58 protein-coding genes and 14 tRNA genes (2 of these 72 cut by a window edge) are annotated in these 57,671 nt (G+C 31.6%); 61 read left to right on the forward strand and 11 right to left on the reverse strand.

Translation table 11 applies throughout. The annotated features are described in order from the left end of the window. The 39 genes from C1X07_RS01515 to C1X07_RS01675 all read left to right on the forward strand — a co-directional run. Positions 1 to 309 carry the 3' portion of a hypothetical protein gene (locus C1X07_RS01515; RefSeq protein WP_103068212.1) on the forward strand. Its footprint begins 237 nt before the window's first position, so the window shows 309 of its 546 coding nt (coding positions 238-546); its start codon lies beyond the left edge, outside the window; the stop codon is at positions 307 to 309. A 42-nt stretch (positions 310 to 351) separates the two neighbouring features. After that, positions 352 to 903, forward strand: a complete 552-nt coding sequence (locus C1X07_RS01520; protein ID WP_103068213.1) for a 3'-5' exonuclease — start codon at positions 352 to 354, stop codon at positions 901 to 903. Positions 904 to 1,703: 800 nt separating this feature from the next. Beyond that, positions 1,704 to 1,833 (forward strand) — tRNA-Lys (locus C1X07_RS24855). Between the two features lie 9 nt (positions 1,834 to 1,842). Beyond that, positions 1,843 to 1,929 (forward strand) — tRNA-Ser (locus C1X07_RS24860). A gap of 6 nt (positions 1,930 to 1,935) precedes the next feature. Next, positions 1,936 to 2,012, forward strand: a tRNA-Asn gene (locus tag C1X07_RS24865). Between the two features lie 4 nt (positions 2,013 to 2,016). Further along, positions 2,017 to 2,089: transfer RNA gene (locus C1X07_RS01525), tRNA-Cys, on the forward strand. 11 nt (positions 2,090 to 2,100) lie between these two features. After that, positions 2,101 to 2,183, forward strand: a tRNA-Tyr gene (locus tag C1X07_RS01530). A 3-nt stretch (positions 2,184 to 2,186) separates the two neighbouring features. Beyond that, a tRNA-Asp gene (locus C1X07_RS01535) sits at positions 2,187 to 2,259 on the forward strand. Positions 2,260 to 2,333: 74 nt separating this feature from the next. After that, positions 2,334 to 2,405: transfer RNA gene (locus tag C1X07_RS24870), tRNA-Pro, on the forward strand. A gap of 5 nt (positions 2,406 to 2,410) precedes the next feature. Further along, a tRNA-Glu gene (locus C1X07_RS01540) sits at positions 2,411 to 2,485 on the forward strand. A gap of 9 nt (positions 2,486 to 2,494) precedes the next feature. Continuing rightward, positions 2,495 to 2,568: transfer RNA gene (locus tag C1X07_RS01545), tRNA-Leu, on the forward strand. Positions 2,569 to 2,572: 4 nt separating this feature from the next. Next, positions 2,573 to 2,646 (forward strand) — tRNA-Leu (locus C1X07_RS01550). A 7-nt stretch (positions 2,647 to 2,653) separates the two neighbouring features. Next, positions 2,654 to 2,725, forward strand: a tRNA-Arg gene (locus C1X07_RS01555). A gap of 12 nt (positions 2,726 to 2,737) precedes the next feature. After that, positions 2,738 to 2,808, forward strand: a tRNA-Gln gene (locus C1X07_RS01560). A 6-nt stretch (positions 2,809 to 2,814) separates the two neighbouring features. Further along, positions 2,815 to 2,888 (forward strand) — tRNA-His (locus tag C1X07_RS01565). 170 nt (positions 2,889 to 3,058) lie between these two features. Further along, entirely contained in the window at positions 3,059 to 3,235 is a 177-nt protein-coding gene (locus tag C1X07_RS24875) for a hypothetical protein (protein ID WP_164914070.1), read from the forward strand. Positions 3,236 to 3,779: 544 nt separating this feature from the next. Beyond that, positions 3,780 to 3,831, forward strand: a tRNA-OTHER gene (locus C1X07_RS24880). Between the two features lie 490 nt (positions 3,832 to 4,321). Further along, the gene (locus C1X07_RS01570; RefSeq protein WP_103068214.1) at positions 4,322 to 5,422 is read left to right on the forward strand and encodes a slipin family protein; all 1,101 of its coding nucleotides are present in this window, start codon (positions 4,322 to 4,324) and stop codon (positions 5,420 to 5,422) included. Between the two features lie 138 nt (positions 5,423 to 5,560). Beyond that, complete coding sequence (locus tag C1X07_RS01575; RefSeq protein WP_103068215.1) at positions 5,561 to 6,241, forward strand: NUDIX hydrolase; 681 nt, start codon at positions 5,561 to 5,563, stop codon at positions 6,239 to 6,241. Positions 6,242 to 6,396: 155 nt separating this feature from the next. Further along, positions 6,397 to 7,218, forward strand: a complete 822-nt coding sequence (prs, locus tag C1X07_RS01580; protein WP_103068216.1) for a ribose-phosphate diphosphokinase — start codon at positions 6,397 to 6,399, stop codon at positions 7,216 to 7,218. Continuing rightward, positions 7,218 to 7,676: a nucleoside 2-deoxyribosyltransferase domain-containing protein gene (locus tag C1X07_RS01585; protein ID WP_103068217.1), complete on the forward strand. Its 459-nt coding sequence runs from the start codon at positions 7,218 to 7,220 to the stop codon at positions 7,674 to 7,676. The genes prs and C1X07_RS01585 overlap by 1 nt, the downstream gene beginning before the upstream one ends. Beyond that, positions 7,673 to 8,620, forward strand: a complete 948-nt coding sequence (locus C1X07_RS01590; protein ID WP_103068218.1) for an ADP-ribosylglycohydrolase family protein — start codon at positions 7,673 to 7,675, stop codon at positions 8,618 to 8,620. Before C1X07_RS01585 ends, C1X07_RS01590 begins: the two co-directional genes overlap by 4 nt. 84 nt (positions 8,621 to 8,704) lie before the next feature. Continuing rightward, positions 8,705 to 9,253, forward strand: coding sequence for an NADAR family protein (locus C1X07_RS01595; RefSeq protein ID WP_103068219.1), 549 nt, complete (start codon positions 8,705 to 8,707; stop codon positions 9,251 to 9,253). 20 nt (positions 9,254 to 9,273) lie between these two features. Further along, complete coding sequence (locus C1X07_RS01600; protein WP_103068220.1) at positions 9,274 to 9,909, forward strand: DUF4291 domain-containing protein; 636 nt, start codon at positions 9,274 to 9,276, stop codon at positions 9,907 to 9,909. After that, a complete protein-coding gene (locus C1X07_RS01605) occupies positions 9,906 to 10,382 on the forward strand; it encodes a macro domain-containing protein (protein WP_103068221.1) in 477 nt (158 codons plus the stop codon). The genes C1X07_RS01600 and C1X07_RS01605 overlap by 4 nt, the downstream gene beginning before the upstream one ends. 2 nt (positions 10,383 to 10,384) lie before the next feature. After that, positions 10,385 to 10,897, forward strand: a complete 513-nt coding sequence (locus C1X07_RS01610) for an O-acetyl-ADP-ribose deacetylase (protein ID WP_103068222.1) — start codon at positions 10,385 to 10,387, stop codon at positions 10,895 to 10,897. Continuing rightward, positions 10,894 to 11,421, forward strand: a complete 528-nt coding sequence (locus C1X07_RS01615; protein ID WP_103068223.1) for an LOG family protein — start codon at positions 10,894 to 10,896, stop codon at positions 11,419 to 11,421. The genes C1X07_RS01610 and C1X07_RS01615 overlap by 4 nt, the downstream gene beginning before the upstream one ends. Beyond that, on the forward strand, positions 11,418 to 11,963 hold the full coding sequence (locus C1X07_RS01620) for an RNA 2'-phosphotransferase (protein WP_103068224.1): 546 nt from the start codon (positions 11,418 to 11,420) through the stop codon (positions 11,961 to 11,963). Before C1X07_RS01615 ends, C1X07_RS01620 begins: the two co-directional genes overlap by 4 nt. Positions 11,964 to 11,967: 4 nt before the next feature. Continuing rightward, positions 11,968 to 12,516: a 2OG-Fe(II) oxygenase gene (locus tag C1X07_RS01625; protein WP_103068225.1), complete on the forward strand. Its 549-nt coding sequence runs from the start codon at positions 11,968 to 11,970 to the stop codon at positions 12,514 to 12,516. 11 nt (positions 12,517 to 12,527) lie between these two features. Beyond that, complete coding sequence (locus tag C1X07_RS01630) at positions 12,528 to 13,265, forward strand: metallophosphoesterase family protein (protein ID WP_103068226.1); 738 nt, start codon at positions 12,528 to 12,530, stop codon at positions 13,263 to 13,265. A gap of 154 nt (positions 13,266 to 13,419) precedes the next feature. Further along, positions 13,420 to 14,478 (forward strand): hypothetical protein, encoded by a 1,059-nt coding sequence (locus tag C1X07_RS01635; protein ID WP_103068227.1) that lies wholly within the window; start codon positions 13,420 to 13,422, stop codon positions 14,476 to 14,478. Between the two features lie 98 nt (positions 14,479 to 14,576). Next, positions 14,577 to 16,022, forward strand: a complete 1,446-nt coding sequence (locus C1X07_RS01640) for a nicotinate phosphoribosyltransferase (protein WP_103068228.1) — start codon at positions 14,577 to 14,579, stop codon at positions 16,020 to 16,022. 214 nt (positions 16,023 to 16,236) lie between these two features. Then, on the forward strand, positions 16,237 to 17,523 hold the full coding sequence (locus C1X07_RS01645; protein WP_206604195.1) for an NAD(P)-binding domain-containing protein: 1,287 nt from the start codon (positions 16,237 to 16,239) through the stop codon (positions 17,521 to 17,523). 81 nt (positions 17,524 to 17,604) lie between these two features. After that, positions 17,605 to 17,790: a hypothetical protein gene (locus C1X07_RS01650; RefSeq protein WP_103068230.1), complete on the forward strand. Its 186-nt coding sequence runs from the start codon at positions 17,605 to 17,607 to the stop codon at positions 17,788 to 17,790. Then, a complete protein-coding gene (locus C1X07_RS01655) occupies positions 17,781 to 18,962 on the forward strand; it encodes an MFS transporter (protein ID WP_103068231.1) in 1,182 nt (393 codons plus the stop codon). The genes C1X07_RS01650 and C1X07_RS01655 overlap by 10 nt, the downstream gene beginning before the upstream one ends. After that, entirely contained in the window at positions 18,934 to 19,482 is a 549-nt protein-coding gene (locus C1X07_RS01660; RefSeq protein ID WP_103068232.1) for a sigma-70 family RNA polymerase sigma factor, read from the forward strand. Before C1X07_RS01655 ends, C1X07_RS01660 begins: the two co-directional genes overlap by 29 nt. Before the next feature lie 430 nt (positions 19,483 to 19,912). Then, the gene (locus C1X07_RS01665) at positions 19,913 to 21,673 is read left to right on the forward strand and encodes an alginate export family protein (protein ID WP_103068233.1); all 1,761 of its coding nucleotides are present in this window, start codon (positions 19,913 to 19,915) and stop codon (positions 21,671 to 21,673) included. Positions 21,674 to 21,708: 35 nt separating this feature from the next. Continuing rightward, complete coding sequence (locus C1X07_RS01670) at positions 21,709 to 22,731, forward strand: SDR family NAD(P)-dependent oxidoreductase (protein ID WP_103068234.1); 1,023 nt, start codon at positions 21,709 to 21,711, stop codon at positions 22,729 to 22,731. A gap of 199 nt (positions 22,732 to 22,930) precedes the next feature. Beyond that, entirely contained in the window at positions 22,931 to 24,379 is a 1,449-nt protein-coding gene (locus tag C1X07_RS01675) for a pyridoxal phosphate-dependent decarboxylase family protein (protein ID WP_103068235.1), read from the forward strand. A gap of 38 nt (positions 24,380 to 24,417) precedes the next feature. On the opposite strand, the gene C1X07_RS01680 is transcribed toward C1X07_RS01675, so the two are convergent. After that, positions 24,418 to 25,431 (reverse strand): helix-turn-helix transcriptional regulator, encoded by a 1,014-nt coding sequence (locus tag C1X07_RS01680; protein WP_103068236.1) that lies wholly within the window; start codon positions 25,429 to 25,431, stop codon positions 24,418 to 24,420. Positions 25,432 to 25,653: 222 nt separating this feature from the next. Here C1X07_RS01680 and C1X07_RS01685 point away from each other — a divergent pair, with 222 nt between their 5' ends. The 11 genes from C1X07_RS01685 (at position 25,654) to C1X07_RS01735 (ending at position 36,509) form a co-directional block, all read left to right on the forward strand. Next, on the forward strand, positions 25,654 to 26,367 hold the full coding sequence (locus C1X07_RS01685; RefSeq protein WP_103068766.1) for a DUF434 domain-containing protein: 714 nt from the start codon (positions 25,654 to 25,656) through the stop codon (positions 26,365 to 26,367). Between the two features lie 77 nt (positions 26,368 to 26,444). Continuing rightward, positions 26,445 to 27,830: an RtcB family protein gene (locus C1X07_RS01690; RefSeq protein ID WP_206604196.1), complete on the forward strand. Its 1,386-nt coding sequence runs from the start codon at positions 26,445 to 26,447 to the stop codon at positions 27,828 to 27,830. Further along, positions 27,827 to 28,516, forward strand: a complete 690-nt coding sequence (locus C1X07_RS01695) for a hypothetical protein (protein ID WP_128755173.1) — start codon at positions 27,827 to 27,829, stop codon at positions 28,514 to 28,516. The genes C1X07_RS01690 and C1X07_RS01695 overlap by 4 nt, the downstream gene beginning before the upstream one ends. Positions 28,517 to 28,630: 114 nt before the next feature. Continuing rightward, positions 28,631 to 29,611 carry an SPFH domain-containing protein gene (locus C1X07_RS01700; RefSeq protein WP_241507170.1) on the forward strand — a complete coding sequence of 327 codons (981 nt, stop codon included), beginning with the start codon at positions 28,631 to 28,633 and terminating at the stop codon, positions 29,609 to 29,611. Between the two features lie 4 nt (positions 29,612 to 29,615). Beyond that, positions 29,616 to 30,539, forward strand: a complete 924-nt coding sequence (locus tag C1X07_RS01705; protein WP_103068239.1) for an NAD(+)/NADH kinase — start codon at positions 29,616 to 29,618, stop codon at positions 30,537 to 30,539. Between the two features lie 156 nt (positions 30,540 to 30,695). After that, complete coding sequence (locus C1X07_RS01710; protein ID WP_103068240.1) at positions 30,696 to 31,202, forward strand: GNAT family N-acetyltransferase; 507 nt, start codon at positions 30,696 to 30,698, stop codon at positions 31,200 to 31,202. 177 nt (positions 31,203 to 31,379) lie between these two features. Continuing rightward, positions 31,380 to 31,940 carry a TetR/AcrR family transcriptional regulator gene (locus C1X07_RS01715; RefSeq protein WP_103068241.1) on the forward strand — a complete coding sequence of 187 codons (561 nt, stop codon included), beginning with the start codon at positions 31,380 to 31,382 and terminating at the stop codon, positions 31,938 to 31,940. After that, positions 31,921 to 32,709: a GNAT family N-acetyltransferase gene (locus C1X07_RS01720; protein WP_103068242.1), complete on the forward strand. Its 789-nt coding sequence runs from the start codon at positions 31,921 to 31,923 to the stop codon at positions 32,707 to 32,709. Before C1X07_RS01715 ends, C1X07_RS01720 begins: the two co-directional genes overlap by 20 nt. A 481-nt stretch (positions 32,710 to 33,190) precedes the next feature. Continuing rightward, entirely contained in the window at positions 33,191 to 33,802 is a 612-nt protein-coding gene (locus tag C1X07_RS24885) for a helix-turn-helix domain-containing protein (RefSeq protein ID WP_164914071.1), read from the forward strand. A 113-nt stretch (positions 33,803 to 33,915) separates the two neighbouring features. Continuing rightward, positions 33,916 to 34,344 (forward strand): nuclear transport factor 2 family protein, encoded by a 429-nt coding sequence (locus tag C1X07_RS01730; RefSeq protein ID WP_103068244.1) that lies wholly within the window; start codon positions 33,916 to 33,918, stop codon positions 34,342 to 34,344. 11 nt (positions 34,345 to 34,355) lie between these two features. Next, positions 34,356 to 36,509, forward strand: a complete 2,154-nt coding sequence (locus tag C1X07_RS01735; RefSeq protein ID WP_103068245.1) for a DUF5916 domain-containing protein — start codon at positions 34,356 to 34,358, stop codon at positions 36,507 to 36,509. Positions 36,510 to 36,600: 91 nt separating this feature from the next. Here C1X07_RS01735 and C1X07_RS01740 read toward each other — a convergent pair whose 3' ends face one another. Beyond that, a complete protein-coding gene (locus C1X07_RS01740) occupies positions 36,601 to 37,500 on the reverse strand; it encodes a DMT family transporter (protein ID WP_103068246.1) in 900 nt (299 codons plus the stop codon). A gap of 235 nt (positions 37,501 to 37,735) precedes the next feature. On the opposite strand from C1X07_RS01740, the gene C1X07_RS01745 reads away from it, so the two are divergent. The 3 genes from C1X07_RS01745 to C1X07_RS01755 all read left to right on the forward strand — a co-directional run bounded on the left by C1X07_RS01745 (position 37,736) and on the right by C1X07_RS01755 (position 40,383). Then, positions 37,736 to 38,863, forward strand: coding sequence for a helix-turn-helix domain-containing protein (locus C1X07_RS01745; protein ID WP_103068247.1), 1,128 nt, complete (start codon positions 37,736 to 37,738; stop codon positions 38,861 to 38,863). Positions 38,864 to 39,036: 173 nt separating this feature from the next. After that, positions 39,037 to 39,525, forward strand: coding sequence for a DUF3575 domain-containing protein (locus tag C1X07_RS01750; protein ID WP_103068248.1), 489 nt, complete (start codon positions 39,037 to 39,039; stop codon positions 39,523 to 39,525). A gap of 21 nt (positions 39,526 to 39,546) precedes the next feature. Then, a complete protein-coding gene (locus tag C1X07_RS01755) occupies positions 39,547 to 40,383 on the forward strand; it encodes a hypothetical protein (protein WP_103068249.1) in 837 nt (278 codons plus the stop codon). A 23-nt stretch (positions 40,384 to 40,406) separates the two neighbouring features. On the opposite strand, the gene C1X07_RS01760 is transcribed toward C1X07_RS01755, so the two are convergent. Together C1X07_RS01760 and C1X07_RS01765 are read right to left on the reverse strand one after the other, a co-directional pair. Further along, positions 40,407 to 41,117 carry a LytR/AlgR family response regulator transcription factor gene (locus tag C1X07_RS01760; protein WP_103068250.1) on the reverse strand — a complete coding sequence of 237 codons (711 nt, stop codon included), beginning with the start codon at positions 41,115 to 41,117 and terminating at the stop codon, positions 40,407 to 40,409. After that, the gene (locus tag C1X07_RS01765) at positions 41,114 to 42,175 is read right to left on the reverse strand and encodes a sensor histidine kinase (protein WP_103068251.1); all 1,062 of its coding nucleotides are present in this window, start codon (positions 42,173 to 42,175) and stop codon (positions 41,114 to 41,116) included. Before C1X07_RS01765 ends, C1X07_RS01760 begins: the two co-directional genes overlap by 4 nt. A gap of 233 nt (positions 42,176 to 42,408) precedes the next feature. Between C1X07_RS01765 and C1X07_RS01770 the strand changes: the two genes are divergently transcribed. The 3 genes from C1X07_RS01770 to C1X07_RS01780 are packed head-to-tail and all read left to right on the forward strand — an operon-like array spanning position 42,409 to position 46,191. Beyond that, entirely contained in the window at positions 42,409 to 43,017 is a 609-nt protein-coding gene (locus C1X07_RS01770; RefSeq protein WP_164914073.1) for a YceI family protein, read from the forward strand. 3 nt (positions 43,018 to 43,020) lie between these two features. Further along, the gene (locus C1X07_RS01775) at positions 43,021 to 45,375 is read left to right on the forward strand and encodes a TonB-dependent receptor domain-containing protein (RefSeq protein WP_103068253.1); all 2,355 of its coding nucleotides are present in this window, start codon (positions 43,021 to 43,023) and stop codon (positions 45,373 to 45,375) included. 12 nt (positions 45,376 to 45,387) lie between these two features. Further along, a complete protein-coding gene (locus tag C1X07_RS01780) occupies positions 45,388 to 46,191 on the forward strand; it encodes a DUF6503 family protein (RefSeq protein ID WP_103068254.1) in 804 nt (267 codons plus the stop codon). Positions 46,192 to 46,385: 194 nt separating this feature from the next. Here the strand turns inward: C1X07_RS01780 and C1X07_RS01785 are convergent, their stop codons facing one another. Next, complete coding sequence (locus C1X07_RS01785; protein WP_103068255.1) at positions 46,386 to 47,315, reverse strand: helix-turn-helix domain-containing protein; 930 nt, start codon at positions 47,313 to 47,315, stop codon at positions 46,386 to 46,388. Positions 47,316 to 47,589: 274 nt separating this feature from the next. Between C1X07_RS01785 and C1X07_RS01790 the strand changes: the two genes are divergently transcribed. After that, positions 47,590 to 48,858 (forward strand): NAD(P)/FAD-dependent oxidoreductase, encoded by a 1,269-nt coding sequence (locus C1X07_RS01790; RefSeq protein ID WP_103068256.1) that lies wholly within the window; start codon positions 47,590 to 47,592, stop codon positions 48,856 to 48,858. 96 nt (positions 48,859 to 48,954) lie between these two features. Here C1X07_RS01790 and C1X07_RS01795 read toward each other — a convergent pair whose 3' ends face one another. The 3 genes from C1X07_RS01795 to C1X07_RS01805 form a co-directional block, all read right to left on the reverse strand. Further along, complete coding sequence (locus tag C1X07_RS01795; protein ID WP_241507171.1) at positions 48,955 to 49,857, reverse strand: M23 family metallopeptidase; 903 nt, start codon at positions 49,855 to 49,857, stop codon at positions 48,955 to 48,957. A 137-nt stretch (positions 49,858 to 49,994) separates the two neighbouring features. After that, positions 49,995 to 51,218 carry a M23/M56 family metallopeptidase gene (locus tag C1X07_RS01800; protein ID WP_164914074.1) on the reverse strand — a complete coding sequence of 408 codons (1,224 nt, stop codon included), beginning with the start codon at positions 51,216 to 51,218 and terminating at the stop codon, positions 49,995 to 49,997. 109 nt (positions 51,219 to 51,327) lie between these two features. Beyond that, on the reverse strand, positions 51,328 to 51,711 hold the full coding sequence (locus C1X07_RS01805) for a BlaI/MecI/CopY family transcriptional regulator (protein WP_103068258.1): 384 nt from the start codon (positions 51,709 to 51,711) through the stop codon (positions 51,328 to 51,330). 244 nt (positions 51,712 to 51,955) lie between these two features. On the opposite strand from C1X07_RS01805, the gene C1X07_RS01810 reads away from it, so the two are divergent. From C1X07_RS01810 to C1X07_RS01820, 3 genes are read left to right on the forward strand one after another with little or no spacing between them, the layout of a single operon-like run. Then, positions 51,956 to 53,050, forward strand: a complete 1,095-nt coding sequence (locus C1X07_RS01810) for a hypothetical protein (RefSeq protein WP_103068259.1) — start codon at positions 51,956 to 51,958, stop codon at positions 53,048 to 53,050. A gap of 11 nt (positions 53,051 to 53,061) precedes the next feature. Continuing rightward, complete coding sequence (locus C1X07_RS01815; RefSeq protein WP_103068260.1) at positions 53,062 to 53,724, forward strand: hypothetical protein; 663 nt, start codon at positions 53,062 to 53,064, stop codon at positions 53,722 to 53,724. An 11-nt stretch (positions 53,725 to 53,735) separates the two neighbouring features. Further along, a complete protein-coding gene (locus C1X07_RS01820) occupies positions 53,736 to 54,572 on the forward strand; it encodes a hypothetical protein (RefSeq protein WP_103068261.1) in 837 nt (278 codons plus the stop codon). Positions 54,573 to 54,651: 79 nt separating this feature from the next. On the opposite strand, the gene C1X07_RS01825 is transcribed toward C1X07_RS01820, so the two are convergent. Beyond that, positions 54,652 to 55,023: a winged helix-turn-helix transcriptional regulator gene (locus C1X07_RS01825; protein WP_103068262.1), complete on the reverse strand. Its 372-nt coding sequence runs from the start codon at positions 55,021 to 55,023 to the stop codon at positions 54,652 to 54,654. A 220-nt stretch (positions 55,024 to 55,243) separates the two neighbouring features. On the opposite strand from C1X07_RS01825, the gene C1X07_RS01830 reads away from it, so the two are divergent. After that, positions 55,244 to 55,918, forward strand: coding sequence for an NAD(P)H-dependent oxidoreductase (locus tag C1X07_RS01830; RefSeq protein ID WP_103068769.1), 675 nt, complete (start codon positions 55,244 to 55,246; stop codon positions 55,916 to 55,918). Positions 55,919 to 56,070: 152 nt separating this feature from the next. Here C1X07_RS01830 and C1X07_RS01835 read toward each other — a convergent pair whose 3' ends face one another. Then, entirely contained in the window at positions 56,071 to 56,766 is a 696-nt protein-coding gene (locus tag C1X07_RS01835) for a LytR/AlgR family response regulator transcription factor (protein WP_103068263.1), read from the reverse strand. After that, positions 56,766 to 57,671: the 3' portion of a sensor histidine kinase gene (locus C1X07_RS01840; protein ID WP_103068264.1), read on the reverse strand. Its footprint extends 96 nt past the window's final position; only the last 906 of its 1,002 coding nucleotides appear in the window; the start codon falls outside the window, past its right edge; its stop codon occupies positions 56,766 to 56,768. Before C1X07_RS01840 ends, C1X07_RS01835 begins: the two co-directional genes overlap by 1 nt.

Below are 57,671 nucleotides of genomic sequence, written 5' to 3' on the forward strand. Positions count from 1 at the left end.
AATGGTTTTGAGAAAGTATGGACTCGATATGACAAATTACCAAGTGATGAAAATTTTAGAAGGTATGAAAAAGTTATTACCGTGGCTAATGATAAATCCATCAGGATTACTATTGATTTTTTTGTCAGAGCAGAGATCCCAAACAGAACAATAAAAGGGTGGACAATAGTAGAACCTTCTTTTTTATTAGGAATGTATTCTAATATACATTCAAGTGATAAATGTTGGGCGGTACAATCCACTGTAAAACTACTGGAACAAAATATTGATCCATTTAATCGTGAGGAACTAGTAACAATTCCTCTATAAACAAATAATATGTCATTAAGAATGACAATAAAATATAATAAAATGAATACTACAGATACCATTATAATTATAGATCTAGAAGCGACCTGTTGGAATGGTCCTGTACCACCAGATCAAGTCAATGAAATTATCGAAATAGGTGTTTGTCTTTTAAATACTCAAACCGGCGCTATTTCTAAAAACGAAGGAATACTAATTAAACCAGAAAGATCAGAGGTTAGTCCTTTTTGTACAGAACTGACAACTATTACCCAAGAATTATTGAATAGAGAAGGGATTTCGTTCGAAGAGGCATGTAAGATACTCAGAACCCAATATAGAGGCTATGAATATACATGGGCGAGTTATGGACAGTACGATTTGAATATGTTGAAAAAGCAATGCTCTTTAAGAGGGGTAGCGTATCCATTATCATCAGATCATATTAATGTAAAAACTCTTTTTTCTGAAGCGAGAGGCATCCGAAAAAAAGTTGGAATGAAAGGAGCATTAGGAATATTAGAAATCCCCTTGGAAGGAACACATCATCGCGGGGTGGATGATGTAAAGAATATTGCAAAAATATTGGATTGGTGCTTGAAAAGTGTTAAGTGAATAATTATTAGAAGATGGAAAAAATGTATACAAATCATTCTATTAATATATGTGTGCAATAAAATTAACTTCAAAATTAATTTGGAATTTACAGGAGAAACTATTGATATTTGTACTTCAAAATGAAACAAAATAGATTACATATCGAACCCAAAACACTGTTTAGTAAGTGTGATTATCGAGTGATAGGTCAATTATCAATTCGAAACAGGGCGTTAAGTAGCTATTTTTGATCATAATTTATGCAATGATTTAAAGCAAAAACTAGATATAACTACAAACGTCCAAGAAATTGGACGTTTTTTTTTGATTTTTTTTGAAAATATGGATAAAAGTTAATTAGTACATAAAAAGTAGTATTTGGAAAGTAAGCATCAGAGAGACAGTCGATTGCCAAAATATCCAAAATCTGTTGAAAAACGGACAGGGATTCTTATGCCTAATTTTAACTATAACTAATTGATTGTCAATAAAATAAATTTAAAAAAATGTTGTAAATTAAAAAAAAGTATTCATCTTTGCATCGCAATCGAAACAAAAGATGAATACTATCGATTGCAGTATTTAATAATACCAAAACATAGATAAATGATACCGAGTAGTTTAAAACAAATTATAAATCAACTTTTTGGAAAGCAAAGAGAATATTGTTCTGTGATGAACATACGGAGTGTCTGTTTTATAGAAATGATGATCATAAAAATTTAGCTTATGTATATATCAAGATATAAAAAAGACGCCCGGACAAGGCGTCTTTTTTTATGCACATTGCTCATTGACATATTGAAAACTATACACATTGACGTGTAGCTTAATTGGAAAAATCCCGATTTCACATTCAAAACCTAAATAGGAAGTTAGAATGTATATCCGGGGTAAAGCACTCGACTTTTATTCGAGAAGATGTGGGTTCAATCCCCGCCATGTCAACTATTTAATGGAGGGTAGGCAAATATTGGTTCGTTGCGCTTGTTTGCTAAACAAGTCTGTATAAAAGCAGTGAAGGTTCGATTCCTTTAACCTCCGCAAAAAGATACCGTAGCTTAAATTAATGGTAGAGCAGAGAGCTGTTAACTCTCAAAGTGTAGGTTCAAGTCCTACCGGTATCGCAATGACAAGGTGACTGAATGGTTAAGGTTGCAGACTGCAAATCTGTTAGTTATGAGTTCGAATCTCATCCTTGTCTCTTAAGCGCATGGAAGTATTGAGCAATTGGTTGGCTCGCCGGACTGTAAATCCGGTCTCTTTGTAGCTTGTAGGTTCGAGTCCTACTACTTCCACTTAGTACCGTAGCACAATGGCTAGTGCACCCGACTGTCTCTCGGAAGGTCGCGGGTTCGAATCCCGTCGGTACTGCGAAGCAGAACCAAAGGGATGAGAGGTTTATCCTGAGTGTGATCTTAGGGGATCACATTGGTATTGCAAATATCCTGAGAAGATAACGGTGGTTGTTTACCCGCCTTGGACGCGGGAGGTCGTAGGTTCGAATCCTGCTTCTCAGACAAATGTTCCGTTAGTCAAATGGTTAAGACGCCACACTTTCTATGTGGAATTAGGGGTTCGATTCCCCTACGGAATACCATTAACAAATACAGGGATGGCGAAACTGGCAAACGCGTCTGATTTAGAATCAGAATTTTGAGAGTTCGAGTCTCTCTCCCTGTACTATGCTCCACTAGCCCAACTGGAAGAGGCATCGGGTTTAAGCCCCGTGCAGTCTTGGTTCGAATCCAAGGTGGAGTACGGCAATGGGCTCATGGTGTAATGGATAGCACACAAGGCTACGAACCTTGGAGTACGGGTTCAAATCCTATTGAGCTTACAGCTTACAAGTTGACCTGTGATGTAACGGTAGCATCCAAGACTTTGACTCTTGGTGTAAAGGTTCGAATCCTTTCAGGTCATCAAAATGGTGTCTCTAGCTTATCTGGTAAAGCACCCCGCTGTGAACGGGAAGAACAGGGTTCGAGTCCCGGAGTACACCCAAAAGGAACAGTGGTAAAGTTGGTCAATACACAGGATTGAAGCCTCGAAGATACGGATTCGAAATGCCAGGCATTCGCAAATGCTGAGTTATCAAATAGTGACTCTATGAGCAAACCCAATTTGTTCCACCAATTTTTAAAATAATGTTTAATCAATTCAACTAATTATTATGGAAACTCAATTTATTAGTACACAAGAAAAAAAGAAAAACAGGAAGCTTTTGATCACAAGAGTGCTATCAAAGTGGGCTTCTAATTACATCAATGCAATGAGTAAAGCATTATACCCACCTGGTACTAAAGAGGTAAAGAGCAAAAATGACAAACATCGCATTTTTTATAAATGATTTTTTGTCTACGCAATATGATTGCATATATAGATTTCATCTTTGTAATGAAAATAGATTAAAACGTTATGCCTAACGGGTATATCGAAGGGGATAAATCTATTGCCCTGCTGCAGAATAGAGTAGGTAGCAGGGCGTAAATAAAGAACCTCTTTAGCATAAAAGGAAGTGCTGTGGTAAAAGACTATTGATTCGTAACCACGGAGTGATTGGATGAAGTTGTTAGTAGCTAGCCTTCTAATGAATAGAATTTGCAGAAGCACCGAAATGAACAAGAATCAAAGTAGGGAAGCGCATTTAGAGCCAATCTGTCTGCCAAAAGCAGAAGTACCAGTTCGAATCTGGTAAGAGGTACAAAATATAGGTCTATTAAAACATCAAGCAAGTCTTGTTGAGTGTTTCTGTATAACACCATTGTATAAAGTATTGCAGTCTATGTATGATCACTTTATATGCAACTTGACTTGAAGGTTGCGGCTATTTTCCAAAAAGTAGCCACCGGCTCTGTAGACGTGGGTTCGATTCCCACTCTCTTAGTAGAGATAGTTCAGCGGCTAGAACAGCAGATAATAGGTGTCGCGGGTTCGATTCCCGTCATAAACTTCTGGTTTATGTAGCTCAGTTGGTAGAGCACTACACATTTAATGTAGGATATGGACTCAAAATCCATTTTCAAAAGCTGATTATCTTTTTAAACTAATCACCAGCCTGTCACGCTGTTAAAATTTGACAAAAACTGTGATTGCAGATCGGTTGTTATAATACTCTTGCTAGATCAACAATCTTAAATGTACTTTGAAATGTTAGAACCGTTTTTATTTAAAATAATTACTTTTTTGGATTCAGGTTTTAGAATTATATACTCTTTCATAAGGTAATATTTTCTTTTTCCTCTTTACTTAAAACTAGTTATGGAGAATATAACGAACTAATATTTCCGTAAAGGAAAGATGATCTGCTTTCACTGTTTTTAAAATTAGAAAACATTTTATGATAAAACATTACCCGGTGTTTTTGAATAAAGCAGACAAAGCCTCAGTTACAAGGTTTGTCACCCAATTAATGTTTAATTAAAAAAAAAGAAAAATGAAACGAGTAAGAATTAATGCGGGCAAAATAGGTTTAGTTTTCAAAAAAGGAGATTATAATCGCGTAATTACCAAAGGAATCCATTGGATAGGCTTTAATGAGAGCGTAATAAGATATGATCTGGTTAAACCATTTGCAGCACCAGTAGCACTGGAACTCTTACTACAAGACAAGGAGTTGGAGGCGATGCTGCATATAATTGAAGTAAAAGATAATGAAATTGTACTGGTATATGAGAATGGAAATTTCAAAAGTATATTCACTGCAGGTAGGTATACACTCTGGAAAGAGTTATGTAATTATGAATTTACAAGAATAGATCTTAGCAAAATCTATATTACAGAAAAGATTCAGAAGTCTCTATTTAGTTATTATGCGTTAAGCAAATATATTAGGTTTTTTGAAGTAGCGGCATATGAGAAAGCACTGCTAATTGTAGATGATGTATACATCAAAACATTAGAAAGTGGTACATATCGCTTTTGGAAAAATGAAACTTCAATCAAAATAGCTAAAGTAGATTTACGTCAGTTGCAATTAGAAATTAGTGGTCAAGAACTGCTTACCAAAGATAAAGCTGCCGTTCGTATTAACTTTAACACACAGTATAAAGTTATTGATATTGAAAGAGCTTTGTTGAAAAACAAGGATTATGAGAAGCAGTTATATAGTGCAATGCAACTTGTTTTGCGAGCATATATAGGAACCTATACTTTGGATGAGCTGTTAGAACGTAAAGAAAGTATTGCACAAGCAGTATTTGAAGACACAAAATCTGAAGCTGTCAAATTAGGAATTAAAATTTTGAATTGTGGTATCCGTGATGTAATTCTTACAGGAGAAATGAAAGATATTATGAATCAGGTTCTTGTAGCTCAAAAAAAGGCTCAGGCAAATATCATAACCCGTCGTGAAGAGACTGCTTCGACCCGTAGTTTGCTGAATACTGCCAAACTGATGGAAGAGAATGAGATGCTATATAAACTTAAAGAAATGGAGTATGTAGAGAAAATAGCAGATAAGATTGGTGAAATTAGTGTCTCTGGAGATGGTAGTATGGTAAAACAATTGAAAGATATATTCTCTGTGAATAGGTAGGTGTGAATAAGATGTGCCGATTAGCAATAATTGGCGCATTTTTTATGAAGTAATTTAGGGTTGCGTTAAAAAAAGAAAAACAATAAAACTTAGGTGATACATTATTAAATTCTAAGTTAAATTCATAGTTTTGCGTATATGATACGCCAAAATATTAAAGTTGCTGTTGATGCTGTAGTCTTTGGATACAAAGATAGAATGCTTAATGTACTCTTGATTAAAAGAAATATAGAACCTTATAAGAATTCGTGGGCACTACCAGGGGGACTGGTTTTAGAAGACGAAAACTTAGAACAGGCAGTAGTACGAGAGTTAAAAGAGGAGACTAATGTAACAGTAGATTATTTAGAGCAATTGTACTCTTTTGGAGACCTTGGGAGAGATCCAAGAAATAGAGTAGTGAGTATTACGTATTTTGCATTAGTAAAACCAGAACACCATGAGATCAAGGCTGATACAGATGCCAATGATGTGGCTTGGTTTAATGTAGATAAGCTTCCTGAATTAGCATTTGACCACCAAAAAATTTTGGACAAGGCCAAAGAAAGATTACAAAACAAGCTAACCTATGAACCTATAGGTTTTGATTTGTTGGAGAATAAATTTCTTTTTTCTGATTTAGAAAAATTATATATGACCATTCTTGAAAAACAGATAGACCGAAGAAATTTTAGAAAAAAAATACTTGGTTTTGGTATCCTTGAAGAGTTAGACGAAAAGGTTTCTGAGGGTAGGGGAAGACCTGCAAATTTGTTTAAATTCAATAAAAAACAGTATTTTAAACTCAAAGAAGAAGGTTTTTTCTTTGATATCAAGTAGATAAACTTCTAGATTTATCTAAATACTTGAATCACTATTTATTATAGGACTGTTTCGATTTTTCATAACACATTTTTTATTTTAATGTAAATTTTACGCAAAATATTTGGTGGAACAGCTTTAGTGTTTTAAATTTGCGTACAAATAACACAATTATGAAATATCTACACCTAGACCCTTCGTTTACACCATATGAGAAATCTATACGTTTTGAAGCATTTACTTTTAATGGAGGAGAGCCTCATATAAAAATTATAGATTCTGATATTGGTAATGAAATAACCATAACACATCGAATTAATTCATTTAATGATTTTGGTTTATTATTGATTGCAACAGATGCACTTAGAAGAATGGGTATTAAAATTATTAATGTATTTATTCCATATTTTCCGGCAGCAAGACAAGATAGAGTAATGGTTTCAGGAGAATCTTTATCCGTTAAGGTATATGCGGATATTTTGAATGCTCAGGGATATAACCAGATAACCATATTCGATCCACATTCTGAAGTAACGCCAGCATTACTTGATAATGTAAAAGTGATTTACAACTATGATTTCGTGAAAGAATGTTTAGAAACTATAGATGAAGAAGTGTTATTAATTTCACCAGATGGTGGAGCTTTAAAGAAAATATATAAAGTTTCTGAATACTTAGGTGGAGTAGAAGTAATAGAATGCTCTAAAAAACGGGATGTAAAAACAGGAGAGTTATCTGGATTTAGAGTATATGAAGAAGATTTGAAAGAAAAACACTGTGTTATAGTTGACGATATATGTGATGGAGGTGGAACTTTTTTGGGGTTGGCACAAGCGTTAAAAGATAAAAATGCTGGCAAATTAAGTTTGGTTGTAAGTCATGGGATTTTTAGTAAAGGAGTAGAAGTGTTAAGTGAGTGTTTTGATACTGTATTTACTACAAATTCTTTTCGAGATGTTAAAGAAGAAAACGTGGTACAAATACCAATTGGATAATGAAAGTAATTGAGGCACCAGGACAACTAGATATAAAGAACCAATTCAGTGTATTCCTGGCAGGAAGTATAGAAGGAGATATAGCTCAAAAATGGCAAGATGTTGTGATTGCTAACTTATCAAAAGAAGAAATTGTTGTATTAAATCCCAGAAGACTAAGTTGGGATGCCAGTTGGAAACAAGACATCAATAACTCCAAGTTTAAAGAGCAGGTAATATGGGAGTTAAGTGCTTTGGAGCAAGCAGATATGATTATCATGTATTTTGACAAATCAACTCAATCACCGATTTCTTTGTTAGAATTGGGCTTATTTGCCAAAAGTGGTAAACTGGTTGTTTGTTGCCCTGACGGGTTTTGGAGAAAGGGAAATGTAGATATTGTATGTGAACGATATGAGGTTGATCAGGTAAATGATCTCGAAGAATTAATTAACGAAGTAAAGAAAAGGGTACAATGAAATCATTGATAGAAAATATAAAAGGAGGAATTTTTGGAGTTGCCGTTGGTGATGCCCTTGGGGTTCCTTATGAGTTCCTGGATAGAGATCAAATGAATAAAAGACCCGCTAGAGATATGATTGGATATGGAACTCATAACCAACCAGAAGGAACATGGTCAGACGATACCTCATTAACATTTTGCTTATTGGACAGTCTTTGTAATGGTTATGATTTGGACAATATAGCATCAAAATTTGCAGATTGGCTATATGAGAATTTATGGACACCTAGAGGATATGTTTTCGATATAGGAATAACGACTAAAAATGCCATCTATCAATTTAAAAGAGGAACACCTCCAGATTTATGTGGAGGATTGGATGAATACTCTAATGGTAATGGTTCTTTGATGAGAATACTACCATTGGTATACTTCTTAAGAGATGAGAAAAATATAAATACTAGATATGATATTGTAAAAAGTGTTTCTTCCATAACGCATGGTCATTTACGCTCGGCTTTTTCCTGTTTTGTATATGTAGAATATGCATTACTATTATTAAAGGGAAGTGAGAAGTTTAAAGCTTATGAAACTATAAAAAAGCGATCTCTTGATTTTGCTTTAGAGAATGATTTCAATCCGAAAGAAATTAACTTGTTTTCAAGAATTTTAGAGGAAGATATCTCAAAACTAAACAAATTTGATATTAAAGGTTCGGGATACGTACTACATTCTTTAGAAGCTGCTTTCTGGTGTTTATTAACATCTGATTCTTATGAAGAATCTGTGTTAAAAGCAATAAATCTTGGAGAAGATACAGATACCACAGCAGCAATAACAGGTGGATTAGCAGGCTTGTATTATGGATATAATACTATTCCTGAAACGTGGAAATTGCAATTAGCTAGATTTGAAGATATAGAAGATTTGATAGAACGATTTTACAAAAGTTTATTATGAAATGGGGTATAACAATTGATTGGATATCAACCTAAATGTTCAATGGCAAGTTCCATCTGATAACAAAAAAACAAAAAAGAAGAGATGAAGTATTCAAGAACAAAAATAGAGTTACAATTTAATCAGGGTAAAAGCATAAAATATTTATTCTTTTGGGGACATACCCCAAATAAGGATGGTAGCATAGGAAAAAGCTGTTTTAGCCAATGGTGGCAATCCAATTTTGTAGTAGATAATATTACATATAAAACAGCAGAACACTGGATGATGGCAGAAAAAGCCAGATTATTTGATGATACTTTGATTTTAGAAGAAATAATCAAATCGTCCCATCCAATGGAAGCCAAGACGTTAGGAAGAAAAGTGAAAGATTTTGACCCAAAGATTTGGGATCAACATAAATATGAAATTGTAAAAAGAGGAAATCTTCAAAAGTTTTCTCAACAGCCAGAACTGGCGGAATATTTATTAAGTACAAAAAAAAGAGTGCTTGTAGAAGCAAGCCCCAGAGATAGAATTTGGGGTATAGGAATGGGGCAAAGTAATGAAAAAGCTCAAAACCCTAATTTATGGAGAGGACATAATTTACTGGGTTTTGCGCTAATGGAAGTGAGAGATGAATTGGGTACTTAATGCCTTAAAAAATTTTAAAAATGAAATTACAACTAAAAAAATATATAGAACAACAAAAAGAATGGCCACAGCAAGGGCATCATATTATGGCACAATATGATGACGAAAAAATTATTGTATATCAATCATATCGTCCACAAATTGGGAATTTTGCCATAAAAAATCAATATTTTGGAGGAGCCTTTAGCCTTGAAAGGATGACATGGATTAAGCCTAATTTCTTATGGATGATGTATCGGAATGGCTGGGGGACCAAAGAAGGACAAGAAGTAGTATTAGCGATACACCTTAAGAAAAAAGCATTTCAAGATTACCTTAAAAATGCCGTGTATTCTTCATTCAAACCAGAATTATATGAATCCTATAACTTATGGCAAGAAGATGTGCAAAAATCGGATGTAAGATTGCAATGGGACCCGGATCATGATCCATACGGTGCAAAATTAGAACGTAGAGCTATCCAAATAGGGTTAAGAAAAGAATTTATAAAATCGTATGCCAAGGAGGATATTATAGAAATTGAAGATATTTCTCAGTTTGTTGCAGAACAATATAAATTGGTAACTGCTCAGAATCTGGATGATTTGATGGTACCAGAAGAGAAACCTTTGATTTTTGATGATGAAGAGTTGAATAAGTATTTGATGTTAAAATGAATACAATAGAATATATAAAAGGAGATGCAACAGCTCCTCTTGGAGAGGGAGTAAAGATCATTGTACATATTTGTAATGATATTGGTGGTTGGGGTAAAGGTTTTGTGTTGGCTGTTTCAAAAAAATGGACAAAACCAGAAAGCGCTTATAGAGAGTGGTATAGAAATCGAGGAAACAATGATTTTGACCTTGGAGCGATTCAATTGGTTCAAGTTTCAAAGGACATTTTTGTTGGTAATATGATAGCCCAGAAAGGAATAAAGGCAAAAAATAAAGAAATACCTATTCGTTATGAAGCTGTTAAAGAATGTTTAGTGAAAATTTCCAGTGAGGCAACAAAGTTAGGAGCTAGTATTCATATGCCAAGAATAGGTTGTGGATTAGCTGGTGGTAAATGGGAAGATATAGAACCAATAATAACAGATACACTTTTAGAAAAAAACATAAAAGTATATGTGTATGATTTTGAATAGTTATGAAAATTAAATGTATTCAATTAGATATTACCACAATAAAGACTGATATCATTGTTAATGCTGCTAATTCCTCGCTACTGGGAGGAAGTGGTGTAGATGGTGCAATACATCGTAATGGAGGTCCAGAAATTTTGAAGGCATGTCAGGTCATTAGAACAAAACAAGGAAAATGCAAGGTTGGACAAGCTGTAATTACAACAGCAGGGAACTTAAAAGCAAAATATGTAATCCATACCGTTGGTCCTGTATGGAATCAAGGTGGAAATGAAAAAGAGATACTTCTTGCCAATTGTTATAAAAATACAATGGAATTGGCAATAGAGAATAATGCTAAGACCATAGCTTTTCCGAATATAAGTACGGGGATTTATAAGTTCCCAAAAGAATTAGCAGCCAAAATAGCTATAGAAACAGTTAAATGTTTTGCAAACCAAAAAACATTAGACGAAGTAACTTTTGTATGTTTTGATCAAGAGAATTTTGGACTGTATACTAAATTATTAAAAAAATGAAAAAGATAAAATATGCCACATTGTTTGGTGGTGCAGGAAGAAATCGTAAGAGTAAGGAATATAAAGAAACTGTTATGATAGGCTCTTTACTTACAAAAAACGGATACGTTGTAAAAAATGGCGGGTATGGTGGAATGATGGAAGCAGTTTCTAAAGGCGTGACCTTAGAAGATGGAAAAGTTATAGGTATCACATGCAAACAAGTAGGTTCTGAACAAGGGAACGAATTTTTGTCGGAAACCATTGTTACCAAAAAACTATATGAACGATTAGAATTATTAATACAAGAAACAAGTGTGTTTATAGTACAAAAAGGAGGTATAGGGACATTGTCAGAAGTGTTTTTAACACTAGATATTATTCGTAAAGATAAGTCTGAAAACAGACCTAAAGTATTTTTTATAGGTAGTTTTTGGAGGGATATAATAGAAGTGCTAAAATCAAAAATTATACCTGAATATGAACACCATCTGTTTATAGTAGTCGATGACTATACAGATTTTAAAAAAATATTCTCAACATGAAAACAAATCATAAACATATAAGTAAGTTTTTAAGCCTTATTCTAAGGCATAATCCAGATAAAATAGGATTACAATTAGATGAAAATGGCTGGGCAGATGTCAATGAGTTGCTTAGTAAAACAAAAAGATATCAACCAAAATTAGATTTAGAACTATTAAAAGAAATCGTTGAAACCAACGATAAAAAAAGATATGTTTTTAATGAAAACTTAACCAAAATACGAGCTAGTCAAGGACATTCAATAGCAATTAACTTGGAGTATCAACCAAAAGAACCACCACAATTCCTGTATCATGGTACCGTAGCCAAATTTATGGATGCTATTAGAGAAAAAGGACTATTAAGAATGAGCAGACACCAAGTACATTTGAGTCACGAACGAGAAACTGCTATAAAAGTGGGATCGAGAAGAGGAAAACCAATAATACTAACAGTTAGGTCTGGAGAGATGTATGAGAAGGGGGTTGAATTTTTTCAGTCTGATAATGGAGTATGGCTAACAGATACTGTGTTGCCAGAATATATAGAGTTTAAAGAATGATACTATGAAAAAAATTGAACTGGATCCAGAAATATTTCTTATTGAAAATTTTCTATCAAAAGAAATGTGTACTCAGTTTATAGAAAGAGGGGAACAAGTTTCTTTTGAAGAGGCAAAAGTTAATATTCATGGAAAACAAGTTATGGTAAAGGGAATTCGTAATAATAAACGAATTCTTTTTAAAGATGAAATATTGGGACAAAAGACCTGGTTACAAATACAACCGTTTATAAACAAGTCTTTCGGTAAGCATGCTGCCATAGGACTTAATGAAATGTTTAGAATTTATAAATATGATATTGGACAACGGTTTAAAATGCATCGTGATGGAAGTTATGTAAGAAATGAGAATGAATGTAGTTTTTTCTCATTCTTAATATATCTTAATGATGATTTTGAGGGAGGAGAAACCTATTTTGAAAAAGGAATTACAGTTATTCCAAAACAAGGTGATGCATTAGTATTTTATCATCCTTTACGTCATGAAGGAAAACCTATTGTGTCAGGGACAAAGTATGTGTTAAGAACGGATATTATGTATCGATTAATGTAAACTTATATTTCATGATTAGATCATTGGTAATAGGGGATATACACGGAGGATATAAAGCTTTACTTCAAGTACTCGAAAGAGCAAGTATAACACCAAAAGATACATTAATATTTCTTGGAGATTATGTAGATGGATGGAGCGAATCTGCAGAAACAATTGAAAAACTAATACAACTTTCAAAATCAAATACCTGTATTTTTATTAGAGGCAATCATGATCTGTGGTGTGGATTGTGGTTAGAAAAAGGAGCTCAAAATCCAGTATGGTTAGCACATGGCGGAAATGAAACTATAGAAAGTTATATTCGATCTGGATACTTATCCAGAAGAACACATAAAACTTTTTTTAATACACTACAAAATTACTATTTAGATGATAAAAACCGATTGTTTTTACACGCGGGGTTTACTTCTATGCACGGAGTTGGGCAAGAAGAATATGAATCTAATTATTATTGGGATAGAACGTTATGGGAAGCGGCATTATTAGCTGATAAAGTAGAAGAGAAAACCCTTGATGATATACTTACAAAACCCAAGAGGTTTAATCATTATAAAGAGATTTATATTGGTCATACACCAACTACTAATTATAATAAAGATGTACCAATAAAGGCATATAACTTATGGAATGTAGATACCGGAGCGGCTTTTAAAGGAAAACTTACAATAATGGATATTGATAGTAAAGAAATCTGGCAAAGTGATCCATTACCATTATTATACCCCAATGAAAGAGGAAGAAATTAGTAAAAAAGACAAACATTGGATTGTCAATTAGTAGTACCAAAAAAATATTTTAATATTTAACTGAAAACAGGGGGGATTAAAGTAGGAATAATGATTAGTTTAGTCCTTAACAAATTGTTTTTAGAAGATTTAAAACCTAAGCCTTTTCAATATAATGAATTCACTTAATTTTAAAACAAGTAATTGTTTAGCTATCCACGTTTTACTGGGATTTCTAATACTTCTTAAATATACTAATACCACTGCACAAGAAATGACTTCGATACAAAAAGACAGCTCTTATATAGTCCTGGAACACCCTATGGATGTCTATGAAGGGGCATATAAAGATGGTAAACCATACAAAGGGTATTTTAAAGAAGGAGACAAAGAATTATTTGTAGTTTATTATTATGAAAAAGGAATAAAAAAGTATAGTTATTCTTTTGATGTGTTACAAATGCTGAAAGAGAACAAACTTGATGGTGATCATAGGATAGAATTAGGGGAGAAGTCTATATACAAGGATGGAAAAATAGTTGATGGTATAAAATACAATCAAGTAAAAGATGGTATACTGGTAGAACAATACAAAAACGGCAAACACATAGGTTTTTATATTGATATTTTTGCCATGCATTATTACAATAGGTTCATTTTTGAAATAGAAAAAAATAAAATGAAAATTAATTCCATACAGGATCAGGAATATAAAATTGAACTGGGTTTAATCAACAATTTATTGGTCGCAGAGTTGTATAAAAATGATTCGGTTTTGATTCGATACCAAAATATTGATGTAAACGATCCTATATTCCCAAAGAATAGTGAAGTAAGAGTATATAGAGAATCTGGAGTAAATAAAGGAATTGCCTATCAAAATAATGATAAAGAAGGAAGGATATACCAAGAAGCAAGAGCAATTTTGGAAATATTCAATGGATTAGAAATTTATAATGTAAAAGATCACTATGAAGTTTTTAATCAGATTTTAAAAAATATAACCGAGGGTAGAGGGTTTATAGACAGAAAAAAAAATGAGGAACATGATATTTTGGGTATGGGCAATTTTGTAGTCGATGAAGAAGGAAAAATTATGGATGGTATTCGTTTTTCTGAGAATACAACAGGTGGATACTTCGAGATTTTTAACGATTCCAAGGTAGTTGAAAAAGAAAAAACTACATTGTTTGATTTTCAGAATATCTTTTCTGCCTATATGGAGAAGAAATAGGATAACCAGAACTAATTAATGTAAAAAAAAGGATATATGTTTGGCAATTGCTAAGAAATAATATATATTTGCGTATAAATAACGCAAAATAAATAAATATGAATCCACTACTATTAACAGACGGCTATAAATTAGGACATAGAGAACAATATCCAGACGGTACAACCTTGGTATATTCTAATTGGACTCCACGTAAAAGTAGGATTGAAGGAGTAGATAGTGTTGTATTTTTTGGATTGCAATATTTAATAAAAGAGTATCTAATTAAACGATTTAATCAGGATTTCTTTAATCAGCCTAAGAAAGATGTTGTAGCCGAATACAAAAAATATGTAGATAATTACCTTGGAGTAAACTACGATACATCCCATATTGAAGATTTGCATGATTTGGGATATTTACCTATTGAAATAAAAGCAATACCAGAAGGAACCGAAGTTCCAATTAGGGTACCAATGTTTACTTTGGCAAACACAAAGCCAGAATTCTTTTGGTTAACAAACTATTTAGAAACCTTATTATCTAATATTATCTGGCAACCCTGCACCTCGGCTACTATTGCTAAGCAATATCGAAAAATACTAAACAAATATGCGTCAGAAACTGATAGAGATAATTTAGAATTTGTAACCTGGCAAGGACATGATTTCTCTATGAGAGGGATGTCGGGTACAGAATCATCTATACTTAGTGGTATGGGACATGCATTGGCTTTTTCTGGTAGTGATACACTTCCTGTGGCCAAAGCATATGAGACATATTATAATACCGATGTTACCAAAGAACTTGTAATTGGTAGTGTAAATGCAACAGAGCATAGTGTGATGTGTGCCGGTAGTAAAGATGATGAAATAGGAACCTTCAAAAGATTATTAGAAACATATCCAACAGGAATTCTGTCTGTGGTATCTGATACCTGGGATTTATGGAAAGTACTCACAGAATATCTTCCAAAACTTAAAGATGAAATTTTAAAAAGAGACGGGAAACTAGTAATTAGACCAGATTCTGGAGATCCGGTAGATATTATTTGTGGGTGTAAAAATGAAAACCCTGTTGTAGCAAAAGGCGTTATCGAACTTCTTTGGGATGAATTTGGAGGTTCTGTAAATGACCAAGGTTACAAAGTACTAAACCCCAAAATTGGAGCTATTTATGGAGATAGTATTACTATCGAAAGAGCTACGCAAATCTGTGAACGCCTTAAAGAAAAAGGATTTGCTTCTACCAATGTAGTACTGGGAATAGGAAGTTTTACCTATCAATATAATACAAGAGATACCTTTGGATTTGCAATGAAGGCTACATATGTAGAAGTTGAAGGAGAGGGTAGAGAGATCTTTAAAGATCCAATAACAGATGATGGTACAAAAAAGTCTGCAAAAGGGTTAATTCAACTATATCAAGAAAATGGTCAAATAAATTTTAGGGATCAAGTGTCTGAAGAAGATGAGAAAAAAGGATTACTAAAAACTGTATTTATTGATGGTAAACTAATAGTAGAAGATAACCTATCCAAAATTAGAGAGAGAATAAACAAATAATTTATAATATCTATATTTTCTAATATCAAGAAGCAAGTCACATACATTGACTTGCTTCTTTTGTTTTTGTCAAATTCATTTATAAAAGATAAAACTCGATACCGTAATGGAGTATACCATAAAGCTTATTGAGAAATAAGAATATTAAATATATAAAAGATTGCATCATTTTTAAAAGTGTTCGTCTTAAGAGATGAATCAAAATTTTAAAACGATGCAAAATGACCATTTACCCATAGCAATAATAGGAGGCGGACCTGTTGGGTTAGCCGCAGCAGCACATTTAGCCAAAAAGAACCTTGAATTCATATTATTTGAAGCAGGAACCTCTGTTGGACAAAATTTCCTGTCCTGGGGTCATATTCGTGTTTTTTCACCCTGGAGATATAATATTGATAAGGTAGCCGAAGAACTTTTAATGGAAACTAATTGGACTTCTCCAGATAAAAATACCTTGCCAACAGGAAAAGAGTTGGTCGATAACTATTTTGTACCTCTATCAAATCATCCAATGATCAAACCAAATATTCATCTCAATACAAAAGTAGTATCTATTGGTAGGAAAGGATTGGATAAAATGAAAACTGCTAATAGAGCTTCCAAACCATTTTCTATAAAAGTAGAAGAAAATGGCAAGATCAAATATTATGAAGCAAAGGCTGTAATAGATGCCACAGGAACATGGAATCAGCCTAACCCTATTGGATCAGGAGGAGTCTTCGCCGAAGGAGAACAAGAATTAAAAGATCACATATTTTATGGTATTCCAGACGTAAAACTAAAGTACTTAGATCGCTATAAAAATAAGAATATCGCCGTAGTGGGCGGAGGGCACTCTGCAATTAATGTTTTATTAGACTTAGAAAAAGTTCAAAAGAAATATCCTCAAACACAGCTTAATTGGATTTTGCGTAAAGATAGTTTGGAGCGTGTATATGGAGGTAAAGAAGATGATGCCTTAAAGGCCCGGGGCGCTCTGGGAGTACGAATACAAAGATTGGTAGATAGTGGAAAACTAAAAGTACACACCCCTTTTTACATTCATAAGTTGACCAAAAAAGAGAACAGAATTCAAATTGAAGGAGACCTAAATGGAAAAACTAAGACTATCGAAAATATAGATGAAATAGTTAGCAATACAGGCTCTAGACCAGATTTGGATATGATTCGAGAAGTACGTATAGATCTCGACTCGGCTTTAGAATCGGTATTTGATCTGGCAGAACTTATTGATCCAAATATCCATAGTTGTGGAACTGTAAGACCTCATGGAGAAAAAGAATTGCGTCATCCAGAAAAGGACTTCTATATCGTTGGTTCAAAAAGTTATGGTAGAGCACCAACATTTTTGATGGCAACAGGATATGAGCAGGTACGCTCTGTAGTAGCCTACCTTACTGGGGATATAGAAGCAGCAGAAATAGTAGAGTTAAACCTTCCACAAACAGGAGTTTGTAGCACTAATTTTAGTAGTAAAAAACCAGTTGAAGCGTGTTGCTAATAGAAATAGAGCAGCATCATTACTAAAATTATTTGTCAGAGGTAATTGAAAATAAAACATAAACATTAAAAATATAAACATATGAAAACTAGAAAATCAAATAGTGTACAAATTAGTCCATTAGTAGAAAATGGTTGTTGTAATTCAATATCAGAAACAAAAGAAGTTACAGCAACATCATGTTGTACACAACCCGAAGATGGATCTTCTTGTTGCGATAAGAGTATGAGCAAAGAAGAAAATATTACAAATACGGGATGTTGCTAAACAAAAAGGTAACCTTATCTTATGGTACAAGCCCCCATTTAAAGGGGGCTTTGCATGCTAGCGGAATAATGGCTTTTGCCGGTCTGGGTGATGCCATACTTTATCCTATACTACCCATATATGGAAAAGAATTAGGCTTTTCTATGTTCTTTATAGGCATATTATTATCAATCAACCGTTTTGTAAGAATCATAGCAAATACACATATTGCAAATTTGATTAGAAAAATAGGAGTAAAAAAAGTATTGATTATTACTTCAATTATGGCTTCTATAACGACATTAACTTATGGTTTAGAATTAGGAGGAGTAATAGCTTTCCTGATTGCCCGGGTTTTATGGGGATTAAGTTACTCGGGTCTCAAAATGTCTACTCTAAGTTATGCTTCAAAGTCTAAAGAAAAATCTGGATTAGCTTTTGGACTATCACAAAGTGTAAAATCTTTGGGTCCCATATTTGTGTTGTGGTTGGGGCCAAACATTATTAATAAATACGGAATGCAGATTGGATTATTTATTACAGCACTGGTAAGTATGCTTGGTATCTTGTTAGCATATTCGTTACCAGATTTAATGACCAAAGTCAAAATTCCTGTAGTAAAAACGAAGAACACGTTTCACCCTAGTGCTATAAATCTACTGGTGTTTGTACTTTCTATAGCTATAGATGGTATTTTGGTGGTAACTTTATCCAATACATTGTCAGGAAACTATGCAAATCAAGAGGATTTATTAGTCTATGTAGCTTTTTATTTGTTACTAAAGAGATTATTTATGCTCCTTTTTTCGATGTGTATTGGTTTTCTTACTTTAAAGATAAAAGTTGAACTGATATTTTCTGTTGCAGTTGTATTCTGTGTAATTGCATTATTGCTAGTAGCTTTCAATAAAGTTATCATTGGGATAGTTATTGCTTTTTTATGTAATACAGTTATAGTTACTTTTTCTCCCTTAATCGCAATAAAAAAACAACGTCAGGATAATCCATTACAAGCTATTTCAGGAATAAGTACCTGGTGGGATTTGGGCGCAGCAATTGGGGCATTAATAGGACTCCATATGATTGAAACCCTAGGAATGCAATATCTATTTTTATCTTTGTCTATCATAACCCTTGTTTTATTCATTAAATTTAATATTCAGAATGCAAAATCTAATTACTCAACTATATAATCCCCTTTTGGGATATGTTAAAAAACAGGTGCGTAGTCATGAAGATGCCCAGGATTTAACACAAGATGTATTCTATAAACTGTCTAAATCAAATAGTGATGGTGTAGAAAATCTAAAAAGTTGGGTTTATACTATAGCAAAAAATACTATTACAGATTATTATCGAAAAAAACGAATACTTACCGAAGAGATTGATAATAGTACACTTTCACCTAGCGATAATAACGATCCAGATGCAGCGCAAGAGCTTGGCAAATGTGTACATTCTTTTATAAATCAATTACCCGAAGAATATAAAGAATTAATGATACTCTCAGAGATCAAAGAAATGTCTCAAAAAGAAATAGCCGAGCTATTGGATGTAAACTATATTACGGTTCGTTCCAAAATCCAAAGAGGTCGCAAAAAACTAAAAAACCTTTTTACAGATTGCTGTACCATTATTCAAGGAGGTAAAGGAAGTATTATGAGTTATGAAAAAAATGAGTGTAACATGAATAAAAAAGATCAAAAATGCTAAAAAAAATAGAATCGGAATAATAGTAACATATTTCTATAACAAACTTCAAGGATATCAAGATATAGTTAGAGGATCTTCAAATAAATTCCCTAAATACTCAGATGCACTTCGAAAATTCTAAAATACATTTCAAGAATAATCAGATAAGATTAGAAAACTCTAAAATATACTTCGTTAAGATCCAAATAAACTTCTAGAATTCCCAAACATACTTCGGTGATCGTCGGATAAGGTAAGAAAACCTTAAAATAACTCATATAATTTTTTGCTATAGTCAAAGTATTATTGAGAGTAGTATGATAGTACTATATTTTTTATACAAGAAGGTAATTAGTTGTATTTAAATCAGCGACTTACTCTGTTTTTCGTATCTTTATAATGATGTGAAGGAAATTTTTGAAATTGGATCTAATTGTTAAGGCTTTTTAATATGGCTATACCTCCTAAAACATCAAATTCTAGTCGACGATTCACTTTATTGAGAAGTATCATTCTCCTATGTCATCTTGTGCTTATTTTGGATATGGGTATGGCACAAGGAATTGGTGATGTAAACCCTTATAACAATAAAAGGGTTGAAGAAGTACGTATTAGAATCGTTAACCCTTCAAATGATTCTATTTTCAATCAAAGAATTGAGGATAAAGTACGACAAGATTTAAAAATCTTTCCTGACAATAAATTTTCAAGAAATCATGTAGAATTCTCTTTATCGATGTCTCGTCGTGATCCTAGAATTGCTTCGACATTAGTTGAACTAGAGTTTGGATCTACTGGAGGGGTTATTGTTCTGGTTTATGTTACTCTGGGAGAATCAGTTGGAGGACCTTCTCAAAAAGGGTTTCTTATATCCAAATCAATTAAAGATCTACCAAAGCTATATGATTCTGGTAGTACATTTGCACGTTTAAAACTCGAAACATTAGGAATCCATTATAGTAATACAGATGCGTGGTATGGAAGACCTGTAGAGCTTCTTCAAGGAAATCCACTGGTTGATGGTAAACCTTCTGGAGAAGGGTATGAGGATTGGGTAGAAGGCTTTGTTCATTTGGGAGCCTATGGAATAACCCCCTTATACAAAAACCTGCACTTCTATGGTGGACTTAGCGCAATAGTAAGTGGATCTGCAGGTCAGGAATTGTTTACCGACGAATCCAGAGCATATGTAGGTCTTGAGGATGCCTATGTAGGGCTAATCACCGGAAAAACATGGGAAAACGGAAATCGACTTGTGTTTAATACTTCGGTAGGAAGACAACGATATACCTTAGGAGATGGGTTTCTTATAGTTAATACATCTGCAAACGGAAGTGACCGTGCTGCATTACAATCCAACCCTAGATGGGCAGCCGATATGCTAGCACGAGCAAGTCTAAAATATAATAATAATGTACTAGAGTTTTTCTATCTCGATCCAGATGAGCTTCCTGTAGTTGATTCTAAGACAGGAATACTGGGTCTTAATATAGAAGCAAAGCCTGCTACAAATCTATCAGTAGGAGCGAGCTATTTGTATGTTCCAAAATCCGATTTCGGGTATTTTACCACAACTGAAACATTTAGCAGAGAAGGTCTAAGGGTTATAGATGCTCGTTTTCGTTGGAATTCTGCTCCACCAGGACATTCAGGTATTTTTTTGGCTGGAGAAGGAGGAATACAGACGAATAAAAACTTCCCGATGGAAGCCTATGGATATTTTGGTGAGGTAGGATGGAACTTCTCTGAGCTTCCTTGGACACCAACCATAAGTTATCGACACGCTCGTTTTTCGGGCGATGATCCTAATACTACCAGGTTTGAAAGATGGGATCCTCTGTTGTCTGGAGGAACAGGAGAACAATGGGTTCAGGGAATTAATCATTTTAAGGTAGTTCAGATATCAAATGTAGTGGCTCATCGATTTCAATTACGGCTTCGCCCCAAACCCAAACTTGAGTTAGTACCTCAATTTTGGTTGTTTAGAGCTGATAGTAGAACAAATTTGGGAGGCAATCCAGCTCTATCCTTCCTAAATTCAAAGGATTATGGAGTAGAAGGGAACCTAACCTTTAAAATATTTTTATCACGTAAAATTTTTATTCAAGGTCATGTTGCTGCAACATTTCCTGGTGATGCGGTTCAAATCCCTTCAGTTCAAAATATAGATAATTGGTGGAGCACAATGCTATTTATAAGATATGCCTTATAGGTTTATAAAATCAATAATCAAAAACACATAAAGTCATGAATAGAAGAAACATGTTAAAAAATACAACATTGGCTACTCTGGGAGCCAGTGCAGGTCTGGCTTGTGCCAATGAGTCGAATAAGTCAGAAATACTTTCATCTCCCACTCAGGAAAAAGGAATTGGAAAAAAAGATGTGGCTCCTATAAATCCGGATTATTTTATCCCAAATCGATTTAAAAACAAAACTATAATTGTTACTGGATGTGCAAGAGGAATGGGAGCTGCTGCAATCAAAAGGGTTGCTAGAGAAGGAGCCAATGTTATCGGTGTTGATTGGCTTAAAGAAGAGGGAAGTGCAGTGATAGATGAAATCATTAAAGAAGGAGGTTCTGCAAAGTTTGTTTATGGGGACGTTTCTACGAATGAAACCAGTAAAGAAATGGTTAAAGTGGCTGTAGATTCATATGGAAAATTGGATTATGCCATAAACAATGCTGGTGTTATGGATGCGATTTTTCCAGGAGATCCTATTGATTATGAAAAACAGAAACACCTTACTTTTAGTAGATGTCATGAAGCAACAGACGAATACTGGGATGTAGTAATGCGGGTAAATACAACTGGTGTTTTTAAATGTATGCGAGAAGAATTAAAACAAATGGTAGCCCAAAATCAAGGAGGTGCAATTGTTAATGTAGCTTCTGTAGCAGGTTTACGTGGTTTTTCGGGTACACCATCTTATGTAGCTAGTAAACATGCTGTTAATGGTCTTACCAAAAATGCAGCTATAGATTACGCCGAGTTTGGTATACGAATTAATTCTGTGTGTATGGCCAATACAGCTACACCCATGGTAGAGCGAGCATACAAATTAGTAACAGCCAAAGTAAAAGCTAGTAAAGGAGATGCTGGTATGGGAACTATTAAGACCAAAAGTCTTTTGCAATATACTGATTCAAACCATAGGGATGCAACACCAGAAGAACAGGTCGCAGTAATGCTATTTTTGTTATCTGACGAGGCTTCTAATATTACAGGAGCAAATTATGCTACAGACGGAGGGTTTACTTCATATTAAAATTAATTATCATCCAAAAGCACAAAAAAAGTAATTGTAAGTTAGATATTTGTTGTAGTAAAAAACATGAATTGAATTTTATTCAAGCTGTATATTACTTTTTTTCATGGTGTTAGGCACTACCATTAGAATAAAGTATTGTAATTTCATCTTTTAATTTTAAGAGAATTTAAAGAAACAAAAACAATACAATTTCAATATGGAATCTACTTCAAAAGAGTTTCGCAAATATGCACATCAATTCGTTGATTGGATGGCGGATTACATGGATAATATAGAAAACTATCCGGTTAAATCCCAGGTAGTGCCAAAAGAAATTTATAATCAAATAGAGGATAGTATTCCTAATCAGGGAGAAGATATAGAAACAATTTTTAATGATTTTGTAAATATCATTATGCCCGGAGTTACGCATTGGCAGAGTCCAAATTTTTATGCATATTTTCCGGCAAATACAAGTCCTCCATCAATATTGGCAGAAATGCTAACGGCTACTCTTGGTATACAGGGAATGAAATGGGAAACTTCTCCTGCTTCAACAGAATTAGAAGAACGAATGATGGAATGGATACAAAAATGTATCGGTATTCCTAATAATTGGGTAGGAGTTATCCATGATTCTGCATCTTCTGCAACATTAGCTTCAATTTTAACAGCAAGGGAACAAAAATCGACTTTTAGAATAAATGAAACTGGTTTTGAGAAAGATACAAAATTCAGGGTGTATTGCTCAGAAGAAACTCATTCTTCAATTGAAAAAGGAGCAAAGATCGCCGGTATAGGAAGAGCTAATGTGATAAAAATACCTACAGATCAAACTTTACGATTACGACCTGAGGTTTTGCTTCAAAAAATAAAAGAAGATATAAAAAATGGTTATAAACCACTTTGTATAGTTGCTGCAATTGGGACAACTGGTACTACCGCCATTGACCCATTAAATGAGATTGCAGATATCGCAGAAAAATTCAAGATATGGTTACACGTTGATGCTGCATATGCGGGTTCAGTACTGCTTTTGCCAGAATTTCATCATTATCTTAACGGAATAGAAAAAGCAGATAGTTTTGTTTTTAACCCGCATAAATGGTTATTTACAAATTTTGATTGTTCTGCTTATTTTGTAAAAGATAAGAATGCTCTAGTTAATACTTTTGAAATTTTACCAGAATATCTTAAAACAAAAACCGATGGATCTGTTAATAATCATTGTGACTGGGGTGTTCCTTTGGGAAGGCGTTTTCGATCATTAAAGCTTTGGTTTGTAATGCGCAATTATGGACTAGTAGGATTACAGAAAAAATTAAGAAACCATATTGAATTGGCAAGATGGTTTGAAAACGAAATTGCGAAATTGCCAGAATTTGAACTTGTAGTGCCTCGTAACATCAACTTGATATGTTTTCGTTTTAAACCCCAAAAATTTAAGGATGTAGAAGTACTCAATAGAATAAATGAATCACTTATGCATGATTTAAACGATTCTGGTAAGATCTACCTTACACATACAAAAGTAAATGATATCTATACATTGAGACTAGTAATAGGTCAAACGAATGTAAGTGAACGACATGTTGAGAATACTCTACAATTGATAATCGAAAAAGCTACAAAAACCTTTAAAAAATACAATAGAGAGGTTTATTAATTAGAAAACAAGATATAAATTTTACCAAAACTTATTTTTTACTTTTTATATAGAGAAGTAGCTTTTTCAAGCTTTTTTTGAACTCTCTTTCTAAGCCGTCTCGGTTGTAGTACTTCTATTGTATTGCAAAACCCAAGTATAAGACGTTCCAGTTCGAGATTAAGGTGAACATACAATTTGATAATTATACTACCATCATCATTCTCTTCTATAATCTCCTGAGAATGATGAAAGGGTTTTGTAATAACATAAGGAGCATTATCCTTATCAACTTTTAGTAATACATCCTGTAGCTGTTCTTCATTAAGTACTGTAACTCCAATGGTATTTTTGTAATATTCGTCTCCGCTAAAATTCTCATCCAAATATGAAATTGATGAGTCATAATCTAACTCAATGATCCTGTCTAATGCTAGTGTGATTATTGGTTTTTGAGAAGAAGTCTTACCAATAAGAAACCAGCGGTTGTTAAACTCTTTTAGTATAAAAGGATGAAGTGTAATAATAGAGGCTTTTCTAGCCTTAAAGGATTGATAAGTAATCTTTAATACTAGCTTTTTGATAATTGCCTGATACAGGCTATCAAGATATTGCAAACCTTTAAGGCTTTCATTTTTATCCAAATGAATAATTGAGGATTGATGTGTTTTTTCTGTATATACTTTGTCTTCTAATCTTTGAATGATACCTCCTAATTCTGAAAATAGAGAAAAGTCTTTAAATTGTTTAAGCATTTCTACCGTTTCTGATAAGACATTCATGTCGTTTTCGGTAATCGGAATGTCGGTAATAGTATAATTTTCTTCTTGATATTTATAATATTTCCGATCATATACTTCTATAGGAGCATTATATCCAAGCTTGTCACTACGCATCATTTGGATATCCAATTGCACCGTTCTTTTACTAACGTTGATTTGCCTTCCTTCATATTCATATAATGCATTAGAACAAGCTTCGATTAAGTCATCCAATGTCCATTTTAGATAATTATTTTGTAAACATTTATCAATGGTTTTATAACGAATTAATGCGTTTTTGTTTAATGCCATTATCTATGAATTTTTTGTCGAAAATAAAGATTATTTATGGCTACGCAAAATTACTGCGCAATAAGAACAAATCTTTGTAATATGGTAATTGAGAATTTGGAAACCTTAATCCAAAGTTCATTTCGAATCTCTTTTTACATTAGAAAAAATACATTCAAATTAGTAATAGTAAAACAACCATTTGATAACCTTTATGAAGTGAGTCTTATAAAACATAAAAACATGTTATCTAGAAATAGAGGAAAAGTAGCTAGTGATGATCGTCTTTTTGGAGATCCTATAATGCAACAAAAATTAAAAGATGCAGTACAAGATATGTCTTATTTACTAAGTAGAGGGTTTGCTGAGAAATCTTCTTTACAGTTGGTTGGAAACAGATATTTGTTAAATGTCCGACAGCAAAAAGCCTTGTTAGGAATGAGTGCAAGTCAAGAGCACGTTACTATCAGAAATAAACGAACAGTTAAACCAGAAAATATTGATAATAAGGTAGTTGTTATTGATGGATTCAACCTTTTAATTACTATAGAAAGTGCACTGTCTGGCGCATATCTATTTAAAGGTATAGATGGATTTTATCGTGATGTCTCAGGAGTTCATGGTACATATAAGAGAGTTCAAAAAACTGAAGAAGCGATTCTACTAGTAGGTAACATATTAAAAAAATTGGGTGCCGATACTGTACTTTGGTATTTTGATGCACCAGTTTCTAACAGTGGAAGACTCAAAACAAGATTATATGAATTGGCGGCTCAATATCAATTTCCTTGGGAAATATATTTGGTAAATAATCCAGATAAGGAATTATCAAAATCCAATCATATCGTAGTGAGTTCTGACGCCTGGATTCTTAATAAAGCAAAACAAAATTTCAATTTGGGGGCATATCTTATAGAGAATATTATTTCAAATATAAATATAGTGTATGCAGAGTAAGCTATTTTACAAAAAAATATAATTATATATAGATGGTTTTGTACTTATAGTGTATCTTAATGGTAATCATTAAAAAAATGAAAAAGAAAATAAATGTCACAGGAAAAACGCTAATTGAATTAGGTTTTAAGTCGGGAAAGTGGTTTCCTGAAGCAATGGATTATATCAATACAAATCAGCTCGATAGTGATACAATGATGAGTTATTTGAAAAGATTTGAGACTCCGCCTATTCAAGAGTTGCATACTAAAGCGATCTCATTCGAGATAAATATTAAAGCAGAGAATGAGCTGGAAGAAACCAATGTGCAATCCGTTATTACTTCTATGAATACTTTAATGCGTACACCTACAGTAGTAAATGGTGCAGTGATGCCAGATGCATGTCCTACAGGACCTAATGGAACAATACCTGTTGGGGGAGTAGTAGTAGCAAGAAATGCAATTCATCCTGGAATGCATAGTGTAGATATTTGTTGCTCTGTAATGCTTACAGATTTTGGTAAAGCAGACCCAAAGAAAGTGTTAGATGCAGCACATACTAATACGCATTTTGGTCCAGGAGGAAGACCTCTAGAAAGACAATTCAAGTTAACAGATGAGCTTTTAACAGCATTTAAAGAAAATCCATTTTTGAATGCTGATAAAGATATTGCAATAGCCCAAGAGCACCTGGGAACTCAAGGAGATGGAAATCATTTTCTTTTTGTAGGGCGATCAAAAAAAACGGGAAACACAATGATGGTAACGCATCATGGCTCAAGAGGTGCTGGAGCGAGATTATATTCAAAAGGAATGCATATTGCAGATCGTTTTAGAAGAGAAATTTCTCCCGATACGTTAAAACAAAACGCATGGATTCCATTTAATACAGAAGAAGGTCAAAATTATTGGAATGCGTTGCAAATCATTAGAAAATGGACAAAGTTGAACCATGAATCTATACATAATGCAACCTTGACATCTCTAAAAATGGATGCGGTAGATCGATATTGGAATGAACACAATTTTGTTTTTAAAGATGGTGATTTGTTTTATCATGCAAAAGGGGCAACACCACTAGATCAAAAATACATGCCAGATATTACTGGTCCTAGATTAATCCCTTTGAATATGGCAGAACCTATTTTGATTGTAGGTGGTAAAACTACCAAAAACAATTTGGGTTTTGCTCCTCATGGTGCCGGACGTAATATGAGTAGAACTCAACATAAAAAACGTAAAGAAGGAAGAACAAAGGAAGAGATATTTTATGAAGAGACCAAAGGACTTGATATCCGCTTTTTTTCTAATGAAATAGATATATCCGAATTACCTAGTGCGTACAAAAATGCAAAAACTGTTAGAAATCAAATGAATGAATTTGGATTAGGAACAGTAATCGATGAAGTAGTACCATACGGATCTATCATGGCAGGAGATTGGAAGAAAAATATGTCCCGCAAAAAGAAAAAGGAAAAATGAAAATTTCCGAAACTATTCGTGATTGTATCCCTTTCATTACTGAATCTTGGAAAGAATCCTACAGAGACTTTTTGGTAGAAGAACATATAGAAACTTTTTCTAAAAGAATGGAATTGTATATGGATAACAAAACTCCGCCAAAATATACATTACCGGTATTTGAAGAAGAGGTGACACCTCCAGTAGAAGTAGCATATGGAAGCTTTGATGATGCAATCAGAACAACCAAAATGTGTAAAAGCTTGGAGGATGAAAAGAAAATATCAAAGTTGTGGGCAGCTACTTTAGAAAACACACCCTTTGAGTATCTTTTATTAATAATAGGACAACGATATACGCCAGCAAGTATTAAAAATCAAGCAGCAATACCACCAATAAAAAAAGTTTTAATAGAAAGCTGCTTTATACCCATTAATTCTCAAATTGTAATGGCTACAAGAGCCTGGGAAAAACATATAGGTAGATCAACCGATAATTTTTGGGGGCAGATAAAAGGAAACTCTAAAGAAAAAGAAGAAAGGGTTAAAAGATTGGTAATGTATATGATAGAGTGCCATACATGGTGGAATATGTTTTATCATTATAAACATGAACTGGTATATGAGATAAGAGTACCAAGTGGTCATGGTATACGATGGACTAGTGACGGGACAAAACTAATCGGGTTTCTAGAACCTTTTGTATAATTGCGTAATATTAACATTAATTAATTTGATCCTTCAAAATACCATTGTATATTGCGTAATATAAACGCAAAATAAAATATTATGTTCGGAATACATTATATAAAGTTCGATTCGATGAATTATGTAATTCATTTTAAAGGAGGTAAAATAAAAAAAGAAGGTAGAGGGCTGTCTTTCTTTTATTTTGCTCCCAGTTCTTCTATAGTTTCAATACCAATAGAAAGCAATGATTTTCAGTTTATATTTTCTGAATCGACAAAGGATTATCAGGAAGTAAATATACAGGGGCAGATAACTTATAGAGTTGACAATCCTAAGCAACTGGCCGAAGCTCTGGATTTTACAGTAGACAAAAAGAAAAACTATATCAAAAATGATTACGAAAAAATCCAACAACGAATCATAAATGAAGCTCAGACCGCCAGTGCCGGAATAATACAAAAGCTAAATTTAAAAGATTCTTTAAGACAATTACAGCAGATAGAATCCAACATTTTAGAAAATATTCAAAGTTCTAAAACAGTAACTATGCTCGGGATAGAAATTCTTAGTGTTAACGTACTAGGAGTAACGCCCACACCCGAAATGGCAAGAGCTCTAGAAGCGCAAACTCGTGAAGAACTACAGAAAGAAGCCGATCAGGCAATTTATGAAAGAAGAAATTTTGCTGTTGAGCAAGAAAGAATCATTAAAGAAAGTGAACTGAATACAGAAATTGCTGTTGAACAAAAACAAAAGCAAATTGTTGAACAAAAAATGGAAACAGATGTAGTAAAACAAGAAAACAGCCAAAAGCTTAGAGAGATGCAGATGATGTCCAATACTACTTTAGAGGAACAAAAACAGAAACTTATTGATCTTAAAGCAGAAAACGATAAAAAGGAAGCAGATTCTAAAGAATATATTTTGAATGCTTCTCTACGCCCATACCAACAATTAGATTGGAAAACTCTTATGGCAATTAATTCTAAGGGAATTGATCCCAGAAACAATATTGCTTTAGCCTTTAGAGAGCTTGCCGAAAATGCCGATAAAATTGGAAATCTAAATATTTCTCCCGAGTTATTGGATTCAATCCTATCAAAAAAGGGTTGAAGCTATGGAGTTTGACAAAATTATAATCGTAAGAGACAAAACCCGTCTTGAGCAATTGATAGAGCGTTTTAATTCTAAATCTCAAGCAAAATTTTACTTAGAAAGATCCGGAGGAGATATTGGATTTTATGAATTAGAACACGAGACTTTTTATAAATCATTAAGGAAGGTAGAAATGGATATTTCTGGATTTATCAAGTACAAGACTATACATCGTTCCTTTTTGCCAAGTTATATATTTACTCAAGGAGATCTTATCCTGGTTATCGGGCAAGACGGTCTGGTTGCTAACACTGCAAAATATGTAAAAGGACAACCGATTATAGCTATCAATCCAGATCAATATAGATATGATGGTATATTACTATTACATACACCAAATACTTTTTTGGATATAGTAAAGAGCTATTGTAAAGGTAAAAATACGACCAAAAAGGTGACCATGGCAAAAGTTAAGCTCAATGACGGACAAGAGTTATTAGCATTTAATGATTTTTATATAGGGGCAGCAACACACATTTCTTCGCGATACAGTATTGAGTATAATGGTATTAAAGAAAACCAATCTTCTAGTGGTGTTCTTGTATCTACTGGTGCAGGTTCTACAGGCTGGCTAAGCTCTATATTTAATATGAACAATAATATCAATACCTATACAGGTCAACTTAGTAAAAAACATGAAGTATCTCTCAATTGGGAAGATGATAAATTATTATTTGTGGTTAGAGAGCCGTTTTTAAGTAAAATGTCTGAGATAAATTTGGGTTTTGGAATAATCAAAAAAGAAGACACATTACTAATAGAGTCTAGCATGCCAACCAATGGTGTCATCTTTAGTGATGGTATAGAGTCTGATTTTTTAAACTTTAATTCTGGTAGTATTTGCCAAATTAGTATTGCTCACGAGAAAGCTAATTTGGTAGTGTAAAGACTTATGTTTTATAAATTACTCTATCTAGTTATACATATAAATAAGACTGGACTACTCAATACTTTAAAACTGGGTGAGTAGAACTATCCAAGATGCCAATATATTTGTAACATCAAGAAGTAAAAATAAAGGAGAAGTAAAACATCGAAATAAATGAAAATATCCAAAAGTACATTAGAAGACGTTAATGATATTTTTTTGTTATATGATATGGCTATTGCCTATCAAAATAAAAAGAATGCAGTTGCTTGGCCCAAATTACAAAAGGAATTAATTGAAATAGAAGTTGAAGAAGGAAGGCAATATAAATTAACTGTTAATAACGAAATAGCCTGTATTTGGGTATATACATTTAATGACCCTGAGATATGGGAAGATAAAAGTAAAGACCCCGCAATTTATATTCATAGGATAGCTTCAAACCCAAAATTTAGAGGGCAAAATTTGGTTACCGAAGTTTTTAAATGGACAATAGCTTATGCTCAAGAGCATAATTTAAAGTACATAAGGCTCGATACTGTTGGAGATAATCAGGGGCTCATTAACCTGTATACGAGGAATGGATTTGATTATCTAGGAACAACTATGATAAAAGATCCATCTAATTTACCGCTACATTATCACAATAATGAAGTCTGCTTATTTGAAATGAATGTGTGATTCAATATAGTTGTTCTTAACTTATTTATGATTTATGTTCTCAGATGTATCATACTTTTTTTTCATTTTATAATATTCATTATATAAACTTCTATACGGAGAGATGAAATTTACCCTATGGTAAATTATTATTTGTATATTTACCGACCGTGCAGTCAGTTTTATGAATACTAATATATGAAAGACAAGAAAGGAATCATCCTCGGGATAGCAACAAGACTCTTTTCTGAAAGAGGTTTTGAAAATACACCGCTGTCTAGCATATGTGAGGAGGCTAATGTTTCAAAAGGTCTTATTTTTCATCATTTTAAATCCAAGAATGATTTATTACGAGAGATTTTTAGAAAGACTACAAATACAATAATTCAGATTAATACTACAGAGCAATCAAGTATTTCTCCAAAGGCGAAGTTATTAGAACTAATAGATTCATTTTTTATACAATTAGAAAAAGATAAATTATTCTTTCAATTAAACTTAAGTGCCATTGTACAACCTAAAACAAGAGAACTGTTAAGTGATCTTGTTAAAGAAAGATCATCTTTTATTTTGAATTCTTCCAAATCAATTTTTGATAAAATAGATTCTAACAATGCTTTGATATTGAGTTATATGTTTATAGCAGAATTAGACGGAATCGCCCTGAATTATCTTGGGATTTTTGAAGAATATCCTTTACAAAAAATGAAAAAACACCTGCTCAATAAATACACAGCCAATGAATTTTATAAAATCTGATAGCACAGATACAATTAACAACTTTAGAATACAACTATATGAAAGGTTGGCTTCTCCTGTTGATGCTATGTGGGAAAAACTTTATATCGCTTCTTCTCAACATTATCTAATACAAATTGATGAAAAAAATATTGGATATTGCTGTATTGATGATGATGATAGCTTAACGCAAATTTTTCTTACAGATGCAAATTTGTATTTAATGCAAAACACGATCAAAACTTTAATTGAGTCAAAGTTAATTGATACTGCAAGTTTAAGCTCCAATGAACCGATTTCATTTAATGCATGCCTTTTATATTCTAAATCGATAAAACCAAATACTTTTTGTTTTCAACATTCAGGTTTAGTGCCAGAATATTCTTCTACTTTAGATCTAATGATTGCATCAATAGATGATGTGCCATTGATTAAAGTATTTCTTAAAAATCAAATAGGGTTTGATGACAATTTTGGTTATACCGAAAATCTGGTAATGAGAAAAGAAATGTATGTGTGTAAAAAATCATGTAAAATACTGGCAACAAGTGAATTGCGGGTAAGTGGTTCTCAGAATGATATTGCAGATCTTGGTGTTATTGTAAACAAACAAGAAAGAGGAAAAGGAATTGCTTCACAAATATTAAGGCAACAAGCAAATAAGGCTAAAGAGGTGGGTAGAAAACCAATTTGTTCAACCACTGTTGATAATCCAGCATCCAAAAAAGCTATAGAAAATGCAGGATTTTATTGCTCTTCGATTATCTTTAATATAGAATTCTATGATTGAAAATCATTTATAATATTTATATATTTGATTTTTATAACTAGATATGACTTTTGATAATCCATTACTTTTTTTTATTTGTTCAATAGGTGTTTTTAATGGATTTTTGATTAGTTTTTACTTTTTGTTTTTTAGTAAACAAAAACGAATTCAAAACTTCTTTTTGGGCTTGTTATTACTTTTTCTTTGTATTAGAATAGGGAAATCTGTGTATGCAATTTTTAGCGAGCCGTCGGAGCGTAACTTATTAATTATGCAAATCGGTTTATCTGCTTGCTTTTTAATTGGCATTTCTTTGTTCTATTATTTAAAATCTTCTGTAGAAAACACAAAAGTGATATTACCTTCTTGGAAAATTCATTTCTTAATTTTGACCCTGTTTATTGTTAGTATTGGATTTATAAAGCCTTATGAAACAAATAGAATATTTTGGTCCCAATATGTTTTTTATCTTATATATATAGTTTGGGGAGTTTATATACTAATGTCAACTTATATTTTGAGGGATGTTTTTATCAAAATGTTTAATAAAAAAGAAAAATGTACTACCTCAGAATTGTGGTTAGTTGCTGTTTTTATAAGTAATCTGCTAATTTATACTGCCTATATTATTGGTTTTTTTTATTTGTATTTAATAGGAACAATAACTTTTTCTGTAGTTTTTTATGGGTTACTAATTTTTCTTTTGTTTAAAAGTAACAGAGATAATATTTTTCAGGATATCCCTAAAAAATACCAAACAAAGAAAATAGAAGAAGTAGAAGCAAAATCATTAGCATTAGCTTTAAATAAAGTGATGATTAAAAATCAATTCCATAAAGACACCAACATTAAATTAAGTGATATAGCCAAAGAGCTACAGATATCTTCTCATAAATTATCACAATTATTAAACGATAATCTAGGAAAAAGCTTTGCTTTGTTTATAAATGAGTACAGAATTGAAGAAGCCAAAAAATTATTAAAAGAAAACAATCAATTCACTCTAGAGTCTATTGGTTATGAATCTGGTTTTAGCTCTAAATCTACGTTTTATGCTACATTTAAAAAAATAATAGGACAAACACCTGCAGAGTTTAAGAAGCAATTCTCTTAAACTTCTCAGCCTATATTTTATCCTAAGTTATAATTCTGGACTCTTCAATTATAACATCTCACCACTTTCTTTTATCAATTTTAGAGATTTGACAAAATCTTTAAAATTACATTATGAAAAATTATATCCTATCAACGGTTATATTACTATTTACCTTACAATCTGTTAAATCACAATCAGATTATTCTGAAGTAGAGAACACACTTCAGAATTATATAAATGGAAGCTCATATAATAAGTTAGATGTATTAGAAAGTGCATTTACTAAGAATGCCACATTGTATCTTACTGCCAAAAAAGGATTTAAGGTCTTTACTCCTAAAGAATATGTTGCATTTTTTAAAAATAATGAGCCCGGAAAATTTAATGGTCGCAATGGTAAAGTACTAGCAGTAGAACTTGTACAAGATATTGCTACGGCCAAAGTTGAAATCTCAATTCCGAAAAGAGAAATGGTATACATCGATTTGTTTTTACTTAAAAAAACTAATAATGGCTGGAAAATCATCAGTAAGACAGCAACCAAAATGGAAAATTTATAAAGGATTGATTGATGAAAAACATAATAATAGTTAGTCTTTTATTTAGCTTGTATTTAAATGCTCAAAAACAAACTATCCCTTTTATTGATGCCAAGATTAAGATAGACGGAAAATTTGATGAACAAGTTTGGAAACAGTTACCTGAAGTTACAGGCTTCTATAATTATTTGCCAACAGACATCGGTTTGGCTAAAAATCAAACTTCGGTAAAAATTTTCCATAATGCTAAATACCTTTATATAAGAGCTATATATCATGATAGCACACTTAATACTCAGGTAAACACTTTGAAGCGGGATGTTTCTATTGCTTTTAGCGATTCTTTTATTGCTATTTTGGATACTCAGAATCAAGAGCAAAATGCATATTTTTTTGCAGTAAATTCATTAGGAAATCAAACCGATGGATTGGTCGGAAGGGTTGATGATAGTTATAATTTAAATTTTAGCTGGAATACCGTATGGCAGTCTGACGCAAGGTTAAATGGTAATAAAAAACAATATGAAATTGCTATTCCATTAAAATCACTAAACTATAACAAGGATAAAACCGTATTCGGAATTCAATTTTATGTAAGAGACATAAAAAACAATTCATGGACTATCTTAAAAAATGTAAAACGTAACTATACGAATTTTGATTTACGTTTTACTGAGAAGTTTATAGTTGATTCTTTACCCAATACGACTGCATCAAATTTTACCATGACACCATCAATACTTACGAATTATTCTAATGATATTGAAAACAATAATGATGACATCGGATTTAAACCAAGCTTGGATGTACAATATAATATGTCATCTTCATTAAAATTAGATGCAACAATTAACCCCGATTTTTCTCAGATTGATGTAGATCAGCAAGTTACTAATCTGACTCGATTCTCAGTTTTCTTTCCAGAGCGTAGAAATTTTTTCCTTGAGAATGCTGATTTGTTTTCTAACTTGGGAGTTGATGGTGTAAACCCTTTTTATTCCAGAAGAATTGGTGCCAAAACTCCCATCCAATTTGGACTAAAGCTATCTGGTAACTTATCATCAAAAACTAGAATAGGCGTTCTTAATGTTCAAGCTGATAATGAGAAAAATATTTCCTCTCAAAACTACGGAGCTTTGGTTACCGAACATCAGCTCTCCAAAAATTTTACTACTACAGGTTTTTTTATCAATCGACAAGAGACTAATAAATTTGATTTTATTAATGATTATAACAGAGTTGCAGGTGTTAATGTAAATTTTAAATCAAATAATAATAAATGGGTAAGTATTGCAAATTTTGCAAAAAGCTTTAATGATGGTATTTCCAGTGATAATGGTTTTTATAATATTGGAGTCTGGTATAATAAACGAGGGCTAGAATGGAATACATCAATAAAGAAAATAGGCGAAAATTATATAACCGATATTGGTTTTACCCCAAGGTTGTACAACTATAATGCTATTAATGACACAGTAATAAGAGAAGGATATACCCAAACAACTGCCAGACTTGAATATCAAAGATTTTATGAAAAATCGAAACTAAATTCTATACGCTATATAAACTATAAGAATGATAACTATTTTGACGATCATGGAGCGTTAAACCAATCTTCACATTTCTTAAACTCAGCAATTTTTTTTAAGGATTTATCTTCTATTTACTATGTGTTTAATTATGATTATGTTGATTTGAAATATGGTTTTGATCCCTTAGGAAATCAGAATTCTTTGATTCCAGATCAATATCATTTTGGTATCCTAAAATTAGGATACAATTCTGCTAATAACAAAAGATTTAGGTATCGATTAAATGTACAAAAAGGAACCTATTATAACGGAGAAAGAACCGCAGCAGGGGCGTATTTGAACTACCAATTACTACCTTTTGCTAATCTTCAATTAACTTATGATATTAATAAAATTGATTTGAATGAACTAGGAAAAGAGACCTTTCATTTGGCACGTTTTACTGGAGAATTGTTTTTTAATACCCGTTTAAATTGGACAACTTATGTGCAATACAATACACAAAGAAATAATTTTAATGTCAATAGTCGCTTACAGTGGGAGTATAAACCATTATCGTATATCTATTTAGTAATTACTGATAATTTTGATAAGAATATAGCGAGAACCAATTGGGGAGCCGCTTTTAAAATAAACTATCGTTTTGACTTTTGATTGTAATTAAAGAAGCCAAAGGTATATTGGTATTAGTTTGTTTATAACATATTAATAATTTTACCTTTGGCTTCTTTGTTTTTACAGTAAGTTATGAATACAAAATCAAACACACACCCATCATAATCCCAAATAAAGGGATCAATTTTTTACGTTTATTTTTTTCTTTAAAAACTAGACCACCAACAACTACAGCAATTAGTATTTGACTTCTTTTTATTGCAGACAATAACATGATCAAAGCCTCTGGATCCTGTAAGGCTTTAAAATAAAAGTAATCTGCAGCTTGTAATAAGATACCAACTGCAACGATGGTCCAACGCCATTTAAACTCTTTTCTTTTTTCTTTATTTGGGAACCATGTTATGGATAAGATTCCTAGTAAAATTAATACAGTATAAAAGCAAAACCAAAATTGTAATGTTTGTGGATTGAGTTCTAAGCTTTGAATCAGGAACTTATCATATAATCCACTTGATGCTCCCAAAAAAGTGGCGCCAATAATAGCGAATATCCATTTGTTTCTTTTAAAATTGATTCCTTCTTTTTTTCCGATTTTTGAGTACAGTATAACCGATAAAATAATAAGAAAGAAACCTATCCATTGCAAGAAATTAGGTTTCTCTTGATAAATAAAAATGGCTCCAATAAAGGTAAAAAACGGACCTGCAGAACGTATCGGGGTCACAATAGTTATTGGTAAGTGTTTTAATGCCTGGTATGCCAAAACCCAGGATGAAGCCATTATCATTGATTTTATAAAAATAAAACCATGAATTTTCCAGGAAATACTGTTTATATGAAACCCAATCTGTTTTGTATATTCTGGAAAATAAAAAGAGCCTATAAAAAAAGGAAGGAGTATCAAAAAACCTGAGCCAATTGTACCCAAAAGCACAGGAAAAACCTCGTTTCCTTGTACTGCATGTTTTTTACATAAATTATGTAATCCTAAAAAAAGCGCTGCCAAAAGACCCAAATACATCCACATGGCGCGAATATAGGATTTTACTCCATTTTGGAATTATAATTTTTGTGCCAATTTTAAAAGCTTTGTAAAATGTAGTTTATTAGTATGAATTTACTGAAGTAACATGATGATTGAGTAGTATATAGTTTATCTGGAGATCAATAATTTTGAAATTAATCACTAACACTCGGTTTTTGGTGATTAGATAGTTAATTTGTACTTTAAGTAAATTATAGAAATACTATTTTTTATTTTAATGAAGATAGATTATAATTTAGTGTCTCAATTAGAGATTCTTGGAGTTTTACAAGGTGTAATATTAGGCGCTATTATAATTATTGGGAAAAATAATGGAAATAGATCCATTATCTATTTGGGGTTAATGATTATTGCGTATTCTCTTGATTTTTTATCTGGAATTCTTGATGATATGAGTATAACCAATATATATCCTAAACTAAAACTATTACCTTTTAGTTTTACTTGGATTATTTTTCCTTTATTATATGTGTATGTTCAAAAGTTTTCAATTTTTAAAAATCAAAAAATAAGTTATTGGGTACTATATCCGGGTTTAGTTTCTGTTGTAATAAATATCATTTTGTTTTTCTTTCCCGTTTCAAAAAAAAATATTTTTAGTGATTCAAATTGGTACATTATTTATGATCTAATTGGGTTTTTATATTCTCTCTTTATAGGATTTTTAACACTAAAATTAATAATAAAACAAAAAAGGGAGTTAAAAGATCAATTCTATAATACCGAATCTAGTGAATTACGCTGGATATATTGGTTTGTAATTGTTTCTCTAGGGTATATTTTTTTATCTCTTTTCTTGGTTCTTATTCTATTTTCCTTGTTGTTAAAAAATGATAATATTACATCTATTGTATTTTCAAGTGTTGATGTAATATTATTGTATTGGCTAACAATTCATGGGTTAAAATATAAATACTTCAACTCTGCAACGAAGAATTTTTTTATTTATAATAAAATTTTATTAAGGAAATCAATTAGTATTAAATATAAAAAGGAATTTGAAAGTTTAATATTTCAATTAGATAATTACTTATTACAGACTGAAGCATTTATGTCTCCTAGCTTCTCTATATCTAAAGCAGCCATAGCCTTAAATGTTCATACTCGAAAGATTTCTTTAGCAATTAACACTGTTGGTCAACAAAATTTCAAATCTTTTGTAAATAATTATAGAATAGAAAAGTCTAAAGACCTTATTAAAAATAATTCTATTAGAGAATTTAGCATTGAAGGTATTGGAAATGAAGTTGGGTTTAAAAGTAAAAGTGCCTTTTATAAAGAATTTAAAAGACGAACCAATTCAACTCCTTTACAATACTATAAATCTTTATCTAAAAACAAATAAGTAAAATCAAATATTAGATTTGATATATCCCAGTTAGTTTGTATTTCAGAAATAAGAACTGTTTTTTTTACATTTCGGCGGTCTTCCCTTTATCCAATATCTACTTTTAACAACTATTAATCTAGTAAATATTCAATTTTTGATAAATGTTTATGCTATAAAAACATTTCAAAATGAAAAAAACAATCATTCTAATAATCTTTCTATTCACACTACAATCAACATATTCACAAAGTAATATTATTAAGGCAAATCCTTTGGGAATTGTATTTGGAATTGCAAATGCTGGATATGAAAAAACGATAAACAACAATCAATCAATTACTATTTCTGGAACTTATTTCAAAGAGTCCATTGATGAAGGAGATGGTGATGTTAATGGCTTTGGCGCGGACGCAAAGTATAATTTTTATTTCTCATCAAGTACAGAAGCTCCTGTGGGATTTCATGTTGGTCCAGGTATTGGAGTATTATTTTTATCTGATGATAAGGATGATGCTACCGTTGTTTCATTTAATGCTTTGGCAGGGTATCAATGGGTGTTATGGCAAAGCTTTGCCATAGATATTTTTGCTCAGTACGACTATATTACGGATTCAAATTTCTCTGGTGTTGATAGCTCTTATATAGGTATTGGTTTGTCTTTGGGGTATGCATGGTAATTAATTGTAAAGAACAATAGAATGAAAAAATATATAATATTATTATTCGTTGCCTTAGTTGGTTATAACAGTTACTCGCAAGAAATTTTGATAAATCATCAAGAAAACAAATATGATAAAGTATTTTTTTTAAATGGTGATGTACTTGATGTTTTAATAAGAAAAATTAGTACCGATCGGGTAGAGTATATTTTTCCGAACGAAGATTTTTTGAATACAGCAAGAAAAAGTGAGCTTGAAAAAATAAGATTTAAAAATGGGCGTATACAAAATTTTAATAAAGCCAAAGAAAATCTCATACCTCTTAAAAGATCAATTGAGAAAAACAAAATTGCCATATTACCAATACCATTTATTAAACAAGAAGACGGTTCATTAGACCCTTCTCAAAAGGCTCGTTTAGCGCAATCTAAAGTTTTTAACTTTCTTACTGAAAACTTGGGAAATATTTACCCTAGAACCTTGCAAACACCAAGAGAAACAAACACCATTCTGAAAGCAGCAGGTATTAAATTACAAGACTTGGATCAAATATCAATTGAAGAGATTGAAAACTATTTGGGTGTTGAGTACATTATTACCGGAAGAATTGATTATGTAATAACTCATAATCAATCGACTACTACCACAACTGATGGGAAAATAAATGAAAAAAATGAAAAAGAAATAAAAGTTAATGAATCTACCACAGATTATACTTACGAACAAATAAAATATAGTTATACTGTGTATATTGATTTATATGAACATGATATAAATATTTATTCTAAGAATCGGGAACCCTGGTTTACCTATAAAAATAGCTGGGAAGATAGCTTCGAGTTTATTTTAAAACGTATGCCAATTTATAATCGATAGTAAAAATTACGGAAATATTTTGGCTACAAGCCATTTGAAAAATTAGAAATATTATCTTTATAGCTATTCCCTATGGGAATCTCTATTTCACCAATCTCTACGTCATTCTTTGTATAAGCAGTAATTTTTTCTTGATTTACAATATATGAACGATGAATACGGATAAAGCGACGATCGATACGTTTTTCAAAATTTGATATACTTTCTTTTATAACCAGTGTATTATCTTTTAAGTGAATTTTTATATAGTCTTTTAGACTTTCGACATATAATACATGATCAAATAAAATCTTTATTTGCTTTTTTGCCTTATTCACAAAAACAGAATCACTTTTATTTGCATTAGAATTTTCAGGAGAGTTGTTTGATACATATTTTTTTTCTTGGTCTAAAAATTTCTGAATAGCTAAGAAAAAACGCTCAAAAAAAATTGGTTTTAATAAATAATCTAGAGCATTTAATTCGAATCCATCTACGGCATAATCCCTATATGCTGTCGTAAAAATTACTTGTGGTTTGTTAACTAAGTTTTTAAAAAAATCAGTTCCTTTTAATACAGGCATTTCAATATCTAGAAAAAGGAGGTCAATTTTTGTGGTACTTAATATAGAACTGGCTTCAATTGCACTAGAGAATGATGAAATCAATTCAAAATCCGGAAGTTTCTCTAAATAAGTTTCAAGCAATTCTCTTGCCAAAGGCTCATCGTCTATTATTAAACATTTGTACTTCATATAATATCTAATTTGAGGTTGGCAGAAAAAGAGTTTGATTTGTTTTCGATAATCAAATCATATGCCTTTGGGTACAATAACTCAAGTTGTTTTTTTATGTTTTTTAGACCAATAGACTCTTTATTTACCGAAATATTTGTTCTAGTGGGCTTACTGTTTTTTACATTAAAAATCAATTGTTCGTCTTTTTTGGATATATTAATTTCAATACTAGCCTGATTTATTTCTTCTTTAACACCATGTTTAAAAGCATTTTCGATAAAGGTAAGTAATAGTAAAGGAGCAATTTTCTCCTGACCAGTAACATTTTTACTAAAAGAGATTTTAACTCTATCGGCATAACGAATTTTTTCTAAGGATAAATAGTTTTCGATTAAGTCTATCTCTTTATCCAACGAAACATAATTTTCATTACAGCGATACAGGATATAATCCAAAATATTAGAAAGTTTTTGAATTACTTTGGTTGTATCATCTGATTTTTTTAATGCTAATGCATACAAGTTATTTAAAGTATTGAATAAAAAATGAGGATTTAATTGATTCTTTAAGGCAGTGAGTTCTGCTGTTTTCTTCTGTTCGTTTAGTTTTAATAAATGTTGTTTATCATTATATAATTTAAAAACTAGCAACAAAAATGTTGGATATAGTAGGTATAATGATTTTGATATAAATTCACTAATTTTTGTAAGCCTACCTATTAATGAAAGGTCTGGAAAACGTTTCAAATAATTAATATAAGTAGTTGGATACGTAGGCTCTAAATAATACTTGGATATTATTGTACAGATGATATAAAAGACGAGTAAGGTAAGAGTTAGGAAAATACCAAAACCTATTTTTTTTCCTTTGTTTAAAAAAAGAGGAATTAAAAATTCAATGATTACTAAGGCCATTAAAATTTGTAAAGTAGACCTGATACCATACACAATTAGTAATTCACTTGTAGAGGTATAGTACCAGCTTGAAACTGGGGCTGAAAATGCAAATATAATCAACCAAAAAACCAAATACTTTAGGTTTGAAGCCTCTAAATACCTATAAATCTTTTGTAACATATCGTCTTTTGTCTCTATACTAATTTTAAAGATACAAATTTATACCTGACAATTAATTAGGGTGTGCCAAACCATGGGTTATAGATGTCGAAAAGTCGTTTCCTGTAGACAAGGCTATATATCTTTGATAAACGACCGTATAGCAACGGTTAGCTTATGTTTGTCAATTTCTTTAAAAGTGAATGTGTTTAGCTTTTAGTTTAGCATCATATAACTATAATTCAATACCAAATATGAGATTTAAAGAGAAACACTATCGATTTGTTAAAAAAGAACTTTTATATGTTTTCTTATTGTTTTTTGGACTTTTCATAACAAATGCACAAAAATCCAATTGGCAAATTGATCCTGCTCATTCAACAATAGGATTTAGCATTCCTTATTTTAAAGTAGGAGAAATAAAAGGAATATTCAGCGACTATTCGGGCTCTTTTGTAGAAAATGAAGGCGAGATAACTGCAATCAATATTGTTATAAAAACTGTATCAATACATACCAACCAACAAAAAAGAGATGAACATCTAAGAACTAATGATTTTTTTGGAGCTGAGCACTATCCGGAAATAAAATTTGTAAGCTCTTCTTTTACAAAAATATCTGATAAAGAGTATGAACTAAAAGGAAACTTAACAATGAGCGGTATAACCAAGGAAATAATACTAAAGGCTACATATAAAGGTAGTTATGTGCATCCTAAGTTTAAAAATACAAGAAAGATTTTTACAATTACAGGAGAACTACTTCGTGAAGATTTTAAAGTAGGTACTAATTATCCACCAGCAAAATTTGCATTGGGTAATGAAGTTAGTCTTGTGGCAGGTATTCAATTGATTAAAGAATAAAATATGAAGAGATATATACAAATATGTTTTATCATGTTTTCCTTGAGTTTTTATGCACAAACAGGTACTATTATAGGAGAAGTAATAGATAATAACACTCAGGAATCGGTGCCTTATGCTACAATAGTGATAAAATCCAATAACAAAGTAATCACTGGTGGAATTACCAATGAGAATGGTGCGTTTTTGGTAAATAAAATTCCTTTAGGAGAGTATATCTTTGAAGCTCAATTTATGGGTTATAAGACCATTTCAAAAACTATTTCGGTTACTGAGTCGAATAAGAAAATAGACCTAAACAAAGTATTTATTGAAGAGGATGGAATTGCTCTGGATACTGTAGAAATTACAGCCGAACGTTCTACTATTGAACAAAAGATCGATAGAAAAGTAATCAACGTAGGAAAAGATTTAACTACAGCGGGTGCATCAGCAAGTGATATCATGAGAAATATTTCTAACGTAAATGTAAATCAAGATGGGGAAATCTCATTACGTGGAAATGAAAATGTACGTATTCTTATTGATGGGAAACCCACCAATATCAGTTCTTCAGATTTGCTACAACAAATCCCCTCAACATCAATCAAAACAATAGAGTTGATAACTAATCCTTCTGCAAAATATAACCCGGAGGGGATGAGTGGTATTATAAATATTACTTTAAAAAAGAACACTAATTTGGGGTTTAATGGTACTATTAATTCTGGAGTTACATTTGGACAAAAAGAAAGATATAATAATTCTCTAAGCCTAAATCATAGAGCAGGAAAAATTAATATTTATGGTAGTTATGGTAATCGATTTGGAGAACAAATAACAGATGGAACCGTAACAAGGCCCCTAGAACTTACCAATCAATTAACTAAAAACGGTAATGAACGTACCTCGCATCTAGTTAAAGTAGGTATGGATTATTTTATCAATGATAAAAATACCTTTTCGATATACAGTAACCAGAATGTATTTGATACGAGATCTGATGGAAACAAAACAATTACTTTTTATAATAACCTTTCAAGTAATTTCAAGCAATTGGATATGATTACTAAAGAGAATTACAATGCCACTTATAATACTGATTATAAACGTTTTTTTGATGAAGAAAACCATTCAATAGAATTCGAAATTGATTATAATATTTTAGATAGTGATGCTGATAATGATTTTAGATTCGAAGGAAACACTCCAGTAAATAATTATACTGAAATTGTAACTGATAAACGTTCGAATACCACAATAAACTTAGATTATGTTGCTCCCGTTGATGCAAATTCAATCTTAGAAATTGGAGCAGAAACTCGTTTACGTCGGACTACAAATTACTATACAACAAGTCGCCAAGATTTTCTAAATTCTAATTTTTCTTATAATAGGGATATATATTCTTTTTATACGACGTTCAATCAGAGTTTTAATAAATGGAAATACAATATTGGTATTCGATTAGAGGATTATAACGTAAATTCAGAGTTTAATGAGATGAATAATAATCCAAATAATTTTGACGATCATATCTTTAGTATTTATCCTTCTGGTTTTTTGAAATATATTCCTGATGAAGAGGAAAAAAACTCTTATTTACTAAGTTTTAGTAGACGAATTGATAGACCTTCGTTAAATCAAATAAATCCGATAAGACAAATTAGTACTCCTCAAATTATTATTGTGGGTAACCCTAGTTTAAATCCGCAGTTTACCAATTCAATAGAACTAAATTATAGCAGAAAACTGAATAGAGGAACAATTACAGTGGGTGGTTTTTATCGAAGAATCAAAGGTGAAATCAATAGGATAGGGTATTTTGATGAAGATAACCCGACAATATTGATTCTTGACTATGCAAATTTTGATAGTAATGATGCATATGGATTTGAGTTTTCGTCGAGCTATCGACCAACCAACTGGTGGAATTTTAATACCAGTTTAGATGTATATTCTAGAACACAAAAAGGTGTTATCGAAGGAGAGAACGTAAAAACGAATAATACATTACTTAATGCAAAACTCAGTAATAGTTTTAAAATCACTAAGAAATTTACGTTTCAAGTAACAGGCTTCTATCGAGGACCTCAAGAAATATTACAATATGAACTAAAGGAAAATGCATTCCTTAATGCAGGTGCACGCTATAGTTTTGCAAAAGGCAAGGGGACTTTTAGTCTTAATTTTAATGATGTTTTTAAAACTCAAAAATTTGCATTCGAAGCTTATAGAACTATTATTCAGGAAGGAGAATTTAAACGAGATACTCACTCTGTATATTTTGGCTTATCGTATCGATTTGGAGGAGGGAAAAACAAAAATTTAAAACGCAAAAAACGTGATAATAATGAAAAAGCCGATAAATTTTTATAAAATACTTTAATTATGAAATCAACAATACAAATTACATTTATACTGTTCATACTAGTTAGTGCAGTATTTGCACAAAAAAAGAATCAATCAAGTAGTAATTCGGCAAAGGCTCTTATAGAAACAATGGTTTCTAAAACAGGAAATATTCAGCTACTTAAAAAGCTAAGAGATGTAGAATTTGATTATATTTTTCATAACCCAAAGGCAAAGAAGAGTGATATCTCTAAAGAACGTTATATTTTTAATGGAGAAGTATCCTGGGGAGAATACACAAAGCATGAGGTATTTGTATTTCCAAAAGATAAAGAAGTAGTTACCCAATATTATGATAGTAATGAAAATTCGGTAGTGTCTTTAGGAACCCAAAAAATAACAGATAGTAAGATATTATTTAATTCAAAATTTTTACGTAAGGCCAATTATTATTGGTTTACAATGATGCCTAAGTTATTGGATCCAGGGATTGCTTATGAACAACTTCCTGATAGAACATATAATTCTATTGATTATAAAATAGTAAAAATAGGATATAACCAGGGTGTTGGAGATGTTCAGGATGATTTTGTGTTATATATTAATCCTGAGACTTTTCTAGTTGATAGATTTTTGTTTACAGTAAAAGGAATAGGTGCGCTTGGAGTATCATTAATGGAAATTGAATATGAAACCGTAAGTGGATATACTTTTATGGCAAAACGAAAAGTGATTCCATCAGATTGGGATGGTAATATTAAAGGAGAGATACTCTACGAACAAACGATTACGAATGTTAAATTTAATAACGGATTCAAAAAGGAGTCACTAGCTCAATACTAATTTGCTTCCCAAGAAATTCTCTCTTTTTATGAGGACCCGAATAAGGAGATTACCATATTAACTTTTAGTTGATTAGCCAATTTTAGTTATGTTTACAAAGCCCATCGTTATAGATGGGTTTAATCTTAATTCATACATTTTAAACATACTTAGATAAGATTTTTAGCTTGATAAATACTAAAATCTATCAAGAACTAATTTCGAAATAATATTGGAGTAACTCCGAAATATTCTTTGAAATTTCTGCTAAAAGAGCTGTGGCTCTCATAACCAGATTCAGTTGAAATTTCGTTAATAGATTTTGAAGAATTCTTGAGTAGGTATACAGAACGTTTCATGCGCTCTTCCATAAGATATTGATATGGTGTTTTTTTATAAACAGCTTTAAATAATCTCAAAAAATGATAAGGTGATAAGGCTGCCACACCGCTAATCTCATTTAGGTCCAATTTCTTGCTTAAATTTGCGAGTATAAAATCTTTTGAAGTCCCCAAACGTAATAATAACTCTTCTCGTACTGCTTTCTTTTTGGCAGGAATCAATGTAGCTAGTTCTAAAACCTTATAATGCTTCTGAAAAATTAACTTTAACAAATCAAATTCTAGTTCTTTAAAAAATAAAGTATCATTACTATTATAATCAATTCCTTTTTTAAATTTTGTAAATAGCTTCTTAATCATAGTATCACTTTCATAAGTGTTTTCAAAAAAGTTAAAACCCTCTAAGTGACCATAAAAAGGAGTGCTAAGTAGTTTTTCAGAAGAGTTAATTAAGGAATACATAACTTGTTTTATTAAGACTGGATGAAATGCAATGGTGAGCGCAATAACTTCATTTTCAGAATCAATTTCACTATTCCAGGTCTGACCTTGATTAATAATCAGATAATTATCTTTATTAACTGTTTTATTATTCTTATCTATTTTAAAATTTTGATATCCATTAAATACAGTTTTAATGGTCATACGAGCTATATGCTTTCCTGATTTTATTTTTTTACTCTTAAAATAAAATGCGTTGCTTTTTATAGACTGAGCATCCTCTCTCTGATTGAAAACAGAACAATAAACTTCTCCTTTAATAGCACTATGTAAACTATTGCAAAAAGGGCATAAATAACTCATTGAGCTTATTTTGTTTAAATAGGACTATTCATCATTTTTTAAAAATTACAGAAGAAATGAATAAAGTCTGAGTTAAATTCTTCTTATAACTGTAACTCAAATATAGAATATATATTTAGTTCTTCTGGTATGAACTCTTCTATGATCAATTTTTAGCAATTTGTGCATAACCGTCAGCCCTTTCATAGCTCTAAATTTGTTTTTATAATATTTTAAAATAATAATATTAAATCAGTTAAGTAATTTAATAGTTCATAAATAAATTTTCGGGCATATGAAAAAAAGACAAAAGGTTGCAATTTGCGGAGCTGGGATAGCTGGGGTCTCAACTGCCTATTATTTATTAAAGAAAAATAAAAATTTTGATGTTATTTTGATTGATAAAAACCAGCCATTATCCTTTACAACCAGTAAATCAGGTGAGAATTACAGAAATTATTGGCCACAAAAATGCATGCAGGCATTAGCAAAGCATAGTATTGAATTAATGTATGAATTGCAAAAAGAATATGGTTTGGATGCTTTTGATATGATTAACTCAGGCTATAATTTTGTTAGTCATAATAAAGAGAAATCCATTTTTAATATAACCGATATTGAAGCATTTGATAATGAGATTCTAGAAACAACAGATTCTAATATTATTCAAAAAGAATATTCATATTTGGATAAAGAGATAAAAAAAATAGTAACTATCAAAAACGCAGGGAGAATTGATGTCAATGCCATGGGAACTCTTTTAATAAGAGAGATAAATAAAAGAGGAGGAGTGTTTTATGATAGTGAAATAGTAGACATTAGTGAAGTCAAAAAACAATACCAAATAGCACTAAATTCAGGAGAAAACTTGTTAGTTGATAAAGTCGTCATTGCGGCGGGTCCTTTTATCAATCAGATAGCGAATATGCTAGGGGTCAATTTTGCTATTTCAAATTCAATCCAAAGCAAGTTTATAATTCCAGACCCTAAAAAGGTTATCCCTAAAAATATGCCATTTACTATCTATGCAGATCCACAATATTTAGATTGGTCTGAAGCAGAAAAAGCTTTTTTTACTTCAGAAAAAGGGTATAATTGGTTACTCAATAGGTTTCCGGGAGGGATTCATATACGCCCTGATACAGAAGGTATTAAAATGGGTTGGGCTTTTCAAGTTAAAGATGAAAAGCCCAACTGGGATGCTATCAAATCAATAGATTTTTTTCCAAATATAGTTTTAAAAGGAGCTAGCCGTTTTATACCAAAACTTATAGAATATGAAAATAATATTCCTTCTCCTTTAATACAATACTCTGGTTATTATACACGTACCAAAGAAAATTGGCCACTTATAGGTCCAACAAAAGCACACAATGTATTTGTGATAGGTGCTCTTTCTGGTTTTGGAACCATGATAGCCTGCGGGGCAGGTGAATTATGTGCTTCTTATATTCTAAATGAAACAAATTTGCCTCAGTATCATACACATTTTAACCCAAATAGATATACTAATGCTTCTGTAATGAGAGAAATAGAAATGATTGATAGTGATGGTCAATTATAATTCATTAGAAATATTGATATTCTCGGTTTATACATATTGTTTCTGAAGTATAATTTCTAATTGCTTAAGGAAATTAGGAACTTTTAAAGTTTGACTTTATTTTATAATTAGTTTTTGCCCAATTTTTAGAACAGAACTACTTTTAATATAGTTGGTTTTGCAAATGGAGGTAATAGACGTATTGTTTCTTAATGCTATTCTAGAGAGGGTGTCTCCACGTTTTACGGTATATATCTTTTTTTCTCTTTTATGGGCTACTTGTGCCTCTTTTTTAGTGGCAAATAGGTTTAAGACACTTTGTTTTTTAGAATTATGGAGATACGCAAGTGTCCATTTTTTTGTAATCCATATTTCTTTAGCTCTGATATTATTGTTTTTTCCAAATTCAAACAAATATTCAGGATATATGGCAATTCCTTGATGATAAATACCTAAATGTAAATGACTTCCTCTGGCATTTCCAGAAGCGCCTCCATGACCAATATATTGACCTTGCTTTATTGTATCATTAGCTTTGACCGCATACTTTGACAAATGTGCATATACTGTTTCAAGACCATTATAATGTCTTATTACAATAGTTTTGCCATGACCAGTACTATATTTGGCAAAACGAACTATACCATCAAACATAGAAAAAATACTATCTCCAGTAATAAGATCGATATCAATACCATGATGTCCCCTGCCATTTCTCCATCCAAATCTAGAGGTAATTACTTTGTTTCTAGTAATAGGAGAGGAGTAGCTACTGTCAGAAAACTTCAATCTAATTGGAAATTCAATTTTTTTATTCCTGTATGGATTAAAAACAGCTGTATTCCAATAATCTGCCTTAATATCAATAACATTATCTAGTGTCAAAGAATCTATTACAGTAGGACTTCTTTTTAGAAGAAAAGTGTCTTTGCTTTTTAGTTTTTCACTGTTTATTGGGCTTTGGCAATAGCCACATAGTGTCATCGTAATAATAATAATCGTTGAAAAAAGAGATTTCATAAAGTAATATTAAATTTTAAATATGGTTGAGAAAAAAGCATAGATATCCTGCACTGTTTTAATAACAGAATTAAGCATATATTTATAAATATGGTGCTAGGTTATACTATCTATACTGATTTATAGAGTTGAAGAGGTTAATTTTGTATATAATTGATCGGGTTTACTCTATTTCCGTTAAGTTTTACTTCATAGTGTAAATGAGGCCCAGAGGAGAGACCGGTATTCCCTACATAACCGATAACTTCTCCCTTTTTTATATCTTGAGTTTCTTTGCAATTAAAACTTTGCAGATGTGCATACCAGGTCTCATATCCATCAGGGTGAGAAATAACAATTAGGTTTCCCCAATTTCCTTCGAGAGAAGCTTTTGAGATCACACCATCAGCAGTGGCAATCACAGGAGTACCAATTTTTGCTTTGATATCAATTCCTCCATGATTTTTTTCAGTACTCATTTTGGGGCGTTTTGCACTTGGTCCATAAGTGCTAGTAATATCTTTTATACTACCATTTTGTACAGGGAAAATAGAGGGTGGAGTATTTTTAATCTCAAAAATATCAACTGTTTCTACCGCTTTATTGATAAATGTATTTTTTGTAGTTGGTTTTGTAAATGCAATTAAAAATAGTACGCAAATAGGTAACAATAGAAAATATTTTAGTTTTGCTAAATTATTAGATTTAGTTTTTGTCATCATTTTTATTCTTTTTAATAATATTGGGTGATTGAAATAACTATATAAGTTATTGGGCTTTTCAGCGGTAATGGTTTGGAGTAATAACTGCATATACACAGAGGTCTTAACTTTATTTTTAAGAACTTTATGATCTGCCTGAAATTCGTGGATAGATTTCAAAGATTTTCTATAAAAATACATAACTGGGTTAAACCAAAATAAAGCAATAAAAAGTTCAGTAATCACCAGATCAATAGAGTGTTTTAACTGTATATGTGCCTTTTCATGAGCAATAATCAATTCATCATATTTTTCATGTTTTTTTTCAGGGATAAATATCCAATTGAAATAAGAAAAGATATCAGGAACATTGGCTACTAAAATTTTAAATCCATTTTGTTGATAGATTTTAGCCTTACGCTTAAGTACTATCAGTTTTTTATTAGCTACAAATAGTCTAAACAAACTAAACAAAGCTCCAATCCAGTACAATATGATAAAGAAGTAAAAATAATTAGTAGATACATCATCCAATACTGGTTGTATGGCGCTATTATAAGTAGTGTGACTACTTTGGTTTACTTTTTCGAATAGTTGTGGAACCTCAATTATTGAATGAGGTGTAGAAGGTAAAATACTATTTGTTAGAGGTATAAGTATAGATAAAGGGATTGTAGCCAATAATATAAACCTATTTAATTTATGAAATGTAAGGGAGCTCAAAACTAGTTTATACGCTAAATAGAGTACAGAGAAAATCAGCGTAGATTCAAAAAAATATAGTATAACATTATTCATTTTTATCTTTCAGTATTTCAATTTTTTCTTCCAATATTGATTTCATTTTCTCAAGTTCACTTAGATCCAGATCTTCGCTTTCGGCAAAAAACAAGGCAAATTTGCTAGTAGAACCGCTAAAAAAATTACCTATTACCTGTTTAATATGCTTCTTGAAATAATGATCTTTTGAAATCGCAGGATAGTATTGTCTAATCTTACCATACGTTTCAAATTTTAAAAACTCTTTTTTTACCAAAACCCTAACAACAGTAGAGATAGTCGTATAGGCTGGTTTAGGTTCTGGATATTGTTCTACAATATCTTTAAGGAATGCTTTTTCTAGTTTCCAGATGTATCGCATTACTTGTTCTTCTGCTTTTGTTAATTCGTTCATAGGACAAATATATAATAATATCTGAATATAACTATAAATATAGTAATAAAACTATATTTATAGTTATCTTACTGATTCTATAGTAGATTTAAAAGGAATATTGATATTATAATGACAACAATAAAGTCTTAAGTTTTTTGATGTTTACTTTTATAAAATACCCCCTAATGGGTATGTAATCATGACTTTATAAAATGCAATTTTGTTTCGACGAACATTAATACATAATCAAAAATAAAGTAAGATGAGTGAAACAGAGAATTGTATAGTAGAAGAGTTGGCACATAAAGAAGCGATACAAAACATAAAAAATGAATTTGCTAAAAAAATTGAGGAAATAGTAAATAACCTAAAGGAAAATACAGAAAACCTAACCGAAGAGTTTGAATATGAACAAGATTTGGCGCGGGGGATTGCAACATCGGCAGGAGCAACAATTGGAGCTGGTATAGGTGGTCCTATAGGGGCTACGGTGGGTGGTGCTGTTGGTGATATGATTGGTAACCTATTTGTGATCAATGTCGATCAAGTTGATCATAGGGTAGTGGTTACTTTACCAGCAGTAACAATGAATACGACTACAATATCTTTTGATACTCCCGCAGTAACTATGAAAGATAAAAGTATAATTTTTGATGTTCCTGAACCGAGAATGACACGTCAAAAAGTAGGAGAGAAGCCCGAAGTGATAAGTGGAATGGAAACTCAATGTATTGATTTGGGCTGGCCATTAGGTAAACAATGTGCCGATGTTCCTACTACCACTGTACGATGGAAACCTATTTATGCAGATATTCCAACAATAGAAATGGTAGAGAAGAAAATAGTAATAACTATGCCTGTCATAGAGATGATGACCCAGGAGTTTAAGTATGATATGCCTACTGTTGAAATGAAAGATCAAGATTTTGTCTTTTCACTTCCTAGTATCACAATAAAATTTACTAAAGATGCGGGACAAGATTTAAGCAATGAAATAAAGACTATTAATAGAGATAGTAATATTGAGATTTCAAAGCTAAATGCTTCAATGAAAGAGAATATAAAAAATAAAACTACCCCTTTGCTATTGGATCTTATGAATTGTAAGAGGAAATTGATTTTAGTAAAGAAAAAACAGTTGTTAGTAAAGTATGATGGGGATATTACGACAGTGAGAAATGCAATTTCAAACCTAAAAATCAATAATGTACCAGAAGAGGACAATGATTTTGTTGAAAAGAAAAATGAGCTTAAAAGGCTTATGATTACTCGAAACTTGGTAGAAAGTCAATTTGATGAAGCATTAGAAAAATTCGATGCTCAAATTAAGAAAATAGCCGATTCTTTAATTATGTAAAAATATTAATCATGTCTAGCAATGCATCTTTATTAATAGAATCTTTTTTAATTGCAGGGTTTCCATGGATATCTCAGTTAAAAAACTTAAACATTCATTTCAAAATACAAAGCTTTGAGTTAAAATCAATCTATAATTTTTTCGCCAGTCTTTTTGGGGTATCAATCTATATACAACTAAACCGTCTGGGAACTTATGATCTATTATATTGGCCAAATTGGATGGTTTTTATAGTGGGAGCTTTTATTCTTACTTTGATCTATATGTTCACTTTGATCTATAAATATAAAGAAGTGAATAGTAATAAAATTAGCTGGCCAATCATTACAAATTTTATCGTTTATGTGTTGATTTTTTGCTGTCTGACTTCGGGTTTTGGTTTATTAGAAACGTATACTGATCATTATGTCATAAAAGGAATAGTAACAGATCATGAAAATTCTAAAATAGAACGAGCACAGTTAGGAGTTATGAGCAAAAATGTAGAAAAATATCCAGACTTGGTAACTCTTACCAAGCAAGATGGGAGTTTTTCAATTCTTATTCCTAAAAAAAATGCTCATGAATACAATGAAATTGAAGTCATTAGAGCCGGTTATGAGGAATTCATTGTCCAGTTTGGCAATATGTCTTCCCTGAAATCACTGTCACAAAAAATTTTGTTAGAAAAATAATTATGTATATCATGAAAAAAATACTCTATATCTATATGTTCTCTTTCGCGACTATTTTATCCGCCCAAGAATTGAATATAAAAATTAAGTTTCATCCTTCAATATCAGTTAATGAATCTAAAAATATTGATATAGAAGTAAATTTTGTTGTAAAAGATGAAATAGTAGCACAACGTAACGTAACAAGATATCCAACATCGGTTATCCAGACGTTAGACAACCCCAATAATGATGATGTTTATATTAAACTAAAGGTTGTATCACCAGATGGATGGACAGTAATTCGAAACCCTATAAAGTATAATAGAAATGATCGTAAAATTACTTTAAGACGTGTTAATGATGCATATTTTGCACTTAAAAATGAGGCAAATGAACATTTTACCACTGGAGCTTATACAGATGCTGTTAGTTACTATAATTACATTCTGGATAATGAGATTTTTTCATCAGAAAATCAAAAATTCGAAATTTTACGAAGTAAAGCAAATGCATTAGAAAAAAAAGGTGCCTATAATGAAGCAATACAGACCTATATAGCCATTAGAGAAGAAGTAGACTTATCTGAAATTGGAGGTAGTCGTAAGCAAGTGTATGTAAATGAATTGTTTAATTCAATATTAAAAGCCGGAAACTATACCAAGTTGCAATCTCCAGCCTTAGATTTTCCAGAGAGTATTCAATCTGAAGGAATTGTGAATCCTACCAACTGGCAGAATTTTTCTGAAGTGTTTGACCAAATATACCCCAATACCATTCAGTTAAGCCCTACTGGGGAGCATGTTACAAAAGTACAAGACATCCAGAATCAGTTTATGATTATTGGTAATACATTAGGAACTTTTTAAATAGAAGCTTCATTAGAATTCATTAGAATAGGAGAGGAGAGCAATAGAATATGGATACGACCTAGAAATTAACTCTGGTTTATTCTTCAATAAACTCTCCTTTTTCGTTAATAACGGTCACTCCCCATTCTGCTATAGTGGTTAAAACCGGAGCTAAGCTTTCTCCAAATGGAGTTAAAGCATACTCTACCTTTAGTGGTGGTTTTTTTGTGAATACTTTTCTTGTAATAAGCCCGTCTTTCTCTAGTTGTTTAAGCTGTAAACTGAGTGTGCGTTCTGTAATAGTTGAAATCAATTTTCTCAATTCACTATAACGTTTCTTACCATCTATAAGGTATATTAAAATAACACTCTTCCATTTTCCACCGATTAACTCCATGGCTATACTTGTAGAGCATGAAAACAATTTGCCATTATATTTTATAAGTCGTCTTTTACATTGCACAATAATACCCTTTTTTTAATAATATGCAAAAATAAACTACTATAATTAAATTAGCAACTATACTTTTTATAGTGTAAAATAACCACTATAAAAAACTGAAAACTAGTGTTTTGATAAAACATGTGTATACTATCATTTTTGACCGTTATTGCGAAAAATGATTACTATATATATTTTTGCTACTATACTTTTTATAGTAATTATACTAATTTTAGAAATATCAAATATGAATACACCGAATATTGCAAAAGAAGATGTCTTAAATGCGTTTCAATATAGACATGCTACAAAAGAATTTGATGCTACCAAAACCATATCTGATGAAAACATGACTTTTATCCTTAAAACGGCAAATTTATCACCTAGTTCTTTTGGTTTTGAGCCTTGGCATTTTATCGTAGTACAAGATATAGAATTACGAGAGTTGTTAAAGCCTGTGGCATGGGGAGCACCATTAAAATTAGATACAGCAAGTCATTTTGTATTGGGCTTAAGTATGAAAGCACCCATGACCAAATGGGATTCTGATTACATAATGCATATGATGAAAAATGTAAAACAATTTCCAGAAGATGTTATTGAAATGTATTCAAAATTTTATAGAGAATTTCAAGAGCGTGATTTTAGTTTGGATACAGACAAGAAATTATTCGATTGGGCATCCAAGCAAGCGTATATTGCTTTAGGTAATATGATGACTTCGGCCGCCTTAATAGGAATTGATAGTTGCCCAATTGAAGGTTTTCATCAAGAAAAAGTAGAGGCTTTATTGCAAGAAAAATTTGAAGTAGATACAGAGAAGTACGGATTATCATATATGGTAGCTTTTGGATACAGAAAAGCAGAACCACCACATGTCAAATCTAGAAGAAATTTTGATGAAATCATTACCTGGAAGTAAAAAAATATACCCAAAGATCAAGATCCTTGGGTATATACAGAATTGACATCCTCAATTTTTTTAAAGTTTTTTAACTCAATATTTCTTCAAAGAACTCTTTCAAATAATGTTAGGAGGGAGAAGTGGGACGTATGAAAAGGAAATCTACCATTTTATAATTTTGTCAAACCTTCTAATTTTTTGAAAACAGTGACCTTATACATTGCACTCACAGGTACTTTGTTATTTTCTATTAGCAAATATGTTCTGGTTGCCTTTGTAACTCTATCCAGATTCGAAATATATGATTTATGTGTACGCTCAAAATTCTCGGGCAGTAACGTAGTTATATTAATGAGCGTTTCAGAGATAAGGTACATTCTTACATCGGTAAAAATTTTCAAATAATTTCCAAAACTTTGGATATACAGAATTGATTTGAATGAAATATTAACAGGCATGCCATCATGCTTTACCTGAAGTTCTTCATTTCCTCTATTTTTTTTGACCTGCGATATTTTCGAAGTCGAAACTTTGTTTATAGCTTTCAAAAAGCGTTCAATTTTTACAGGTTTCAATAAATAATCGACAACCCCATAATTATAACTTTCTAATGCATACTCAGAATACGCTGTAGTCAAAATAACTTTAGGTGGTTTTATCATAGAACGCAAAACTTCCATACCATTAAGTTCTGGCATTTCTATATCCAGAAAGATGAGATCAACTTCATTTTGCTGAGCAAAATTGATGAATTCGAGAGGATTCCCTGTACTTAATACTAATTCGAAGTTGTCAATTTTGGAACAATAATCTTCTAGTACTTTACGTGCTAGTATTTCATCATCTATGATGCCAATTTTAATCATTAACTATTTTTTAATATTGAAGCTGTTAAATCAATAGATAAGTTTATACGATACAGTTTTTCTATATCATCAATCTCTAATACGTGAGAATTTGGATATAATAGATTCAAACGTCTTCTCACATTTTCAAGACCTAATCCTTTTCTTTTTGATGCAGAAACCATTGGAGGTTTTGAATTAACCACACAAAATTGAAGGGTAGTATTATTTATAGAGGCAGAAATATCGATTGTACTCTGCTCATTAGTACTATGGGCACCATGTTTAACGGCATTTTCAACAAATGGGATGAGTAGCATTGGAGAAATCCTTAACTCTAACAAATCTCCTTTAATTAAAAATTCAATAGTACAACGTGCACTCAATCTTTTTTCTTCAATTAATAAATAATTTTCTATAAATTCAAGTTCTTCTTTTAATAAAACGGTGTTTTTTTTAGAACTTTCTAATTGATACCTCATTAATTCAGAGAGCTGCATAACCACCTCAGGAGTTTCTGGCGATTGCTGTCTAGCTAGTGAATAAATACTATTTAATGAATTAAACAAAAAATGAGGATTTACTTGCTCTTTTAAATAGGTAAGCTCCATTTCTTTTTGCAATTTTTCTTTCTCCTCATTTTCTTTTTGGATGATCATGTTTCTTCTTAAGAAAAAAACAGCCATACCAGCTCCTGTTGTATAAAGAAGAAAGAAGAATATTTTAGAAGTGCCAGACCAACTATTTGTTCTTAAGTAGGAAAAAATAAGTAAACTTCCTATGAGTAGTATTCCATATATAAAATACCTTTTCTTATCTAGGAAAAAAGGAATAAGAATAAAATGATTTACCCAAATGAAACCCATAATCATAAAAGTATAATTAAGTCCATGTACGTAAAATAAATAATTAGTCTCAAAATTATC

Source organism: Aquimarina sediminis (assembly GCF_002895435.1).
Lineage (GTDB): Bacteria > Bacteroidota > Bacteroidia > Flavobacteriales > Flavobacteriaceae > Aquimarina > Aquimarina sediminis.

Coding starts and splice junctions, on each gene's coding strand:
- C1X07_RS01615 (WP_103068223.1), top strand. CDS start 10,894: ATGAAAAAGATAAAATATGCCACATTGTTTGGTGGTGCAGGAAGAAAT.
- C1X07_RS01675 (WP_103068235.1), top strand. CDS start 22,931: ATGGAATCTACTTCAAAAGAGTTTCGCAAATATGCACATCAATTCGTT.
- C1X07_RS01690 (WP_206604196.1), top strand. CDS start 26,445: ATGAAAAAGAAAATAAATGTCACAGGAAAAACGCTAATTGAATTAGGT.
- C1X07_RS01610 (WP_103068222.1), top strand. CDS start 10,385: ATGAAAATTAAATGTATTCAATTAGATATTACCACAATAAAGACTGAT.
- C1X07_RS01590 (WP_103068218.1), top strand. CDS start 7,673: ATGAAATCATTGATAGAAAATATAAAAGGAGGAATTTTTGGAGTTGCC.
- C1X07_RS01755 (WP_103068249.1), top strand. CDS start 39,547: ATGAAAAAATATATAATATTATTATTCGTTGCCTTAGTTGGTTATAAC.
- C1X07_RS01785 (WP_103068255.1), bottom strand. CDS start 47,315: ATGAGTTATTTATGCCCTTTTTGCAATAGTTTACATAGTGCTATTAAA.
- C1X07_RS01570 (WP_103068214.1), top strand. CDS start 4,322: ATGAAACGAGTAAGAATTAATGCGGGCAAAATAGGTTTAGTTTTCAAA.
- C1X07_RS01745 (WP_103068247.1), top strand. CDS start 37,736: ATGAAGATAGATTATAATTTAGTGTCTCAATTAGAGATTCTTGGAGTT.
- C1X07_RS01780 (WP_103068254.1), top strand. CDS start 45,388: ATGAAATCAACAATACAAATTACATTTATACTGTTCATACTAGTTAGT.
- C1X07_RS01710 (WP_103068240.1), top strand. CDS start 30,696: ATGAAAATATCCAAAAGTACATTAGAAGACGTTAATGATATTTTTTTG.
- C1X07_RS01585 (WP_103068217.1), top strand. CDS start 7,218: ATGAAAGTAATTGAGGCACCAGGACAACTAGATATAAAGAACCAATTC.
- C1X07_RS01620 (WP_103068224.1), top strand. CDS start 11,418: ATGAAAACAAATCATAAACATATAAGTAAGTTTTTAAGCCTTATTCTA.
- C1X07_RS01670 (WP_103068234.1), top strand. CDS start 21,709: ATGAATAGAAGAAACATGTTAAAAAATACAACATTGGCTACTCTGGGA.
- C1X07_RS01680 (WP_103068236.1), bottom strand. CDS start 25,431: ATGGCATTAAACAAAAACGCATTAATTCGTTATAAAACCATTGATAAA.
- C1X07_RS01795 (WP_241507171.1), bottom strand. CDS start 49,857: ATGAAATCTCTTTTTTCAACGATTATTATTATTACGATGACACTATGT.
- C1X07_RS01790 (WP_103068256.1), top strand. CDS start 47,590: ATGAAAAAAAGACAAAAGGTTGCAATTTGCGGAGCTGGGATAGCTGGG.
- C1X07_RS01705 (WP_103068239.1), top strand. CDS start 29,616: ATGGAGTTTGACAAAATTATAATCGTAAGAGACAAAACCCGTCTTGAG.
- C1X07_RS01645 (WP_206604195.1), top strand. CDS start 16,237: ATGCAAAATGACCATTTACCCATAGCAATAATAGGAGGCGGACCTGTT.
- C1X07_RS01625 (WP_103068225.1), top strand. CDS start 11,968: ATGAAAAAAATTGAACTGGATCCAGAAATATTTCTTATTGAAAATTTT.
- C1X07_RS01650 (WP_103068230.1), top strand. CDS start 17,605: ATGAAAACTAGAAAATCAAATAGTGTACAAATTAGTCCATTAGTAGAA.
- C1X07_RS01730 (WP_103068244.1), top strand. CDS start 33,916: ATGAAAAATTATATCCTATCAACGGTTATATTACTATTTACCTTACAA.
- C1X07_RS01750 (WP_103068248.1), top strand. CDS start 39,037: ATGAAAAAAACAATCATTCTAATAATCTTTCTATTCACACTACAATCA.
- C1X07_RS01740 (WP_103068246.1), bottom strand. CDS start 37,500: ATGTGGATGTATTTGGGTCTTTTGGCAGCGCTTTTTTTAGGATTACAT.
- C1X07_RS01665 (WP_103068233.1), top strand. CDS start 19,913: ATGGCTATACCTCCTAAAACATCAAATTCTAGTCGACGATTCACTTTA.
- C1X07_RS01830 (WP_103068769.1), top strand. CDS start 55,244: ATGAATACACCGAATATTGCAAAAGAAGATGTCTTAAATGCGTTTCAA.
- C1X07_RS01700 (WP_241507170.1), top strand. CDS start 28,631: ATGAATTATGTAATTCATTTTAAAGGAGGTAAAATAAAAAAAGAAGGT.
- C1X07_RS01575 (WP_103068215.1), top strand. CDS start 5,561: ATGATACGCCAAAATATTAAAGTTGCTGTTGATGCTGTAGTCTTTGGA.
- C1X07_RS01765 (WP_103068251.1), bottom strand. CDS start 42,175: ATGTTACAAAAGATTTATAGGTATTTAGAGGCTTCAAACCTAAAGTAT.
- C1X07_RS01770 (WP_164914073.1), top strand. CDS start 42,409: ATGAGATTTAAAGAGAAACACTATCGATTTGTTAAAAAAGAACTTTTA.
- C1X07_RS01640 (WP_103068228.1), top strand. CDS start 14,577: ATGAATCCACTACTATTAACAGACGGCTATAAATTAGGACATAGAGAA.
- C1X07_RS01630 (WP_103068226.1), top strand. CDS start 12,528: ATGATTAGATCATTGGTAATAGGGGATATACACGGAGGATATAAAGCT.
- C1X07_RS01820 (WP_103068261.1), top strand. CDS start 53,736: ATGAAAAAAATACTCTATATCTATATGTTCTCTTTCGCGACTATTTTA.
- C1X07_RS01635 (WP_103068227.1), top strand. CDS start 13,420: ATGAATTCACTTAATTTTAAAACAAGTAATTGTTTAGCTATCCACGTT.
- prs (WP_103068216.1), top strand. CDS start 6,397: ATGAAATATCTACACCTAGACCCTTCGTTTACACCATATGAGAAATCT.
- C1X07_RS01720 (WP_103068242.1), top strand. CDS start 31,921: ATGAATTTTATAAAATCTGATAGCACAGATACAATTAACAACTTTAGA.
- C1X07_RS01775 (WP_103068253.1), top strand. CDS start 43,021: ATGAAGAGATATATACAAATATGTTTTATCATGTTTTCCTTGAGTTTT.
- C1X07_RS01655 (WP_103068231.1), top strand. CDS start 17,781: ATGTTGCTAAACAAAAAGGTAACCTTATCTTATGGTACAAGCCCCCAT.
- C1X07_RS01835 (WP_103068263.1), bottom strand. CDS start 56,766: ATGATTAAAATTGGCATCATAGATGATGAAATACTAGCACGTAAAGTA.
- C1X07_RS01600 (WP_103068220.1), top strand. CDS start 9,274: ATGAAATTACAACTAAAAAAATATATAGAACAACAAAAAGAATGGCCA.
- C1X07_RS01605 (WP_103068221.1), top strand. CDS start 9,906: ATGAATACAATAGAATATATAAAAGGAGATGCAACAGCTCCTCTTGGA.
- C1X07_RS01815 (WP_103068260.1), top strand. CDS start 53,062: ATGTCTAGCAATGCATCTTTATTAATAGAATCTTTTTTAATTGCAGGG.
- C1X07_RS24875 (WP_164914070.1), top strand. CDS start 3,059: ATGGAAACTCAATTTATTAGTACACAAGAAAAAAAGAAAAACAGGAAG.
- C1X07_RS01810 (WP_103068259.1), top strand. CDS start 51,956: ATGAGTGAAACAGAGAATTGTATAGTAGAAGAGTTGGCACATAAAGAA.
- C1X07_RS01805 (WP_103068258.1), bottom strand. CDS start 51,711: ATGAACGAATTAACAAAAGCAGAAGAACAAGTAATGCGATACATCTGG.
- C1X07_RS01695 (WP_128755173.1), top strand. CDS start 27,827: ATGAAAATTTCCGAAACTATTCGTGATTGTATCCCTTTCATTACTGAA.
- C1X07_RS01520 (WP_103068213.1), top strand. CDS start 352: ATGAATACTACAGATACCATTATAATTATAGATCTAGAAGCGACCTGT.
- C1X07_RS01715 (WP_103068241.1), top strand. CDS start 31,380: ATGAAAGACAAGAAAGGAATCATCCTCGGGATAGCAACAAGACTCTTT.
- C1X07_RS01735 (WP_103068245.1), top strand. CDS start 34,356: ATGAAAAACATAATAATAGTTAGTCTTTTATTTAGCTTGTATTTAAAT.
- C1X07_RS01685 (WP_103068766.1), top strand. CDS start 25,654: ATGTTATCTAGAAATAGAGGAAAAGTAGCTAGTGATGATCGTCTTTTT.
- C1X07_RS01660 (WP_103068232.1), top strand. CDS start 18,934: ATGCAAAATCTAATTACTCAACTATATAATCCCCTTTTGGGATATGTT.
- C1X07_RS01595 (WP_103068219.1), top strand. CDS start 8,705: ATGAAGTATTCAAGAACAAAAATAGAGTTACAATTTAATCAGGGTAAA.
- C1X07_RS01760 (WP_103068250.1), bottom strand. CDS start 41,117: ATGAAGTACAAATGTTTAATAATAGACGATGAGCCTTTGGCAAGAGAA.
- C1X07_RS24885 (WP_164914071.1), top strand. CDS start 33,191: ATGTCAACTTATATTTTGAGGGATGTTTTTATCAAAATGTTTAATAAA.